Genomic DNA, 42793 nt, shown 5'->3' with positions numbered 1-42793 from the left:
AAGATTCAGCCAGTGATAGTTAAGCAGCTACGCAAGCCTCACAGCGCATCGTTCGGATGCCCTTATAAAGCCCTCCCGCCTCTGGTGTCGTTGATCTGACACCGTCCCGGCGCAAAGCTTTTGTGCCGAAATTTCTTTCGATTCTGATTGAATCATTTCGTTTTGGTAGGCGTTGCTATTTCGCGTTCCGCTCCGGCGTGGGCGCTGCATTTTTACGAAAGAAAAGCATGACATTTGAAGCACTAGGTCTCAACACGTCCATCCTCAAAGCCCTGACCGATGCCGGCTACACCAAGCCTACCCCGGTGCAGGAGCAGGCAGTGCCGGCCGCGATCGCCGGCAAGGACTTGTTGGTATCCTCGCAAACCGGTTCCGGCAAAACGGCAGCCTTCATGCTGCCGTCGCTGCACCGTCTGGCCGCGATCGAGCCGACCGCCGCCGGCAAGACCGCCAATCAGGAAATGCAAGCCGCCCGCGCACGCGGCGAGCGTCCACGCTTCCGCCCTGCCCAGCCGAAGATGCTGGTGCTGACCCCGACCCGCGAACTGGCATTGCAGGTCACCACCAATACCGACAAATACAGCGTCAACCTGCGCCGCATCAAGGCGGTGTCGATCCTGGGCGGCATGCCATATCCAAAGCAGATGCAGCTGCTGGCCAAGAATCCTGAAATCCTGGTGGCCACCCCGGGCCGTCTGATCGACCACATGGAATCGGGCAAGATCGACTTCTCGCAGCTGGAAATCCTGGTGCTGGACGAAGCCGACCGCATGCTGGACATGGGCTTCATCGACGACATCGAAAAAATCGTTGCCGCGACGCCGGAAGGCCGCCAGACCATGCTGTTCTCGGCCACGCTGGACGGCGTGGTGGGCAATATGGCGCGTCGCATCACCAAGGACCCGCAAGTGATCCAGATCGTCTCGGCCACCGCCAAGCACGAAAACATCACCCAGCGCGTGCACTTCGTGGATGACCTGTCGCACAAGAACCGCCTGCTGGACCACCTGCTGCGCGACGAAACCATGGCCCAGGCCGTGGTGTTCACCGCCACCAAGCGGGACGCCGACACCATCGCCGACCGCCTGAACATCGCCGGCTTCTCGGCTGCCGCGCTGCACGGCGACATGCACCAGGGCGCCCGCAACCGCACGCTGGAAAGCCTGCGCCGCGGCCACGTCAAAGTGCTGGTGGCAACCGACGTCGCGGCGCGCGGCATCGACATCCCGACCATCACCCACGTGTTCAACTACGACCTGCCGAAGTTCCCTGAGGACTACGTGCACCGCATCGGTCGTACCGGCCGCGCCGGCCGCAACGGCCTGGCGATCTCGCTGGTGAACCACGCCGAAGGCATGCACGTGAAACGCATCGAGCGCTTCACCAAGCAAATGATTCCGGTGAACGTGATCGAAGGTTTCGAGCCGAAGAAAACCAGCTTCCCGCCGCGCTCGTCGCGTCCGGGCGGCTGGAAGCCGGGCGACAACCGCGGCGGCGCCAAGCCAGGCCAGCGCTCGTTCAGCAAACCAGGCGGCGCCCCGCGCCGCGACGGCGTCACCGGCTCGAACGAAGGCTACAAGGGTCCAGGCTTCAAAGCCAACAACCCGTATAACAACGACCGCCCACGCCGCAGCTACGGCGACCGTTAATCCGGTCAAGTAGTCAAGCACGGCCGCCCGAGCAATCTGGCGGCTTTTTTTATGTTCGCACAAGCGGCGGCCTGGCGGCCAGGCCGAAACTCCCGCCGCGCCGGCAGACTGACAGCGGCCCAGCGCTGATTAATGCTGGCCGGAGCGCGTGGACAGCGCCACGATGGCGGCGCCGGCGGCGACGATCAGCGCATCTTCGATCAGGCCGCTGCGGGTCTGGCCCATGCTGGCCATGGCGCGCTTGCGGCCGGCCAGCGTGAGGTAGGCCAGTGGCACGGCGGTTGCCACGGCCACGGCGGCGCCAGACGATTCCTTGCCTTGCGGCGCCAACGCAGCGCCGGCGATGCCCGCACTCATCACGCGTGCCAGCAGGCCGAGGAAGACCGTGCGGTCAGGCGCGGTCTTCATCTTGTCGCCCACCAGTTCGCCCGCCCCCATGGCCATGGCACCGAGTTTGAACAGCGGCTTGTCCAGCAGAACCAGTTTGCCGCTGGTCTCGCGCTTGGCCATGCGCGCGGCCGCCAGCGTGGCCATGGGTGTCATCGAGCGCGCGCTTGCCACGGCGCCGATCAGAACGGAAGGAAGCAAGCTGCGAGCGGTCATCGTTATCTCCGGTGAGCGGTATGGATGACTGCACTTTACGGGCTATCGCGCCTTCCCTCTGTTAAGCAGCTAGCTTATTTCAGCACCGCTTCGACGTCGACGATGTCCACGCCCTGCAGCTGCCCCAGCCAGGCGTCGAACCACGGCTTGTGGGTGACGCCGACGATGGACAGCACGCGGGCGCCCGGGCGTTCGCGGAAGGTTTCACGGATGTTGGCCACCATGCGCAGGTTGCGGATTTCCCAGCCGGCCACCCACATCTGCGGATAAGCTTCAGCCGATTGGCCGCGCAGCGCGGCGCGCACATTGCCGTCGGCCCGCACCCGCAGCGCGGCCGGCTGGTTGATCAGGCGATACAGCGGCAGCAGGTCGGGCTGCAACGCCAGGGCATCGGCGCGCTGGTCCTGCGCTTGCAGCGCGGCGCCGCCGGCTTTCCATGCGGCCTCGACCGAGCTGCCGAAGGCCTTGCCGTCGGCCACCTCGATATTGTCGCCAGTGTGGTTATCGACCGCGTGCACACGTTGCAGGCCGAGCCGCGCAGCCAGGCGGGCGGCGATCTGATAATCCTCGTTGTGATTGCCGGCGAGTTTGTTGAGCTTGTTCACCAGTGCGGCATCCAGGCCATCGCCGGCGCGACGCTCGGCCTGCGGCAATTGCAGCCACTGCACATAGGCCGAAGCGCGCTCGTTCGCGGCCAGGAACAGCGCGGCCAGATGGCGGCGCTGCGCCGCCGCAGGCTGCGCCGGCCAGGCCTTGAGCGTCTTGTGCACTTCCGCGATGGCGGCAGTCAGATCCAGCCCGGTAGCGGCCTGGGCATCCTCGGTCGGCGCGCAATAATCGGCGCCATACCTGGCAGGCTGGCGCGCCGCGAGATCGCATTCCTCGCCCGGCAGCGACTCGATGGTGACGATATCCGGCTTGAACGTCTCCAGCCGCTTCAGCACGCCGTCCAGCGCCGCAGGATTGAAGGTCTTCGGCAACTCGCCCAGGTGCACCGTGCCCAGCACCAGCACCTGCGAGCGCGCCCCCGCCATATCCCGATCCAGCGCCGACAAATCGCCCTGCGCCAGCGCTGCCAGCGGCAATACCAACCCCAACACCAGTCCCCAATTACGCATCGCACCTCCTCCGATTGAAAGTACGGTCAGTGTAAGAAAGTCAACGCCCGACGGCAGCCGGTTTTAGACGGAATGCCAATTCCACGCCCCAGAATGCAAAAACTGCGGACTTGGCAGTTCGACATACAATATTGCGTAGTGCCGAACGTCCTCCAGTCCATGACTGCACCAATAACAACATCCGAGCAAGATCAGGACATCACCGCGACCGTGTTGCGGGAGCGGTCGCGGTTGTGGAACTTCATCCGCCGCCGCGTTGCCGATCAGACCGACGCCGACGATATCCTTCAGGACGTGTTCTACGAGTTCACCCAGGCTTACCGCCTGCCCGATCCCATCGAGCAGGCCAGCGCCTGGCTGTTCCGCGTCGCCCGCAACCGCATCATCGACCGCTTCCGCAAGAAGAAGGAAGTGGCGCTGGAGGATCTCGCGCCCTGTGACGAGGAGGACGACTGCCGCCTCGACCTGATGCTGCCCTCGCCCGATGCCGGCCCCGAGGCCGCTTACGCCCGCGCCATGCTGCTGGAGGAACTGCAGCAGGCGCTGGACGAACTCCCGGCCAACCAGCGCGAGGTCTTCATCGCCCACGAACTGGATGGCGTCAGCTTCAAGGAGATGGCCGCACAGACCGGCGTCTCCATCAACACTTTATTGGCCCGCAAGCGCTACGCCGTGCTGTATCTGCGCGAGCGCCTGCAGGCCCTGTATGACGAATGAAAGGAGGTATGTGGAAATGCGTCACCACGACATGAGCTACAAGAAATTTAAATTGATGAAGGGGATCTTCATCCTTGCCGCCGCCAGCGTGCTGGGCCTGATTGTCATGGCCCTGTGGAACTGGCTGATCCCGCAAATCTTCCCCGGCGCCAATGCCGTGAATTATTGGCAAGCCCTCGGATTGCTGCTACTCTGCCGCATCCTGTTTGGCGGTTTCCGCGGTCATCACCGCGACTGGCACGAGAAGCGCGAACACTGGCAGCGCTGGCAAGCCATGACGCCCGAAGAGCGTCAGGCCTTCTTCAAGCACCGGGCCAATTTCTGCCGCCCCGATCGGGCTGCACCGCCACCTGAAACGAAAGAATAACGCATGCAAAAAACACCAGCGCCGCCGTTCAGCGGCTATCAGAAACAAGTGGTGGCCATGCTGGCCTTCCTGCAGTTTGCCGTCATCCTCGACTTCATGATCATGTCGCCGCTGGGCGCCGTCATCATGCCGGACCTGAAGATCGCACCGGCGCAGTTCGGCCTGGTGGTCTCGGCCTACGCCTTCAGCGCCGGCCTGTCCGGCCTGCTGACCGCCGGCTTTGCCGACCGCTACGACCGCAAGCAACTGCTGCTGTTCTTCTACACCGGCTTCATTCTCGGCACCGTCTGGTGCGGCCTGGCGCAAAGCTTTGAAAGCCTGCTGGCCGCGCGCGTGTTCACCGGCCTGTTCGGCGGCGTGATCGGCTCGATCGTGCTGGCGATTTCCACCGACCTGTTCCCGCCCGTCATGCGCGGCCGCGTGATGGGCCTGATCCAGACCGCGTTTGCCGCCAGCCAGGTGCTGGGCATTCCGGCCGGCATCTACCTGTCCAACCAGTGGAACTGGCACGTGCCTTTCATGGCCATGGCTGCCTTCGGCCTGGTTGGCGGCTTGCTGGTGGCGTGGAAGCTGCAGCCGGTCAACGCCCACCTGGGCCACCCGCAGGAACACAGCCCGTTCATGCACCTGTTCCACACCGTGACCGAGAAGCGCTATCTGCTGGCCTTCTGCGTCACCGCCCTGCTGACCACCGGCGGCTTCATGCTGATGCCGTTCAGCAGCGCCTACATCGTCAACAACATGGGCATCGACCTGCATCATCTGCCCACCGTGTATCTGGTGACCGGCATCTGCACCATCTTCATCGGCCCGCTGATCGGCCGCGCGGCCGACGCGGTCGGCAAGTTCCGCGTATTCCTGTTCGGCACCGCGCTGTCGATTGCCATGGTGCTGATCTACACCCACCTCGGCCACATCCCGCTGTGGATGCTGGTGCTGGTCAATTCGGTGATGTTTGTCGGCATCTTCTCGCGCATGATTCCGTTCCAGGCCATTTCCTCAACCGTGCCCAGCATGACCCAGCGCGGCTCCTACAACGCCATCAGCGCCTCGATCCAGCAACTGGCCGGCGGCGTGGCGTCCGTGGTGTCCGGCCATATCGTCACCCAGGCCGCCGATGGCCGCCTGCAGCACTTCGACACGGTCGGCTATGTGGTGGTGGCCACCTCGCTGGTGGCCACCGCCCTGCTGTGGCGGCTGCAGCGCAGCCTCCCAAGCGCAGCGGCGCCGCGCCCGGCTTAAGATAGACTCAATTTTATTGCCGTACGGCACTATTTCGAATTATAATAATTTCAGTCAGTCGTAACCAACCACCAACTACCTGATTGAAAAGGGAGAAGTGCATGAATTCCAGAAATATGGATGCCGCCTGTCTGCGCGCCCTGCGCCGTCGCGGCCATTCCGACACCAGTATCGCCGCCATGACGCCCGAGGAAGCGTTTTGCGAATACTGCGCCTACCACGGGATCATGAACCTGTCGCCATCCACGCTGCAAATGCTGGACAAGCTGCGCGGCGAAGCCAACAAATAAAAAAAGCCACCGTTCAGGTGGCTTTTTCGTTGCAACAGCAAGCTGTCGATTAACGGTAGAACGGCTCGACCGTGCCTTTCAGCTTGATCAGCATCGGATTGCCTTTGCGGTCCAGCGCCTTGCCGGCCGGGACCTTGATCCAGCCTTCGCTGATGCAGTATTCATCCACATCGTTGCGCTCTTTGCCGTTGAAGTTGATGCCGATGTCGTGTTCAAACACGGCAGCGACGTGGAATTTGCTGCGCGGATCGATCGACAGACGGTCCGGCAGCGGTGGGAGTTGAGTAGTATCGTTCATGCCGCCATTATAGCCCACACCACACCTTGAGACGATAGTTCTTGCGCGATACTTGTTTACTCAAGTATTATTCAAGCATTACTCAACCAAGGAGCAATCATGGACGAATCCATCGCCGTCAGTCCCAGTCTCGAATTCACCCTGCGCCTGGCACGCGCGCAAGCCACGCTGGTGCGCCGGCTCGACCAGGTGCTGGGCGGCTACCACGGCATCAGTTTCAGCGATTTCATGCTGCTGCACTACCTGAACCGCGCCCCCGGCGGCCGCCTGCGCCGCGTCGACCTGGCCGAGCGCCAGGGCTTGACCGCCTCCGGCGTCACCCGCACCCTGCTGCCGCTGGAGAAAATCGGTCTGGTCGAACGCCAGCAGGACCCGCGCGACGCCCGCGTCGCTTACGCCGCCATCACCGCCACCGGCCGCGAAATGCTGACCAATGCCACCACCGTGGCCGACCAGATCAGCAAAGACCTGCTGCGCAGCTGCCCGCCGGCGCAATTCGATGACGTCAGCAAGGCGCTGGCGCTCATCGCCGGCATGAACGCCTCCAACTCATGAGCGCGCTCAAACAGGACCCCAACTTCCAATGGCTGATGCGCGGCGGCGTCATCTCCATGTTGGGCGACCAGTTAACCATGATCGCCCTGCCCTGGCTGGTGCTCAAGCTGACCGGCGACACGCTGGCGCTCGGCCTGGTGATCGCGCTGATGAGCGTTCCGCGCGCGGTGTTCATCCTGATCGGCGGCGCGCTGGTGGACCGCTACTCGCCCAAGCGCGTGCTCATGCTGAGCAAGTACGCCAATGCGGTGCTGCTTGCGCTGCTGACGCTGCTGGTGCTGAACCTCCACGCTACGCCCACCATCACGCTGAGCAAGACGCTATCGCTCACGCTGGTGCTGACGCCGCAACTGGCGCTGCACCTGATCTACGCGCTGGCCCTGGGCCTCGGCCTGGCGCAGGCGTTCGGCATCCCGTCCGGCACCTCGATCATGCCGCTGGCGATCGCGCCGGAACAGCTGCAGGCAGCCAACGGCATCCTGATGGGATTGCGCCAGTTGTCGATGCTGATCGGCCCACTGATGGCGGCGGGCCTGCTGGCGATTGCCGGCAACGGCGGCGACGCCGTCAGCGATACCCGCGGCCTGGCGCTGGCGTTTGGCCTGGATTGTCTGAGCTTCCTGCTGTCCGCATGGACGCTGGCCAAAGTGCGCCCGCTCGGCGCACCCTCGCCGGCAGCGGCAACACAGTCCGTGCTGCGCGCCGTCGGCGCCGGCCTGCGCATGGTGTGGGACGACATGCCGCTGCGCCTGTGCTTCATCTATTGGGGCACGGTGTCGCTGGTGATCGGCGGCGCGATGCAGGTGGCGATACCGGTGCTGGCCAACGATCTGCATGGCGCCACCACGCTTGGTTTGCTGATGGGCGCACATGGCGCCGGCACGCTGATCGGCATGGGCATCGCCGCGAAATTCGGCAGCCGGCTGCGCTTTGCGGAATTCGGCAGCATGCTGCTGCTGATCGACGCCATCGCCGGTCTGCTGGTGGCGCCGCTGGGCTTTGTGCACGCGCTGTGGCAAGCAGGTTCGCTGATGCTGCTACTGGGCCTGTTGGGCGGCTACATGCAGATCAACGTCTTCACCTGGATACAGCGCCGCATACCGCCGCAGATGATGGGCCGCGCCATGAGCATCTTCATGTTCATCTTCATGGGGCTGGCGCCGCTGTCGGCGGCGGCGACGGGATGGATATTGACCTTGGTCTCGCTGTCGCAATTGTTCCTTGGTGGTGGCATCATACTGGTGCTGTTTGCGACGCTGGCGTATTTGTTCACGCCGATCCGCAGCATCACTGCCAACGCATCATAAGGACATCGCATGGAAACCAAATGGCTGGAAGACTTCATCTCACTGGTGGAGACCAATAACTTCAGCCGCTCGGCGGCGCTGCGCCACGTGACGCAGCCCGCCTTCTCACGCCGCATTCAATCGCTGGAAAACTGGCTGGGCACGGACCTGATCGACCGCACTTCCTATCCCACGCGCCTGACGCCGGCCGGCATCGTGTTCTACGAACAGGCGCTGGAGATGCTATCGAAGATCAACGGCGCGCGCGAGATGCTGCGCTCCAAACGTGCTGCCGCGCAGACCAGCATCGACCTCGCCGTGCCGCACACCTTGTCGCTGACGTTCGTACCGAAATGGCTGACCAGACTGGAGCAAGATTTCGCGCCGATCCGCAGCCGACTGATGGCGCTCAATGTGCACGACGCCGTGCTGCAACTGGTGGAGGGCGGATGCGATCTGCTGCTGTGCTATCACCATCCACGCCAGCCGGTGCAGCTGGACCCCGGCCGTTACGACATGCTGGTGCTGGGCCATGAATCGCTGCGGGCCTATGCGCGCTGCGACAAGAACAAGGTGCCCGAGTTCACCCTGCCCGGCACCAAGCGCGCGCCGCTGCCCTTCCTCTCCTACACCAACAACGCCTATCTCGGCCGCATGGTGGAGCTGATCCTGAGCGACGCCAGGACCCCGCTGCATCTGGAGCCGCACTACGAAACCGACATGGCGGAAGGCTTGAAGATGATGGCGCTGGAAGGGCGCGGCATCGCCTTCCTGCCGGAATCCGCCGTCACGCGCGAGCTCAAACAAAAGCAGCTGGCGCGCGCCGACGGCGATACCTCGGACTGGGAAATCGAGATGGAAATCCGCCTGTACCGCGAGCGGCCATCATCGCATCGGCGCGGCAAACCCATCGTTGAACGGCTGTGGGAATTCCTTGAATCGCAGCAGAAGCACGCCGGCGGAAAACGCCGCGTTCCGGTATCCGAGAGATAACTATGCATTTTTTGCATAGACGAATGCGCATACAGCATTGGCCGCTCTGAAGGCTCCAGGCCTATGATTCGTGCCACTTGAGCGCTGCCACGAGCAGCGTTCATTCACGAATCCACGGGAGCCTTGAGCATGACCACTGTACCAGCACAACACGCACTGCCTTCCTACCTCAACGCCGAAGACCTCGGCCCATGGGGCGTCTACCTGCAGCAGATCGATCGCGTTACCCCGCACCTCGGCAGCCTGTCGCGCTGGGTCGAAACGCTCAAGCGTCCGAAGCGCATTCTGACCGTCGACGTGCCGATCGAGCGCGATGACGGCACCATCGCCCACTACGAAGGCTATCGCGTGCAGCACAACATGTCGCGCGGTCCAGGCAAGGGCGGCGTACGCTTCCACCAGGATGTGACCCTGTCCGAAGTGATGGCCCTGTCGGCATGGATGACGGTGAAAAACGCCGCGGTCAACGTGCCATACGGCGGCGCCAAGGGCGGCATCCGTGTTGATCCAAAAACCCTGTCGCGTGGTGAACTGCAGCGCCTGACGCGCCGCTACACCAGCGAAATCAGCCTGATTATCGGCCCGAACAAAGATATCCCGGCACCGGACGTCAACACCAACGAGCAAGTGATGGCATGGATGATGGACTCCTACGCCATGATCGAAGGTAACCTGTCGACCGGCGTGGTGACCGGCAAGCCGATCTCGCTGGGCGGCTCGCTGGGCCGCCGCGAAGCGACCGGCCGCGGCGTGTTCGTGGTGGGCCGTGAAGCCGCCGCCAAACGCGGCGTGGCGATTGCCGGTGCCCGCGTTGCGGTGCAAGGCTTCGGCAACGTCGGCGGCGTGGCTGCGACCATGTTTGCGGAAGCCGGTTCGAAAGTGGTGGCTGTGCAGGATCACACCGCGACCGTGGTGCATCAGGGCGGCCTGGATATCGCCCGTCTGCACAAGCACGTGGCGGAAACCGGCGGCGTAGCCGGCTTCCCTGGCGCCGAAGCGGAGCTGAATCGCGATGCATTCTGGGACGTTGAATCCGACATCCTGATCCCGGCGGCACTGGAACAGCAGATTACTGCAGCTAACGCGTCGCGTATTCGCACTAAAATCATCCTGGAAGGCGCCAACGGCCCGACCACGCCGGAAGCGGACGACATCCTGACCGACAAGGATGTGCTGATTGTTCCTGACGTGCTGGCCAACGCAGGTGGCGTAACCGTGTCATACTTCGAATGGGTGCAGGATTTCTCCAGCTTCTTCTGGACTGAAGATGAGATTAATGCCCGCTTAACCCGCATCATGCAAGATGCATTCAATGCTGTATGGACCGTTGCGCAGGAAAAGAAAGTCACGCTGCGCACCGCGACCTTCATCCTTGCCTGCACCCGTGTGCTGCAAGCCCGCGAAGTGCGTGGCCTGTATCCATGATGTACTGAATCCCCAGCAGTTTGCGCCTGCACCGGCTTTCCCGCCGTGCGGGCGTTTTTCGCATTTGTAAGGAACAGAATATGAGCACCATCGAACAAAAAGCACTGGCCTACCACCGCGCGGGCAGCGCGGGCAAAATCGCCATCGAAATCACCAAGAGCGTGAGCACGCAGGAAGACCTGGCGCTGGCTTACTCGCCAGGCGTGGCCGCGCCGTGCGTGGAGATCAAACGCGAGCCGGCCAAGGCTTACGAATACACTGCCAAGGGCAACCTGGTTGGCGTCATCACCAACGGCAGCGCGGTGCTCGGGCTGGGCAACATCGGCGCGCTGGCCGGCAAGCCGGTGATGGAAGGTAAAGTGGTGCTGTTTAAAAAATTCGCCGGCATCGACGCCTTCGACATCGAGATCGACGAGAGTGATCCGGACAAGCTGGTGGACATCATCGCCGCCCTGCATCCGACTTTCGGCGGCATCAACCTGGAAGACATCAAGGCACCGGAGTGCTTCTACATCGAGCGCAAGCTGCGCGAGCGCCTGTCGATTCCGGTCTTCCACGACGACCAGCACGGCACCGCCATCGTGGTGGGCGCGGGCATGCTGAACGCGATTGAAATGACCGGACGCGATATCGCCACCGTTAAAATTGTCTGCTCCGGCGCCGGCGCGGCGGCCATGGCCTGCCTGGAACTGCTGGTGGACCTGGGCGCGCAGCGCAAGAACATCTACGTGTGCGACAGCAAAGGCGTACTGACCACCGCGCGCAATCTGGACGGTGAAAAGGCCGCGTGGGCGCAGGATACCGCGGCCACCACGCTGTCGGAGGTGATGGAAGGCGCGGACGTATTCCTCGGCGTGTCCGGCCCGGGGGTGCTGTCGCAGATGGATATCCAGCGCATGAAGGCGCAGCCTATCGTGTTCACGCTGGCGAATCCGGAACCAGAACTGCGTCCGGAACTGGTACGCGAAGTGGCGCCGGACGCCATCATCGCCACCGGTCGTTCGGACTATCCGAACCAGATCAACAATGCCCTGTGCTTCCCGTATTTGTTCCGCGCCGCGCTGGACTCAGGCGCGACCACCATCAACCAGGAAATGAAACGCGCCTGCGTGGTCGCCCTGGCCGACATGGCGCGCAGCGACGCACGCTTCAGCAAAGACTACATCGTGCCCGGCCTGCTGGATCCACGCCTGCTGAGCGGCGTCACGCCGAAGATCGCCACCGCCGCCTGGCGCAGCGGCGTCGCCCGCAAGCAGCTGGTGGAACTCGAATACGCCGACGACCTGAAAGATCTGGCGGAATCGCTGCTGTAATCTGCATCGAGCGGCGCATGCGACGGCGATCCTCTCGCTATCGCATGCGCTGCTGTCCTGATGTTTGAGAGTGCCCAATCCCCGCTGGATCGTGCGCATGGTGATACTTCGCCGCCACGCCCATGCAGCAGCTGCCGCGGGGCGCGGCGGGCAATCTGAAGTCCACCACCTTATTGAGATGGTTGAAGCGCGATCACTGCCATGCCAACCAGCGCCAGCACGGCGCCAATGACATCGAAGCGGCTTAAAGACACGCCGTCGACAAACCTGAGCCACAGTAGCGCAACGCAAATATAGGCGCCACCGTATGCGGCGTAGGTACGGCCGGACGCAGCAGGATGCAGGGCCAGGAGCCAGGCGAACAAGGCAAGCGACACGGCAGCTGGCACAAATAACCATGCCGGCTTTCCCTGCCTGAGCACCAGCCAGGGCAGATAACAGCCCACAATTTCCGCCAGCGCGGTCACAAAAAACAACGCGGCAATTCTTAAAAAGTCAGTCATGGAAGTAAGGTAAAGATAGGTGCCTGACTAAGCCTGGCCAAAATAAGTCTGACGGCTTCCGCTACGCCGTTCTCGCGCTCCATGGCTGCGGCAACCGCGGCGGCTTTCGTGGTCAACGCCGGATGATCGAGTATATGACGTATGCGTGCCGCAAGCTGCTGCGCGGTGACGCTGCGGCGCCGCGTCAGCTTGCCGGCGATGCCGATGCGCCGCAGCTCATTCGCCCAGTGTTCCTGTTCGCTGATGTTGGCGATCACGATGGACGGCTTCCCCGCCAGCGTGGCCGATTGCGTCGTCCCAGCGCCGCCGTGATGCACGACCGCCGCGCAGCGCGGGAAAATCAGGTGGTGCGGTGAGGACGGCACGTACATGATGCGCTCATCCGACCGGACGCCGCACTCCTCCCAGCGCGACGCCTGTATCACCGCACGGCAGCCTGCCAACTGCGCAGCTTCAGTCAGCAAACGAAGCGCATCCCTCTGATCGGCCACGTCGGGCGGCATCCAGCTGCCAAACGTCATGTAGACCGGTGCTTCGCCGGCAGCCAGAAAAGCGGACAAGTCCTCACTGAGCCGCCCCTCCAGCTGGATATTCGGCATATCGAGGAAGCCGCAGACCTGGACGGTGTCCGGCCAATCCGGCTGGCGCTCGCAGATCTGCGGACTGACCGCCACCAGCGTCAGATACGGCGACAGCCACACATCGCCCACCACATCCCGCGATGGCGCCATGCCCAGCTGCGCGCGCAGGCGGTTGACGTAAGGACTAAGCGTACGATGCAGCAGCCGCCGCGTAAGCCACCACAAAAACCTGTTGAACATGCGCGGCCAGCCCAAAGGATGGCTGTACTCACTCGGTATCGCCGCATGCGACAACAGCACGCTCACATACGGCTTGCCGGCATGCTCCGCTGCGATCTGCGCTGGATGCATGAAGTAGTGCCCGATCAGCAGATCCGATTCCGCCGCCAGTTCCCGCGCCGCCGCGAACATCGCATCCTCCACCGGCCCAAAGCAGCGCTGCAGGATCAGCGACATCTGCCTCAAGGGATCACGGGCGCGAACGATGGCCCAGCCGATATCCGCGCCCTCCCCGGGTGTAATCACCGGCGACGCCACGATGCGAATCGTCACGCCCGCCGCCGACGTCACGCCGGCATAGACATCGCTGTCGACGCAGGTAATCAGCAGCGTGACCTCATGCCCGGCCAGTTGCAAGCCTTCCGCCAGCGCCAGAAACGGCCGGATATCACCGTGGCTTCCCCACGTCTGCAGCCCTATCTTCATGCCTGCTTGCGCTTCGCGATCCAATCGTTAATCACGCCCTCCAGTACCGACAGCGGCAAGGCGCCATGCGTCAGCACTTCGTTATGGAACTGCTTCAAATCGAATTTATCACCCAGCTCCTGCCTGGCATGCTCGCGCAAGGCCAGGATCTTCAGCATGCCCACCTTGTACGCCAGGGCCTGCCCCGGATTGACGAAGTAACGCTCGATCTCCGCCGTGACATCGCCTTCGGCCATGCCGGTGTTGTCCATCATGTAGCTGATGGCCTGCTCACGCGTCCAGTGCTTGTAATGGATGCCGGAATCGACCACCAGCCGCGTGGCGCGCATCATCTCATCGCGCAAGCGGCCCAGGTTATCCAGCGGGTCCTTCTCGAAACCCAGCTCATACGCCAACCGCTCCGCGTACAGCGCCCATCCTTCCTGGTACGCGGTGAACGGCACCACGCGGCGGAAGAACGGCACACCCTGCAGCTCCTGCGCCAGCGTGATCTGGAAGTGGTGGCCCGGTATGCCTTCGTGATAGGCCAACGTGCGCATGGCGAATTTCGGCGTATCGCCCGGATTGCGCATGTTCGCGTAGAAAACGCCCGGACGGGTACCGTCAAACGCGCCCGGCATGTAGTAGGCACCCGGCGCCGTGGCCTCCGACGACGGCGGCACCTGTTCCACCTTCACACCCAGCTTGGGACGCACATCAAAGGCGCCATCGAGCCCCTTGTTGACGTCATCCAGAATGGCTTGATACTGCGTCAGCATGGCTTTCTTGCCCTCGGGCGTATTTGGATACTGCTGCTCCGGTGTGCGCGCCAGCTGCTGCACGCGGGCGCCGATGGTGCCCTCATTCAGTCCCTGCGAATTGAGGATGGCGTCCATTTCCGCGCTCACGCGCGCCACTTCCGCCAGGCCCAGTTCATGCACCTGCTGCGGCGTCATGTTGGTGGTGGTGTGCATGCGCACCGCCCAGGCATAGAACGCGTCGCCGTTCGGCAGACTCCAGGCGCCATTGTTTTCCTTGGCTTTGGGTTCCAGCGCGGTGAAATAGCTGATCAAGCCGCGATACGCCGGATACACCTGATCCTTGACCGCCGCGGCGGCAGCGGCCAGCAGGCGGGTACGGGTGTCGGCATCCATCTCCGCTGCGGGAATCTTGTCCAGCTTGGCCTTGAAGCTGACGTACAGCGGATGCTGCTCCGGCACCATGGCGATCATGCCACTCATCTGCTTGAGCACCTTCTCCACCGTGAAACGCGGCGGGATGATGCCGCGCGATTCGCGCAGGCGCAGGCTCTCGGTCAACTGGGTAAATTTGGCCGGGAACAGTTTCAGACGGGCGATGTAATTTTCCGCCTCCTTCTTGCTGCCTACCTGGTGCACCTGCACCATGAAGTCCGGCAGCGCGCTTTGCACGCCCTGCATCTGATTGACCGGGAAGTTATGCTTGTCATATGGCTCGCCGTCCGCCTGGATCTGCAGGAAATAGGTCAGCGTATCGTAAGAGAGCTGGCCTTCGCGGTCCAGCTTCTCACGATCGTACTGCTTGATGGTGGCCAGACTGTTCTTCATCAGGTCCATCATCTTCTGCTCATGTGCCGGCGAGGCGTCATCCAGCCTGGCGCTGTAGAAGTCCGCCCAGCCGGGCAGAATGCGCATCGAAGACAGCATCTCGGGACTATCGATGGCGAAAGCGGCAAACACCTTGGTGTAGAACCAGTCCAGCTTCAACGGCTTGAAGTAAATGGTGTGGGCGATCAGGGCCGCCACCACCACCACTACCGAGACCAGCGCGATCGCCAGCCACTTGAATACACGTTTCATGCAGCACTCCCCCATCGTCATAATTATTTTTCAATTATGTGATGAGCAATGTACTGCTTGCAAGCGATTTAACGGCCGCGCGTGACGCTGATGGCCTGCAGCCGGTTGTCGTCGCCAACCAGCAGCAGGGCATGGTCGGCAAACAGCATCTGGCGGAATATCGGCGTGGGTCCAAGCAGCGCGCGGCCGGGCAAGGTGAAGCGCAACACGGTCTGCGCCTGTGCCGACAACGGCTCCGCACCGGCCGCGTAGTCGGTCAGCACCAGCACGTCGCCAATCGCATCACCAGGATTGAAGGCGCCGACCACGCTGCCGGCGATGGTGACGCCACCGCTGAACGCATGCGCGTCGATTTCCGATGCGCGCACATTGCCAGCCCATTTGCCGGACAAGGTTTCCTGCGTCAGGTCGGTGCGGCCGGCAGGCAGCAACGGCGCGCCACTGTTATCGACCGCCACGCCCATGATGCCGCCGCTGCTGGTGGTCGTCGCTTTGCCGTTCCATAGCACACCCATCTTGCCGGCAGCATTGAGCGCTATCGGATAAGGTTGTGCACCGCCAGTATTGATGGAGCGGATGGCAGGCGCCCCCGCGCCCTTGGCCCACATGGCCAGCATGCCGCCGCCTTCCATCCAACCCGCCAGCACCGTGCCGTTTGCCGCCGCCACGCGCGGGTGCAGCGCCGAGGTGGAAATCATGAACGGTGGCGTCAACTGCCTGCCATTGAAGTCAAACTTGCACAGCTTGAGCACATACTGAGTCTTGTCGGTGACCGGCAGCAGCGAAAAGGTGGTGGCCAGCCAGAAGCCATTGCCCTCCACCGCACCACCATTTTCGGCCGCCGCGTACTCGGTGGTGGAGGTCGCCGCCACAGGCGGATAGAGATCAGTGGCGCTGCCCAGCAGCCTGGCCTGCGCATCGAAGTGCAGCAGCGCCGTACCCTTGGCGGCTTGCACCATGATGAAGCCGTCGGGCGACAGCATCATCAGCCAGCCGCCGGTATAGCCGGCGGCAAGCGAGAAACCATAATCGGTACTGGACAACAACTTGCCCTGCTTATCCAGCACGCTCAGTCGCGTGCCCGCATACACAGGCTGGCCATTGACGGTAACGAAGGCATCGGAACGCGACCGCACCACAATGCGGTCGCCCACCACCAGTGCATCGGTCATGCCGGCCAGCGAGCCAACGGGGACAGGATCGGAGACAGTGATGGCGGCGGTGGCCGTAGAGCCAGTGGCAGTTCCAGAGGAGGAGCTGGAACCGCCACCGCAAGCGCTCAGCAGCACAAAGACAAAGAGAAGAAAAACACGCATGCAGCCAGTATAAGAAGAAAAACAACTTCCCCCTACACTGCCCGCATGGCCTGGCGAGCCAGCGTGATGACCTGTCAGCCCTTTACTGCTGGCGGATCACCGCGCCGCCCTTCATCACGAACGACACCTTGGTCAGTTCGGTGGCATCCTCGGCGGCATTGCCCCTGACGGCGATGATATCGGCGTACTTGCCCACACTGATCGAACCCACGCGGTCCTTCCAGCCCAGCAGGTCTGCGGCGTTGATGGTGGCTGCCTGGATGGCCTGCATCGAGGTCATGCCGTATTTGGTCATGTAGTAGAACTGCCTGGCGTTGTCGCCGTGCGGATAAACGCCGGAGTCGGAACCGAAGGCCATTTTGGCGCCACCCTGGAAGGCCTTGCGGAAGTTATCGCGCTGCAGCTGGCCGATCACTTTCTCTTTCTCGATCGATTCCGGCAGCATGCCGGCCTTGATGCCTTCTTGCAGAATGAAGTCATCGTTGTAGATGTCCATCACCAGATAGGTGCCCTTCTCCCTGGCCAGCTTGATGTTGACGTCATCGATAAGGCTTGCGTGCTCGATCGAATCCACGCCGGCGATAATGGCATCGTGAATGGCGCTGGTGCCGTGCGCGTGCGCGGCCACCTTGCGGCCCAGCTTATGGGCTTCGTTGACGATGGCCTGCATCTCTTCCAGCGTGTACTGCTGCGCGCCCGGCTCATCGCCTTTCGAGAGCACGCCGCCCGAAGCGCAGATCTTGATCACGTCGGCCCCATACTTGGCCATCTCGCGCACCTTGGCGCGCGCCTCCCACGGGCCGTCCGCCACGCCGCGGCCAGTGAAGTTCGCGTCCGGCGGCAGCAAATTCTCGTCGCAGTGGCCGCCCTTGATGCCGATGGCGTAGCCGGCGGTGCGCATGCGCGGACCGATGAAATCACCGTCGTTGATGGCATCGCGCAGGGCCACATCGCCAAAGCCGCCGGCACCGACGTTGCGCACAGTGGTGAAGCCGGCTTCCAGCGTCTTGCGGGCAGCGCGCACGCCATACAGGGCGGCGCGGGTGTCGGATACGCCCAGCGAGTTGTAACCGCTCATGAACGGGTCGGCGGTCAGGTGGGTATGCATGTCGATCAGGCCTGGCAGCACGGTCTGCGCCGACAGATCGATCACCTGCACGCCGGCCGGCACCTTGGTGGTGGCACTTGGGCCAACCGCGCTGATACGCTCGCCGGTGATGATGATGGTCTGGTCCTTCAGCACCGTGCCGGCGACGACGTCCACCAGTTTGCCGGCGCGGATCGCGGTCACCTGCTCGGCGGCACAGGCTTGCGCTGCCGCGCCCAGAACAGCTGCGGAAATCAGGAAGTGCTTCAGTTTCATGGAGGGCGCCTTTGGTCGGGATGAAAACAAAAAGCATAGCAGAGCCCCCGCCAAATGCGAAGCTACCCCGGCCAGGCGCAGGTGCGGAAACCTGCAAAGATATCGTCGCGTTCCGGCAGGTAGAAATTACGGAATTTGGCCGTGCCAAAACGTGACGGTGTGACGAACGAAGCTCCGCGCAGCACCTGATGCGTGTGGAACCACGGCTCCGAATATTCAAGATAGCGGTCCGCCTTGAAGTCCGGGTACGGCTCAAACGGCGATGCGGTCCACTCCCATAGCTGTCCCCAGCGGAAAGCGGGATGGCCGGACAACGCAGCGTATTCCCACTCGGCCTCGGTCGGCAGGCGGCGCCTGGCCCAGGCGCAATAAGCCTGGGCTTCATATAGATTAACGTGGCGTACCGGCTCCGCGCCGGCCACGGTGCACAGCTTCCCGAAGCGCATGGTGCGCCACTGCCCGCCATCACGCTGCCAGTAGCGCGGCGCCGAGCGCTCCTGCCGCATCAGCCAATCGGCGCCGGCATGGCTCCAGAACTGGCGATTGTCATACCCACCATCGGCGACGAAATCTGCATACTGGGCATTGGTCACCAGTGTGCTATCCATGCGAAACGGCGCCACATGGAAGGCGTGCGACTGACGCTCGTTATCGAACACGAAGCCGCCGCCGGCCTTGCTGCCCAACTGGATGGTCCCGCCGGGGAAGCTGATTTCGGCAGGCGCAAACACACCCTGCACTTCACTGGCCTGCGGCAGCGGCGTCGGCAGCCCCAGCGTCTGCAGGGTGTAGTGGAACGCTTCGCCATGCATGTCCTCATGCGCCAGCGCCAGGCGGTACGGGTACAAGGCTTCGTCGGTATTGGCTTCGCGCGAGAGTTTATCCAGCACGCGGTCCAGCACCTCGTGGCAGTAGGTCTTGACGCCGCCGGTGCTGGGCAGGTCCAGCGTCCAGCGGCTGCGGTGCGGCACGCGCGCGGAGTCGAACCAGTCGTCGCCCTTGGTCAGCAGGCAGTTGCCGTTGGCGTCCGCCGGATGGCTGGACGCGGCCTCGCGCAGAATGAACCACTCGGCAAACCATGCGGTGTGGCCCAGTTCCCACAGTGGCGGGTTGATGATGCGCAGTTGCGGCACGCGCGACGATACGTCCATGCCGGCCGCGGCAAAACTATCGAACAGCGACAGCGTATAATCCCTTGCATGCTGAAGGGCTTCAGCCATCTGCTGCGAGGTGGCGTTCCTGAATGAAGAAGTCATGCGAAGATTGTAACCACTTTCAGGCAAAACACCAGTGAGCAAAGCACATATCTGGATCGTCAGTCCGGCGTCGGCGCGCAACAACAATGGCAACTGGCAGAGCGCCAGCCGCTGGGCGCGATTCCTGCGCACGCGCTACCGCGTGACGATCGCGCAGCACTGGCCTGCTCCGGATGCCGCCGCCGATGCCGCCCCGCCCGACCTGCTGATCGCACTGCACGCGCGCCGCTCGGCCATCTCGCTGGATGCGTGGACCCGCGCCCATCCCGACCGTCCCTCGGTGCTGCTGCTGACCGGGACCGACCTGTATCGCGACATCCGGGCCGACGCCGGCGCGCAACGTTCGCTGCGGCAGGCCAGCGCGCTGGTGGTCCTGCAATCGCATGGCGTGCAGGCACTGCCGGCCCAGTGGCACAGCAAGACCCGCGTGATCTACCAGTCCGCCGCCACGCTGCGGCCCCGGCCCGGCCCGCATCGCTACGCGGACGTTTGCATGATCGGCCACCTGCGCGCGGAAAAAGACCCGCTCACCTTCATGCGCGCCGCTGCGCTGGTGCGGGCGCCGTCGGCGCGCCTGATCCATATCGGCGGCGCATTGGAGCCGGAACTGGAACAGGCGGCGCTGGCCACCGCCGCGCAACAGCCGCGCTACCGCTGGCTGGGCGCCATGGCGCATGCGGCCACGCGCCAGCGGCTCAAGCGCAGCCGCGCCATGGCGCTGAGCTCCCACATGGAGGGCGGCGCCAACGTCATCATTGAGGCGGTGTGCGCCGGCGTGCCGGTGCTGGCCAGCGATATCAGCGGCAACCGCGGCATGCTGGGCGACGACTATCAAGGCTACTTCCCGCCCGGCGATGCCGCCGCGCTGGCGCGGCTGATCGACCGCATCACCGAAGATCAAGGCTTCCACGCCGCCCTGCGCGCCCAGTGCGATGCCCGCGCGCCGTTGTTCGCGCCGGCCGCCGAGCAAGCGGCATTGCTGGAGTTAGTGGATAATCTGCTGCATAAGACTTAACCAAGGATGCAAATCATGAGCAATGACGCAATCAAACTGACCTCTTTCTCCCACGGCGGCGGCTGCGGCTGCAAAATCGCGCCGGGCGTGCTGTCCGAAATCCTGAAGAATTCCAACGGCTTCCCGGTGCCGAAGGAACTGCTGGTCGGGATCGAGACTGCCGACGATGCCGCCGTCTACAAGCTCAATGACGAGCAGGCGCTGATCGCCACCACCGACTTCTTCATGCCCATCGTCGATGATCCTTACGACTTTGGCCGCATCGCCGCCACCAACGCCATCTCCGACGTATATGCCATGGGCGGCACGCCGATCATGGCGCTGGCCCTGGTGGGCATGCCGATCAACAAACTGCCGATCGAAACCATCGGTCAGATTATCAAGGGTGGCGAATCGATATGCGCCGAAGCCGGCATTCCGATCGCTGGCGGCCACACCATCGACTCGGTCGAGCCGATTTACGGCCTGGTGGTCATGGGCCTGATTCATCCATCGAAAGTCAAGCGCAATGCCGACGCCAAAGCCGGCGATGTGCTCATCCTCGGCAAACCGCTGGGCGTGGGCGTGCTGTCGGCCGCGCTGAAAAAGGATGCGCTGGACGCCGCAGGCTACCAGGCCATGATCGCCAACACCACCAAGCTGAATAAACCAGGCAAGGCGCTGTCCGAACTGCCGGGCGTGCACGCGCTGACCGACATCACCGGTTTCGGCCTGCTGGGCCACCTGCTGGAACTGGCGCGCGGCGCCAAACTGGAGGCGCATCTGGACATGCGCAAGATCCCGCTGCTGCCAGGCGTCGAGCAACTGGCGCACGACGGCTACTTCACCGGCGCCTCCGGCCGCAACTGGGCCGCCTATGGCGCTGAAGTCTCGCTGGCGGAATCGATCACGCCCGCCCAGCACTCCCTGCTGACCGACCCGCAAACCTCCGGCGGCCTGCTGGTCTCCTGCGACGCCGCCAGCGTGGACGAAGTCCTGGCCCTGTTCCGCCGCGAAGGCTTTGGCGAAGCAGCCGTCATCGGCCACATGGCCGCCGGTCCGGCACGTGTCAATGTAGCGTAAACGACAACCCCGCCAATTTCGCTTGACGACTGCGGCGGGGATCGCTTACATTCTAGGAATGATCTCGCATCTGCACCTATCCGCTTTCCTGCTATCGCCTGCCAGCGCCCTATCGCTAGCAGCGCGTCTACTAGCACGCGTTTAATCCGCGTCCCTGTTGTACCCTCGTGCCGGCCATAAGCCGCACAGTCTTCAAAATCCAGGAAAGTTTGCACCGATGCTCTCTATGACTACGGCCACCCTTGCTCCATCCCGCACCGGCGATTCGTTCGCGCTGCCGGCTGGCGCACGTGTGCTGTCGCCGCTACTGCTAAAACTACCGATCGGTTGCCGCGCCTAGCGCCCCGTGGCAGCACGGCAGCCCTCCGCCACACCCAGTAGCGCCAGCGCACCCACGCCGGCATCTAAAAAAATTCAGAATCCAGGAGCACTACCATGATGTTGCAGAACCCAGCGAGCAAATACCGCGCCTTCCCAGCCGTCCAACTGACCGACCGTACCTGGCCGAACGCCGTCATCAGCAAACCGCCAATCTGGATGAGCACCGACCTGCGCGACGGTAACCAGGCGCTGATCGAGCCGATGAGCATCGAGAAAAAACTGCGCATGTTCGACCTGCTGATCAAGATCGGCCTGAAAGAGATCGAAGTGGGCTTCCCTTCCGCCTCGCAGACCGACTTCGATTTCGTGCGCAAGCTGGTGGAAGAAAAACGCATTCCGGACGACGTCACCATCATCGTGCTGACCCAGTCGCGCGATGAACTGATCCGCCGCACCGTGGAATCGTGCGTGGGCGCCAAGCGCGCCATTGTCCACCTGTATAACTCGGTGGCGCCGGTATTCCGCAAAGTGGTGTTCGGCATGTCGCGTGAAGAGATCACCAACATCGCCACCACCGGCGCCAAGCTGGTAAAAGAACTGACCAAACAGCACCCTGACACCGAGTGGGGCTACGAATACACGCCGGAATCCTTCTCCACCACGGAGTTGGACTTCTCCAAGCATATCTGCGACGCCGTGATCGCCATCTTCGAGCCAACGCCGAACAAGAAGATGATCATCAACCTGCCATCGACCGTGGAATGCAGCACGCCTAACGTCTACGCCGACCAGATCGAATGGATGTCGCGCAAACTGACCCGCCGCGATTCGCTGATCATCTCGGTCCACCCGCACAACGACCGCGGCACCGCCGTCGCTTCGGCAGAACTGGCCGTGATGGCCGGCGCCGACCGCGTGGAAGGCTGCTTGTTCGGCAATGGTGAACGCACCGGCAACGTCGACCTGGTCACGCTGGCGCTCAACCTGTACACCCAGGGCGTGCACCCGGGCCTGGACTTCTCCGACATCGACGAAGTGCGCAAAGTGGTTGAAGAATGCAACCAGCTGCCAGTGCATCCGCGCCACCCATACGTGGGCGACCTGGTATTCACCGCCTTCTCCGGCTCGCACCAGGACGCGATCAAAAAAGGCTTCGCCAAACAGGAAGCCGGCGCGATCTGGGAAATCCCCTACCTGCCGATCGACCCGCAAGACCTGGGCCGCAGCTACGACGCCGTCATCCGCGTCAACAGCCAGTCCGGCAAGGGCGGCATGTCCTACCTGCTGGAACAGGATTACGGCCTGGTGCTGCCACGCCGTCTGCAGATTGAGTTCAGCCGTGCGGTGCAGGCGGTGGCCGACCAGACCGGACTCGAAATCACGGCCGAAGGCATCTACAACATCTTCAGCAAAGAGTACTTCGAGCAGTCCTCGCCATACGCCTACCAGTCGCACAAAATGGTGGAAGACACCAGCAGCGACGAGCCGGTGCAGATCGATATCGCCCTGATCCACCGCGGCGCGCCACTGGCGCTGCAAGGTGGCGGCAATGGCCCGATCGACGCCTTCGTCGATGCGCTGGGCCTGGACATCAAGCTGATGGACTACCATGAGCACTCGATCGGTTCGGGCGCCAACGCCAAGGCGGCCTGCTACGTTGAACTGCGCCTGGCCAATGGCCCGACCCTGTTCGGCGCCGCCACCGACAGCAACATCCTGACCGCCTCCTTCAAAGCGGTGCTGAGCGCCGTCAACCGTCAGCTGGCGCGCGTCGAAGCCGCGCAAACCGAAGGCAAGGTAGCAGCCTGATAGCCAACTCCTGGGTCTAACTCCGGGGTCAGGTCCGTCATTTCTACACGAGCTCTGCCGTAGCGACCGCTACGGCAGAGCTCGTGTAGAAATGACGGACCTGACCCCGGATTACAACACTGGCCAGAAGTTGCATTTTGCGGCGCAGCATTAACCGTTATACTGGTTTGGAACTTTTCTTATCGGAACCAGTGCATGCAATTCTCCAACCTTAACATCGGCGTCCGGCTCGGCCTGGCCTTTGGCGCGGTACTGTTGTTAATGGCCATGTTGATTGCCATCGGCCTGCAACGGCTCGGCAGCATCGACCATCTCAATCGCACTATCATCGATGAAGACTGGGTGAAAGCCGAAGCGGCAGCCACGGTCAGCACCACCACGCGTGCCAATTCCGCACTCACGCTGGAACTGTTCACCAGCGAGACGCCGGCCCGCACGGAGCAAATCCGCGCCGAAATGGAGGTCAACAAGAATACCATCAGCACAGCGCTGGAAACGCTGGACAAGCTGCTCACCACCGGCGCCGGCAAGGCGCTGCTGGCACGCATCCGCGAGGAGCGCAAGGCGTATGTGGCCTCGTTTTCGCAGGTCGGCAAGATGCTGGCGGACGGCCAGCGCGAGCCCGCCCTCGCCTATCTGCGCAGCGACATGCTGCCCAAGCTCACGCGCCTGCAGGACAGCGTGCGCGATCTGAACGAGATGCAGAAAGCCGCTGTCTACCAGAACGGCGATTTGGTCAAGCAGGACATTTCGATGGCGCGCCACACCATGGCGTGGCTGGGCGTGGTGGCGCTGGCCCTGGGGCTGGCGTTTGCCTGGCGTGTCACGCACTCGATCACCGCGCCGATCGGCACCGCGCTGCAAGTCGCGCGCGCGGTGGCTGCCGGCGACCTGACGCATAACATCGACGCCAGCCATCGTGATGAAATGGGCCAGCTGCTGCAGGCATTGGGTCAGATGAATTCCAGCCTGGCCAACATCGTCGGCCGCGTGCGCAGCGGCACCGGCGCGATCAACACGGCGTCGGCGGAAATCGCCAGCGGCAATCTGGACCTGTCGTCGCGCACCGAGCAGCAAGCCAGCTCGCTGCAGGAGACCGCCGCCTCGATGGAGGAACTCACCAGCACCGTCAAGCAGAACGCCGCCAATGCGCACCAGGCCAACGCGCTGGCGCAATCGGCCACCGAGGTGGCGCAGCGCGGCGGCGCCGTGGTGGCCCAGGTGGTGGACACGATGAACGCCATCAACGATTCATCGCGCAAGATCGTCGAGATCATCACCGTCATCGACGGCATCGCTTTCCAGACCAATATCCTGGCCCTGAACGCCGCGGTGGAAGCCGCGCGCGCCGGTGAACAGGGACGCGGCTTTGCGGTGGTGGCGTCCGAGGTGCGCACGCTGGCGCAGCGCTCGTCCGCTGCCGCCAGGGAGATCAAGGCCCTGATTGATGATTCGGTCGACAAGGTGACAGCCGGCGCACAACTGGTGGATCTGGCCGGCAGCACCATGAACGAGGTACAGGAGAGCGTGCGCCGCGTGACCGAAATCGTCAGCGAAATCACGCAGGCGAATCACGAACAGACCAGCGGTATCGAGCAAATCAACATCGCCATCAGCCAGATGGATCAGGTCACGCAGCAGAACGCGGCGCTGGTGGAGCAAGCCGCCGCTGCTGCGGCGGCCATGCAGGATCAAGCGGGTGAGCTGAACGCGGTGGTCAGCCAGTTCCGCCTGCACGCTTAAACCTGGCGCGCCAGGCGTATGCCGGTGAATTGCCAGCGTGCGCCGGCAGGGAAGAAGTTGCGGTAGCTGGCGCGCGCGTGGCCTTCCGGTGTGGCGCAGGATGAGCCGCGCAACACGTACTGGTTCAGCATGAACTTGCCGTTGTATTCGCCCAGCGCGCCTTCCGCAGCAGCAAAGCCGGGATATGGCGCGTAGCTGCTGCTGGTCCACTGCCAGCAATGGCCAAACATCTGCCGCAAGCCCGCCGCGCCGCCGGCGCCGGCCGGATGCAGCGAGCCGGTTTCGATCGGCGCCTGTCCATGCGCCGCGGCATACTCCCATTCCGCCTCGGTCGGCAGGCGCGCGCCGGCCCAGTGCGCATAAGCATCGGCTTCAAACAGCGATACATGCGTCACCGGGCGCTGCAAGTCCAGCGGCTGCGGGCCGTGCAGCGTGAATTCCTGCCATGCGCCCTGCTCGTCCTGGAACCAGTAGATCGGCGCTTTCAGGTTTTGCGTGCGTACCCAGTCCCAGCCCTCGGCCAGCCACAGCGCGGCGTTGAAATAGCCGCCGGCGTTGATAAAGGCCAGGTACTCGCCATTGGTCACCAACCGCGAAGCCAGCGCAAATGGCGCCACGTATTGTTTGTGGCGCGGCAGTTCGTTATCAAAGCTGAAGCCATCACCACGATGGCCGATCTCCGCCAGGCCGCCGTCAAACGATTGCCATGCAAGCGGCGCCGCCACCGCCGCCGCCGGCAGCGGAATCGCCATGTAGGCCGGCCGCAGCAGGCTTTGCGCCAGCAGGTGCTTGACGTCGGTCAGCATCAATTCCTGATGCTGCTGTTCGTGCTGGACGCCCAGCGTGATCAGCATCGCCAGCTCGGCGCGCCGCGCCGCATCCAGCTCGCCGGCCAGCAGGCGCGCAATGCGCCCATCGACGTTGGCGCGATAGGCGCGCACTTCCGCCATCGAAGGCCGCGTCAACAGGCCGCGCTGCGGGCGCGGATGCTTTTCGCCGATGCCGTTGTAGTAGGAGTTGAACAGGATGCGGAACGCCGGATGGAATGGCGCAAACCCACGCTCCATACGTTCCAGGATAAATGTCTCGAAGAACCAGGTGGTATGCGCCAGATGCCATTTGATCGGACTGGCGTCCGGCATCGATTGTGCGCCACAGTCTTCGTCGGACAAGGGTTCGGCCAGCGCCAGCGTATGTTTGCGGACCGTCGCGTAGCGCGCTTGTAGTGTCTCCATCATCCTCAGATAACCCGCGCGTGAATTACGGCGAACCAGTTGTCTGCATCGGTCCACACGTGGTTGGTGGCAAAGCCTGCCCGTTCCAGCAGGCTGACGAAGGACTGGCGCGTGTACTTGTAGCTGTCCTCCGTGTGTATGCGCTCGCCGCGTTCAAAACGGCGCTCGCCGCCCGGCCAGCGCACCGTGAGCGCGCGGCGCGCTTCCAGATGCATCTCGATGCGGCCATGCTCCGCCTCAAAGAAGGCGACGTGCTTCCACTGCTCGACATCGAAGTCCGAGCCAATCAGATAGTTCAGGTGGCGCAGCATATTCAGGTTGAAGGCGGCAGTGACGCCCAGCGCATCGTCGTAGGCAGCGTCCAGCACCGTGTGGTCCTTGATCAGGTCCACGCCGATCAGCAGGCCGCCATCGGCACCGGCGTTTGCGCGCAGGCCGCGCAGGAAATCGACTGCCTGCGCCGGCGAGAAATTGCCGATCGACGAGCCGGGATAGAAGAACACGCGGCGCCCGGCGCGCACGCTGTCCGGCAATGCAAAGCCGTTGGAAAAGTCCAGCCCCAGCGCCGTCATCTCGATCTGCGGGAAACGCTGCTGCAGCTGCGCCACCGCGCCCACCAGGAAGTCGCGCGAAATATCAACCGGCACGTACTGCGCCGGCCGCAGCAAGGGGAACAGCGAGGCGGCCTTGGCGCAATTGCCGGCGCCGAGGTCGATCAGCACAGAGCCGTCTCCGATCGCGCGCGCCATGGCGGCGCCGTGCGCGGCAAAAATGCTGGCCTCGGTGCGGGTTGGGTAGTACTCGGGCAGCTCGCAAATCGCCTCGAACAGCTTGGAACCCAAACCATCGTAAAGGAACTTGGGAGACGTGTGGGCCGCGGGAGACAGCAGGCCGGCGCTGATTTCGGCGATAACCGCCTTACTGCCGTGGGACATTTGCATATGATGCCATGCCTTTACTTTGGACCAGAGTGACTGGAGATGATTTTTGCTATGATAGCCGAATATCCATTTTCGCAGCGCAGGACCAAAAGTTCCGTGCGTCTTTTCACACTCAAGGGCAAATACACAATGAAAATCTCCCTCAAATCCGTTCTCGCCGCCGGCATGATGCTGGCCGCTTCCTGGTCCCACGCCCAGTCGGCCGACCACGTGTTCCGCGTGTCCGCCATTCCGGACGAGGCGCCAACCGAGTTGCAGCGCAAGTTCAAGCCGCTGGGCGAGTACCTGGAGAAGAAGATCGGCATGAAGGTCGAGTTCACGCCGGTGACCGACTATGCCGCTTCGGTGGAAGCCCTGATCAACAAAAAAGTCGACATGGTGTGGTTCGGCGGCTTCACCTTCGTGCAGGCCAATGACCGCAGCAAAGGCCAGATCACGCCGCTGGTGCAGCGTACCGAGGATGAAAAATTCCGCTCGGTGTTCGTCACCACCAACAAGAGCATCAACAGCCTGAATGACCTGAAGGGCAAGACCCTGAGCTTCGGTTCCGAGTCTTCGACCTCGGGCCACCTGATGCCGCGCTTCTATCTGCTGCAGGCGAAGATCAATCCGGACACCGACCTGAAACGCATCGCCTTCTCCGGCGCGCACGACGCCACCGTGGCCGCTGTCGCGGGCGGCAAGGTCGATGCCGGCGCGCTGAATATCTCGGTGTGGGAAAAACTGGTGGAAGCCAAGAAGGTCGATCCGGCCGTGGTGCGCGTGTTCTACACTACGCCAGGCTACTATGACTACAACTGGTCGGTACGCACCGACATGAACGCGGACCTGAAGAAAAAGCTGACCGACGCCTTCCTCGCGCTGGACATCAACAAGCCTGAAGATAAGGCCATCATGGACCTGCAGCGCACCGTCAAGTTCATCCCGACCAAGGCCGACAACTACAAGAACATCGAAGCGGCAGCCAAGAACGCCGGTCTCCTGAAGTAAATGCCGACTTACCAACTGCAAAACCTCACCGTGCGCCACATCGGCGCGCGGTCGTCGTCCGCGCTGCAAGCGATTAACCTGACCGTGGAACAGGGCGAGCAACTGGCCCTGATCGGCCCTTCCGGCGCCGGCAAGACCACCTTGCTGGCGACGCTGTCCCTGTCGCACCGGCCGGCCGAAGGCAGCTTCAGCGCCTTCGGTACCGATCCGTGGGCGCTGGGCGAAGCGGCGCGCCACCGCTTGCGCGCGCAGTTGTTCCTGGCGCCGCAAACCCCGCCCCTGCCGCCGCGCCAGCGCGTGGTGACGGCGGTACTGGCCGCGCGCCTGCCGCAATGGAGCGTGTGGCGCGCGCTGGCCTCGTTGTTCAAGCCTGCCGATCCGGAAGCCGCATGGCAGGCGCTGTCGCGCTTCAACCTTGGCGACAAGCTGTATTCCCGCGTCGACCGCCTGTCCGGCGGTGAGCGTCAGCGCTGCGGACTGGCGCGCCTGCTGCTGTCGCCGGCCAAGGCGCTGCTGGTGGACGAGCCTTTGTCCGCGCTGGATCCGGCGCTGTCCGAACTGACCCTGACCACATTGCGCGAAGAAGCCCAGGCGCGCAGCGCCACGCTGATCTGCAGCCTGCACCAGGTGGATCTGGCGCTGAGCCATTTCCCGCGCATCGTCGCCCTGCGCGAGGGGCGCATCGTCTTCGACCTGCCGCGCGAACAGGTCACGCCGCAAATGATCGCCGCCCTGTATCAGGGCGAACAACCGGCCGCCAGCAAGCCGCAGCATGACGACGCCATGGCGGTCAAGCTGGGCGTGGGCGCCTGCCTGTAATGGCCGCGCTGTCTTCTCCCTCCGGCGCTGCCGGCGCACCGGACTCCTACCGCGACCCCGCTTTGCGCGGCCGCGTCATCGCCATCGTCCTCGCGCTGCTGGTGCTCTGGCCGACACTGGTGGTCAGCGAATTCAAACCGTGGATCCTGCTGGACGAACAAAGCCTGAGCGCCACCGGCCGCTTTCTGGCCGACTTCCTGGTGCCCGCGCACAGCGCGGAATTCCTGCAGATGCTGTTGCGCGAAACCTGGAACACCGTGGCCATCGCCACCGCCGGCCTCACGCTGGCCCTGCTGGGCGCCATCCCGGCCACGCTGATCATCAACGAACAACTATCGATTTCCGCGCTCGGCACCGGCCGCATGCGCCCTGTGGCGCGCGCGGTGCGGCAAGTGGTGCGCTGGCTGCTGGTGGTGCTGCGCTCGGTGCCGGAACTGGTATGGGCGCTGCTGTTCGTGCGCATCATCGGCCTCGGCCCCACCGCCGGCGTGCTGGCCATCGCCCTCACCTATTGCGGCATGCTGGGCAAGGTCTACGCCGAAATCCTTGAATCGTCCGACGCCCATGCCAGCGACACGCTGCTGGCCAACGGCAGCGGGCGGCTGGCGGCGCTGCTGTACGGCGTGCTGCCGGAAGCCGCATCGGAACTGATGTCCTACACCGTCTACCGCTGGGAGTGCGCGATCCGCGGCTCGGTGGTGATGGGCTTTGTCGGCGCCGGCGGCCTCGGTCAGCGCATGGATGAATCGATGAAAATGCTGGCTGGCGCGGAAGTCGCCTCCATGCTGCTGGTGTTCGTGGCGCTGGTCGCGCTGGCCGACCAGTTCTCCAAAGTGCTGCGGAGGCGACTCGGATGAATCCCGACATGCCAAAGCCGCCACGCCGCGACTGGACCGTCATCGTGCTGATGGCCATGCTGGCGGCACTGATCATCGCCAGCTTCACCACCCTGCCACTGAAGTGGCGCGAATTCTTCACAGTGGAAGCCATCAACAGCAGCATCGAACTGCTGGCCGGCTTTGCGCCACCGGAGACCGGCCTGCCTTTCCTCACCAGGACCGTCTGGGCCGCGATCGAAACACTGGCCATGTCCGGCCTCGGCACCCTGCTGGCCGTGATCTTCGGCCTGGCCTTCTCGCTGCCGGCATCGGGCCGTTTCGGCGCCGCGCCGCGCGCCGCGATGCGCGCGCTGCTCAACGTGCTGCGCTCGATCCCGGAACTGGTGTGGGCATCCATCATGCTGATTGCCGCCGGCCTGGGGCCGCTGGGCGGCACGCTGGCGCTGGCCGCGCACACCGCCGGTGTGCTGGGCCGCCTGTTCGCCGACTCGCTGGAAAATGCCGCGCCGCTGCCGGAACAAAGCCTGCGCACCAACGGCGCCAGCGCCACCGCGGCCTTCTTCTACGCCACGCTGCCGCAAACCCTGCCGCAGATGATGTCCTACACCCTGTACCGCTGGGAGAACAACATCCGCGCCGCCGCCATCCTGGGCGTGGTGGGGGCAGGCGGTCTGGGCCAGATGCTCAAATACCACCTGTCCCTGTTCCAGATGCCGCTGGCCGCCACCGTCATCATCGCCATGCTGTTGCTGGTGGCGCTGGTCGATGGCGTCAGCTTTGCCATGCGCCGCGCGCTCACACGATAATGCTCGAACTCCGCAACCTCTCCAAATCCTATGGCGGCCGGCCAGTGCTGGATCAACTCTCGTGGACTTTCAAGGCCGGCGAGTTTGTCGCCATCATGGGCGATTCGGGCGTGGGCAAATCGACGCTGCTGAATCTCATCGCCGGCCTGGATACGCCGGACGCCGCAGCCGGCGACTCGCCCATCATCGTCGACGGCATTCCCATGTCCGGCCTGGATGACGACGCGGCCACCAGGCTGCGGCGTGCGCGCATGGGCTTTATCTTCCAGGCTTTCCACGTGCTGCCGCATCTGACGCTGTTGCAGAATGTGGCTTTGCCGCTACTGCTGAATGGTTTGTCCACGACACGCGCGGCGGACATGCTGGCAGCCGTTGGCCTGGAAGGCCGCGCGCACGACTTTCCCCATCAGATTTCCGGCGGACAAATGCAGCGCGTGGCGATCGCCCGCGCGCTGGTGCACCGGCCAACGCTGGTGCTGGCGGATGAACCTACTGGTAACTTAGATCCTGATACCGCCGAAGCCGTCCTTAACCTGTTGCAGCGCGAAATTAAAACCACCGGCGCCTGTGCCATCATGGTGACACATTCGCAACTTGCTGCCAAAAAGGCGGACAAAGTCCTACATTTATCTCGCAACGGGTTACAAGAAACAACAATCGTCAACCCGTTTGAGCAATAACTAACATAATTTATTTGTCAAACCCTGCACTTTTTTTTTAACCGTAGTATTATTGAAATTAACTTGCATGGTTATCAAGAATGTTGAGTCGCGTACCACATTCAGACCAGAAAGAACTGTGGGCGCTAGCCTTGCCGGGAAACGTACTTTGATTAACGTTTAGAGCAAAGGAGGAGCAAACCATGAACGTACGGCAAAAGAAGCTGGAATTGATCGAGGCCATGAATCGTGCGCGGGCACTGGAGCCATCCAGTTTTGTCCCAAACAAGCTTCTTGATACTTTGATCGAAAAGATGAACTTGAAGAACGATGCAGAGTTGTGCCGGGTGCTGGAAGTTCAGCCCCCGATCATCAGCAAGATCCGACACCGCAAGCTGGCAGTAGGTGCCACGATCCTGCTGCGTATGCATGAAAAATCAGATATCAGCATTCGCGAGCTGAAAGATCTGTCAACCGCGTCTATGCATTGACTGACCTAGTCTGTCGTGCCATGCCAGGCGCCGGCATGCGGTATCCGGCGCCCCTTAAGCGCCTTAGCGAACAGCCCAAACCCCGCTGAACGCTAATCCTGTTGGCTGCATCACTAGCATTTCTCGTATTTCCAATTCCTCGATTTTCCCTCGGCGATCCACGCGATGGCTTGCTCGCGCCTGCGCGTGCGCGTGGCTTCGGTCCTGGCTTCGGTCAGCCACTCGGCGTAGTCGCGCTGCTTGCTCGGGCTGAAAGCGTCGAAGTGCTGACGCGCGGCCGGCACCGCGTCCAGGGCGGCATTCAGGTCATCCGGAATCTCCAGCGCACGCGGCGTGGCCGGCTTGGCGCGCGCCGGTGCGGCCATGCCATCGTCATTCAGTTTCATGGCCTGCTTGATGTACCCGGCCAGCACCTTCTTGGACGGCAAATCCTTGATCGACGTGATGCGGCCGAAGTGGCCCATGGCCTCGCGCCTGACCTCGTCATCGGCCATCAGCAGCTCCGCCTTCCAGAAGCCGAAAGCGCAATGGCTTTTGAAGGAAGCCATGCTGCACATCATGCCCTTGTACATGAAGTGCGGGAAGCTCCACTTCATGGTCTCCTCCACGTCCGGACAAGCCGCATGCACCACCGCGCGCAGATGTTCAAGGATGGGCTGCGCAAATTCAGCGGACTTGGCGATGTAAGCGTCAACGCGCGGATCGGTAGTGGGCATGGCGGGTCTCGTCAGAAGTATTCCGGATGCTGCTCCGCCATGCCGGCTTCGAACTTGTTGACCGCTTCAAAGTTCTGGAAGCCCGGCGCCAGGCGGCGTCCCGTGTCCCAGCAACGCCAGGCACGCGGGCTATCGTACTGCATCAGCAGCAAGTCGCCCAGATCCTTGTAGGCTCCCGCCAACACCGGGTTCGCCTGCAGCACCTCCATGAACAGGCGCTCGCCCTCTTTCGCCTGCTTCATGCGCACGCGGTGATTGGCTTCGAAGATCTTCAGCACGTACGCCTTGCGCGGGGCCTGCACGCGCAGCGCCACCAGGGTTTTCAACGCGTCTTCATATTCACTGCTCTTGCCGGGATTGATGGCAGCGAACAGCAGGCCCACAGACGGTGAAACCTTCACCGCCTGCTTCTGCTCCTCCGTCAAGACCATGGGCGTCCCGGTGATCAGCGAGCATTCCAGCTTGCCCAGCATGGTGTCCAGCAGTTGCGCCTCGCTGAAATCGCTGGCGCTGTCGCATGGGTATTGCGCACGCAGGGCGGCCAACTGCTCCGGCGTCATGGCGGCAAGGCGGTCCAGCACCGCATCAAGGCCGCTGGCGCTCATCTCGCGCTTGTAGGGTGTCAGATCGTAGGCTTGCGGCTGTATCGTGTGCACGGCGCTGATCTCAAGCCGCAACGTGCGGTCGCCGCTGACGAAAAAGCTCAGGTGTCCGGGAATCACGCCGCTCTTGGCCAGCTTGTCCAGCAGTTGTGGATGGCCGCCCTGCGCATAGCGCATGAAGCGAGCGAACAGCGCGGCATCGGCCGCGGCGACCTTGGTGCCAGCCTGGCTCCATGTCGCCAGCCTGGTGCCGCCGGTGGAAAACGCCAGCGTCCCGCCGTCCGCCTTCTCGTCGATGACGGCCGGCGCACCGGCAAGCAGCGACAGCTCATTCTCCTGCACCGCCATGTTCAATGCCGGGGTATCCACCTTGGCCGTCGCCAGCGCGCCTTGCAGGTGAACCCGGTTCTGCAGCTCCATGACGCGGAAGCCGAGCGTGTCGTACAGCGAATATTCCACGTACTCGCCGGCGGCGGTGTTGATGGCAAAGCGGCGTCGGGTTTTGAAGTCGTAGATCACGCGGCCGGCAGGCGTGGCCACTGCCATGTAACTGTCGGCCAGCGTGACGTCCATTTGCGTGGTGCGCTCCTGGATCGTGGCAGTGACATGCAAACTAACAGCCGCCTGCACCTGCGGCACGGCCGCAAGCGCCAGCAGCGCAGGAAAGATGACGGTCGCAAGACGCATAGGATGCCCCAGAGAGAAAGGGCCATCATAGTTGGAAATGCACTGGCTGTTTGTAACATTTCGTTGCACGATACACATAGCTCATATACCAAAACGGCGAATCTGGCATATGCTCCAGACTATGCATACCCTCCCTATCGCCCGCTGCGCGGCGGCCTTGCTCCTGCTGGCCGGCTGCGCCACCACACCCACTCCGCCGGCGCCGCCGGCCGATCCGGCGGCGTTGAGCAGCGCGCTCAATCGCGTCAGCTGGGGCGTCAACCTGAGCACCTACCGGCAGGCCGAGAAGATCGGTTACGAGGCCTGGCTGGAGCAGCAGCTGCATCCCCGCCCCGCCGTGCTGCCGGCCGCCGCGCAGGCGCAGATCGACGCCATGACCATCTCGCACAAGCCGGTGCTGCAGCTGGTGCAGGAGCTGGAGGCGCAGCGGCGCGACTACGACAAGGCCATGGTCGACGACGACGCCAAGAAAGCCGCGCAGCGCGCCTATCAGCAGGAGCTGAATCGGCTGGCGAAAGAAGCCGCCACCCGCTCGCTGCTGCGCGACCTGTATTCGCCCAACCAGCTGCAGGAGCAGATGACGTGGTTCTGGATGAACCACTTCAACGTCCACCAGGGCAAGAGCAACCTGCGTGCGCTGGTGGGCGATTACGAGGAACAGGCAATCCGTCCGCATGCGCTGGGCAGGTTCCGCGACCTGTTGTCCGCCACGCTACGCCACCCGGCCATGATCCGCTATCTGGACAACGAACAAAACGCCGCCAACCGCGTCAACGAAAACTATGCGCGCGAAATCATGGAGCTGCACACGCTGGGCGTGGACGGCGGCTACTCGCAGGGCGACGTGCAGCAGCTGGCGCGCATCCTCACCGGCGTCGGCGTCAACCTGACCGACAAGATGCCCAATGTGCGGCGCGACAAACAGGATCAGTACCTGCGCAACGGCATGTTTGAATTCAACCCCAACCGCCACGACTACGGCGACAAAGTCTTCCTCGGCCAGACCGTGAAAGGCCGCGGCCTGGCCGAAGTGGATGAAGCGCTGGACCGCCTGTGCCGCCATCCCGCCACCGCGCGCTACATCAGCCGCAAGCTGGCGATTTACTTCGTGGCGGACGAACCGCCACCGCAGCTGGTGGAGCGCATGGCCGCGCGCTTCCAGTCCAGCGATGGCGATATCGCCGCCGTGCTGCGCGTGATGCTGACCTCTCCCGAGTTCAAGCAATCGCTGGGTCAAAAGTTCAAGGACCCGGTCCACTACGTGGTGTCCGCCGTGCGCCTGACCTACGACGACAAGATCATCCTGAACGCGGGACCGATGCTGAACTGGCTCAATCGCATGGCCGAGCCACTGTACGGCCGCCAGACGCCGGACGGCTATCCGCTCACGCAATCCGGCTGGGCCAGTCCCGGCCAGATGACCACCCGCTTTGAAATCGCCAAGGCCATCGGCAGCGGCGCGGCGGGGCTGTTCAAGACCGACGGCGCGCAGCCGCAGGAACGTCCGGCCTTCCCGCAGTTGCAAAATGGACTGTACTACCAATCGCTGCAAGCCTCGCTGGCGCCAGCCACGCGCCAGGCGCTGGAGCAAGCCACCTCGCCGCAGGAATGGAATACCCTGTTCCTGTCATCGCCGGAACTGATGCACCGCTAGGAGAAGCACCATGAAACGCCGCACCCTGCTCAAATCCCTGGCCGCCCTGCCGGCAGCCTCGCTGGCCGGCCAGCTGTGGGCCGCGCCGGCCAGCAAGACGCGTCTGCTGTTTGTCTTCATGCGCGGCGGCTATGACGCCACCAGCCTGCTGGTGCCGGTCTCCAGCCAGTTCTACTACGACGTGCGGCCCAACATCGCCATCGCCAAATCCGCCACGCTGCCGCTGGACGCCGACTGGGGACTGCACCCTGCCCTGCGCGACACCATCTATCCGTTGTTCACTGGCGGGCAGGCAGCCTTCGTACCGTTTGCCGGCACCGAGGACCTGTCGCGCAGCCACTTCGAAACGCAGGACAGCATCGAACTCGGTCAGGCGCTGGACCGCAAGCGCGACTACCGCTCCGGCTTCCTCAACCGCCTGGCGGCCACCCTCAACGCCGACCGCGCCAACGCCATCGCTTTCACCGATCAACTACCGCTGATCATGCAGGGCAATCTGCAAGTACCTAACACCGCGCTGCGCAACGTCGCCAAGCCGGCCGTCGATGCGCGCCAGGCCAGGATGATCGCCGCCATGTACCAAGGCACGGCGCTGGCGCAACCTGTGCGCGAGGGCTTCACCGTGCGTGAAGACGTGATGAAGGACATGATCGGTGAGATGGACGCCGCCAACCGCAATGCCATCACCGCCAAGGGCTTTGAGCTGGAAGCGCGCCGCATCGCCAAGGTGATGCAGGAGCGCTACAACATCGGCTTTGTCGACGTCGGCGGCTGGGACACCCACGTCGGCCAGGGCAACGCCACCGGCTACCTCGCCAACCGTCTGGAAGAACTGGGCAAGGGCCTGGCCGGCTTTGCGCAGGAGATGGGGCTGGAATGGAAGGACACGGTGGTGGTGGTGGTCAGCGAATTTGGCCGCACCTTCCGCGAAAACGGCAACCGCGGCACCGACCATGGCCACGGCACGGTGTACTGGGTGCTGGGCGGCGGCATCAACGGTGGCAAAGTGCGCGGCGAACAGGTGCGGCTGGAACAGGCCACGCTGTTCCAGAACCGCGACTATCCGGTACTCAACGAATACCGCGCGCTGTTCGGCGGCCTGCTGGCGCGCATGTATGGCCTGAACGCCGGCCAGGTGGACAAAATCTTCGGCACCCAAGGCCGCGATCTCGGACTGGTATAAGGATAGGGCCTCAGGCTGCGCCATGCTCGTGCAGCCAGATCGTGGCGGCCTCGGCGGTCAGCGCCGGCGTGTACAAATAGCCCTGGAAAGCGCCGCAGCCCGAATCGCCCAGAAAGACCGCCTGCTCCGCACTTTCCACGCCTTCCGCGATCACGTTCAGGCGCAGGTCTTGCGCCAGCTTGATCACCGTCCGCACCACGGCATTGGCGTCGTCGCTGCCGGGCACATCGCGCAGGAAGCTCTTGTCCAGCTTGATGGTGGTCACTGGCAGCGTGCGCAAATAACTGAGCGAGGAATAGCCGGTGCCGAAATCATCCAGCGCCACCATGAAGCCGCGCTCGCGCAAGCGGTCGATCACGTGGTTGCCGCTGCGTTCCAGCTCGATCGCGTCGCGCTCGGTCAACTCGATTTCCAGCGCCGACGCCGGCAAGTCAAACTCGGTCAGCGTCGTATCCAGTTGCGCCACATAACCAGCATTCGACAACTCCTTGGCGCAGGTATTGATGCAAATCCGCAGCACGGAAATGCCGCCATCGCGCCAGCGCCGCAGCTGGGCGCACGCCCGCCGCATCACCCCCTTGCCCAGTTCCACCAGGGCGCCCAGTTCGCCCGCCAGCGCGATCACATACTCCACCGGCTGCTGGCCAAGAAAACCAGGCAGGCGCAGCAGCGCCTCCATGGCCAGCACGCGGCCATCGGCCGACAGGATGGGTTGATAGTCCAGCCAGTAACTGCCCTGGCGCAGCACGCGCCGCAACTCGGAGTGATCGGCATTCTTGCGGTGGGCCGCCAGATCCAGTTCCTCGGTGTAGTAGTGATAGCGGTTGCGGCCGGCGTTCTTGGCGTGGTACAGCGCCAGATCGGCCTTCTTCAACAGATGGTCGGAGGTGGTGGCGTCCAGCGGGCACACGGCAATGCCAATGCTGGCACTGATGCTGACCTCCTGCCCGCTGATCAGGAAGGGCTGCGCCAGCTCCAGCAACAGCTTTTCCGCCAGCACGCCGCCGCTGGACGGTGACGGCGCATGCAATTGCATCAGCGCGAACTCGTCGCCGCCAAGACGGGCCACGTAATCGCTCTCGCGGCTGACGGCCCGGATGCGCCACGCTGCCTGTTGCAGCAGCAAGTCGCCGGCCTGGTGGCCCAGCACATCGTTGACCTCCTTGAACTGGTCGAGGTCTATCATCAGCAACAGCAGCACCTGACCGGAGCGTTCCGCCTGCGCAATCATCTCTGAACGGCGGCTATCGAAGGCGGCGCGGTTGGCCAGGCCGGTCAGCACATCCACCGCCGCCAGGCGCCGGATTTCATCCTGCGCCAGCTTGCGTTCGGTGATGTCGCGCAGGATTTTCAGATAGCCGATGATGCCGCCCTGCTGGTCGCGGATCGGCGTCAGCACGCCGTCGGCCCAGAACAGCGAGTGGTTCTTGTGCTGATGCCAGCGATAGTCGGCGGCGCGTTCCCACTGCGCGGCCAGCGTCATTTCCAGCGTATGCACGCCGTCCGCCTCGTCGCTGGGGGTAAACAGGCAGCCCGTGCCATGGCCGATCACCTCCGTGGGGGCAAAGCCGAAAATCAGCTCGGCGCCGAGATTCCAGCTGGTGATCCTGCCTTGTTCGTCCATCGTGAAAATGGCGAAATCGCGCACATTCAGATAAATCTGCTGCAGCACAATATCAGGGGCAAGACTGGGGGCAATTACGTGAGTCAGTGGCGGGATCATGGCGCTGGCCGTTGGTCTAAACTGGTTAGACCCGGCCCCCGCGTCCGAGTTCACCCGATCGTCAGCAAACGCTGCTGCATGCGCTGCAGGGCGCGCATGAACAGCTCGGGCTCGCCGGCCGCGCGCGCCAGCACCAGCGCGCCCTGAATGCCGCCCACCACGTCCTCGGCCAGCGCCAGCGCGGTGTCGGCATCGCGGCCGCCGCGCCGCAGCGCCGCCGCCAGCGCCTGCACCCACTCGGCAAAATACGATTGCACCGTGAGCGCAAAACGGTCGCGCTCATGCCCCAGCGCAAACACGCCCACCAGGCACACCTTGCGGCCGGACAGGAAATAGCGGCCGACGGCGGTGAACATGTCTGCCACGCCCTGCCGCACATCGCCGGCGGCGCGCAGCGGCTGGAAGACCTGCTGGCGGAACCAGCCGTCGATGTCGGACAGCACGGCCTCCGCCATCTCCTCCTTCCCGCCGGGGAAGAAGTTATACATGCTGCCCTTGCCCATGCCCGTCCCTGCGGCGATACGCGCCAGGCTGGCGCCTTCAAAACCGTAGGTACGGAACACTTCGGCCAGCAGCGGCACGACGTCGCGCCGCTCTCCCATTACTCGTGGCATGTCTCAACAACCTCAGAAACCAAAATCGCTTAATCCCGGATGGTCAGCCGGGCGCGGTGCGTTGATATCCCAGTGGAACTTGCGGTCGGCGGCGGCGATCGGGTGTTCGTTGATGCTGGCCAGGCGGCACTGCATCAGTCCGTCTGGCGCGAACTCCCAGTTCTCGTTGCCGTAAGCGCGATACCACTGGCCGGAATCGTCATGGTATTCGTAGGCGAAGCGGACTGCAATGCGGTTGCCGTCATGCGCCCACAATTCCTTGATCAGGCGATACTCCAGCTCGCGCGTCCATTTGCGCTGGAGCAGACCGATGATCCCGGCGCGGCCGGTGACGAATTCACCACGGTTGCGCCAGGCGCAGTCCTCGGTGTAGGCCAGCGCGACCTTTTCGGGATTGCGGGTATTCCAGCCGTCTTCGGCGGCGCGGACTTTCTGGGCGGCGGTTTCAAGGGTGAACGGCGGCAGTGGCGGACGGCTCATGATGATTTCCTTTTTTAAGTTGTACCAAACGGTACAATCACTTTAAACCGATGGCGGCGCAGATGCAAGGAAAATTTTTATTCGCGGATCAGCCTGACGGTGCCAGTGACGCCGCCGTCGTCCAGCGTCAGCGCCACCAGGCCGGCTTCCTCCAGCAGCGTCAGTTGGCGGCGCAGCACGCTCATCGGCAAACCGGCTTGTTTGCTCAGTTTGGCCAGGGAACAGGGCTTGTCGGGCCACTCGGCCTCGATGCCGGCCAAAGCCTCCAGCAGCGCTGCCAACGCAGCCATTACCTCATCGTCCATGCGGATCAGCCCTTAAGTTAAAAATGCAATATACTCGCAGAAAAATATTACCGGACCGCAACATGACAAAAAAATCAGAAGGCCATATCGAACCGTACACCCACCCGGCGGCGGGCTGGGGCGCGCTGAAACAGGTGGCCATCAACCTCGTGCGTGAGCGCGTTGCCGGCGGCAATTATAAGACCCTGCTCAAGCAAAACCAGCCGGACGGCTTCGACTGTCCCGGCTGCGCCTGGCCGGACCGCGAGCACGCCTCCACCTTTGAATTCTGCGAGAACGGCGTCAAGGCCGTGGCGGCCGAAGCCACCAGCAAGCGCGTCAAGCCGGCATTTTTCGCCGCCCACACCGTCACCCAACTGCTGCAACAATCGGACTATGAACTGGAGCAGCACGGTCGCCTGACCGATCCCATGGTCTACGACGCCGCCAGCGACAAATACCAGGCCATCGGCTGGGACGACGCCTTCGCCCTGATGGCGCGTCATCTGAAAGCCCTGCCCGATCCGGACCAGGCCACCTTCTACACCTCCGGCCGCACCGGCAACGAGGCCGCCTTCCTGTTCCAGCTGTTCGTGCGCATGTACGGCACCAACAACTTCCCGGACTGCTCCAACATGTGCCACGAGCCGACCAGCCGCGGCCTGCCGGGCACGGTCGGCATCGGCAAGGGTACCGTCACGCTGGAAGATTTCGAACATGCCGACACCCTGCTGATCTTTGGCCAGAACCCGGCCACCAACCATCCGCGCATGATGGGCGAATTGCGCGATTGCGCGCGCCGCGGCGCCACCATCGTCTCGATCAACCCGCTGCGCGAGCGCGGGCTGGAACGTTTTACTTCGCCGGCGCATGCGCTGGAAATGCTGACCGGATCGACCACCCACATTGCCTCGCTGTTCATCCAGCCCAGGCTGGCCGGCGACTTCGCCCTGATCAAAGCCATCGCCAAGCGCCTGGTGGAGCGCGACGACGAGGCCCTGGCGGCCGGCCAGGCCAGCCTGCTGGACCGCGAATTCATCGAACGCCACACCAGCGGCTACGCCGCCTTTGAACAAGACCTGCGCGCCGAAAGCTGGGACGTGCTGCTGCGCGAATCCGGCGTGCCGCGCGCACAGATCGAACAGCTGACCGACATCTACATCAAAGGCAAAAACGTCATCAGCACCTGGGGCATGGGCCTGACGCAGCACAAAGGCGCGCTCAAGACCATCCAGATGCTGTCCAACCTGATGATGATGCGCGGGCAGATCGGCCGCAAAGGGGCGGGCCTGTGCCCGGTACGCGGCCACTCCAACGTGCAGGGCGACCGCACCATGGGCATCGAAGAAAAGCCGACCAAAGCCTTCCTCGACCGCCTGCAGAAAGTGTTCAACTTCGAGCCGCCGCGCGAACATGGGCTGGACACGGTGGACAGCATCCAGGCCATGCTGGACGGCCGCGTCAAAGTCTTCATCGCCATGGGCGGCAACTTCGCCATGGCCACGCCGGACACCGCCCTCACCTTCGAAGCGCTGCGCAAATGCGAGCTGACAGTGCACGTCGCCACCAAGCTCAATCGCAGCCATCTGGTGATGGGCAAGGAGGCGCTGATCCTGCCAACGCTCGGCCGCACCGAAATCGACCTGCAAAACGGCGTGCCGCAAGGCGTGACAGTGGAAGACTCCATGAGCATGGTGCACCTGTCCTTCGGCATGAACAAACCGGCGTCGGACAACCTGCTGTCCGAGACCGCGATTGTGGCGCGGCTGGCGCACGCCACCCTGGGCAGCGACAAAATCGACTGGCTGGCCTGCGCGGCGGATTACGCCAGCATCCGCGAAATGATCGAAAAAGTCTTCGATGACTTCCACGACTTTAACGCGCGCGTGGCGCATCCGGGCGGCTTCCACCTGCGGGTGGCCTCGCGCGAGCGCGAATGGCGCACCGCCAGCGGACGCGCGCAATTCGTACCGCACGCGGTAGACCTGGACACACCGATCCATCGCGCCCGCGCGCTGCACGGCGAACGCCTGATGGTGCTGATGACAGCCCGTTCGCACGACCAGTACAACACCACCATCTACGGCCTGGACGACCGTTATCGCGGCGTGTACGGCTTGCGGCGCGTGGTGTTCATCAACAAGGAAGACCTGGCGATGCTGGGCTTGAGGAATGGCGAGTACGTCGACATGGTGAGCGTGTGGGACGACAACGTCACGCGCCGTGCCGAGCGTTTCCTGCTGGTGGAATACGACATCCCACGCGGCTGCCTGGGCGCCTACTTCCCCGAGACGAACGGACTGGTGCCGCTGCACAGTACTGCCGACGGCGCCGGCACGCCGACGTCCAAATCTATTCCGGTGCTGCTGGAGCGTTCGGCGCAGGCGGATACGTAATCCGCAAGCCCTCGACGTGCGCGAACTCCTCGCTCTGCATGTAATCGGCATAGCCGCGAAACGACAGATTGCGTCAGCCCGTGTTGGGCGAGTCCTTATGCGCGCGTCGCAGCCCCCAAACCGCGCAGATAGCGATATTCAATCCCGGCATCGGCCAGCGAAACGGATAACTGATCCTGGCCGAACTGCGGACTATGGCGCAATTCGGGGTCAGATACCGTCTTGAATAGCAAGGCCTTTTGACAGGTAATTGGGATCAAAAGGCTTGCCGGTATGGATCACGCCATAAATGAGGTGTGCGAGTTTATGCATGACGGCGCTGATCAC

At 63.3% G+C, this 42793-nt stretch carries 39 protein-coding genes and 1 pseudogene; 23 read left to right on the top strand and 17 right to left on the bottom strand.

Annotation, left to right across the window (positions count from 1 at the left end):
* Positions 1–227: 227 nt before the first annotated feature.
* Positions 228–1649 carry a DEAD/DEAH box helicase gene (locus ABDW57_RS26765; RefSeq protein ID WP_343733183.1) on the top strand — a complete coding sequence of 474 codons (1422 nt, stop codon included), beginning with the start codon at positions 228–230 and terminating at the stop codon, positions 1647–1649.
* Between the two features lie 129 nt (positions 1650–1778).
* Here the strand turns inward: ABDW57_RS26765 and ABDW57_RS26760 are convergent, their stop codons facing one another.
* Both ABDW57_RS26760 and ABDW57_RS26755 read right to left on the bottom strand, forming a co-directional pair.
* A complete protein-coding gene (locus tag ABDW57_RS26760) occupies positions 1779–2252 on the bottom strand; it encodes a hypothetical protein (RefSeq protein WP_343733182.1) in 474 nt (157 codons plus the stop codon).
* 74 nt (positions 2253–2326) lie between these two features.
* Positions 2327–3370, bottom strand: a complete 1044-nt coding sequence (locus tag ABDW57_RS26755) for a DUF5694 domain-containing protein (RefSeq protein ID WP_343733181.1) — start codon at positions 3368–3370, stop codon at positions 2327–2329.
* Between the two features lie 159 nt (positions 3371–3529).
* On the opposite strand from ABDW57_RS26755, the gene ABDW57_RS26750 reads away from it, so the two are divergent.
* The 4 genes from ABDW57_RS26750 (at position 3530) to ABDW57_RS26735 (ending at position 5986) form a co-directional block, all read left to right on the top strand.
* Entirely contained in the window at positions 3530–4087 is a 558-nt protein-coding gene (locus ABDW57_RS26750) for a sigma-70 family RNA polymerase sigma factor (protein ID WP_343733180.1), read from the top strand.
* A 31-nt stretch (positions 4088–4118) separates the two neighbouring features.
* Positions 4119–4454, top strand: coding sequence for a hypothetical protein (locus ABDW57_RS26745; protein ID WP_343733185.1), 336 nt, complete (start codon positions 4119–4121; stop codon positions 4452–4454).
* 3 nt (positions 4455–4457) lie between these two features.
* Entirely contained in the window at positions 4458–5696 is a 1239-nt protein-coding gene (locus tag ABDW57_RS26740; RefSeq protein WP_343733179.1) for an MFS transporter, read from the top strand.
* Between the two features lie 101 nt (positions 5697–5797).
* A complete protein-coding gene (locus ABDW57_RS26735) occupies positions 5798–5986 on the top strand; it encodes a hypothetical protein (RefSeq protein WP_343733178.1) in 189 nt (62 codons plus the stop codon).
* Between the two features lie 49 nt (positions 5987–6035).
* Here ABDW57_RS26735 and ABDW57_RS26730 read toward each other — a convergent pair whose 3' ends face one another.
* Positions 6036–6284 carry a DUF3297 family protein gene (locus tag ABDW57_RS26730; protein ID WP_161014594.1) on the bottom strand — a complete coding sequence of 83 codons (249 nt, stop codon included), beginning with the start codon at positions 6282–6284 and terminating at the stop codon, positions 6036–6038.
* Between the two features lie 99 nt (positions 6285–6383).
* Here ABDW57_RS26730 and ABDW57_RS26725 point away from each other — a divergent pair, with 99 nt between their 5' ends.
* The 5 genes and pseudogenes from ABDW57_RS26725 to ABDW57_RS26705 form a co-directional block, all read left to right on the top strand.
* Complete coding sequence (locus ABDW57_RS26725) at positions 6384–6839, top strand: MarR family transcriptional regulator (RefSeq protein WP_343733177.1); 456 nt, start codon at positions 6384–6386, stop codon at positions 6837–6839.
* Positions 6836–8146, top strand: coding sequence for an MFS transporter (locus ABDW57_RS26720; RefSeq protein ID WP_343733176.1), 1311 nt, complete (start codon positions 6836–6838; stop codon positions 8144–8146). The genes ABDW57_RS26725 and ABDW57_RS26720 overlap by 4 nt, the downstream gene beginning before the upstream one ends.
* 9 nt (positions 8147–8155) lie before the next feature.
* Positions 8156–9118 (top strand): LysR substrate-binding domain-containing protein, encoded by a 963-nt coding sequence (locus ABDW57_RS26715; protein WP_343733175.1) that lies wholly within the window; start codon positions 8156–8158, stop codon positions 9116–9118.
* 129 nt (positions 9119–9247) lie between these two features.
* Entirely contained in the window at positions 9248–10543 is a 1296-nt protein-coding gene (locus ABDW57_RS26710; protein ID WP_343733174.1) for a Glu/Leu/Phe/Val dehydrogenase, read from the top strand.
* Positions 10544–10623: 80 nt separating this feature from the next.
* Positions 10624–11808: pseudogene (locus tag ABDW57_RS26705) on the top strand (malic enzyme-like NAD(P)-binding protein); the annotation flags it as partial.
* Positions 11809–12026: 218 nt separating this feature from the next.
* Here the strand turns inward: ABDW57_RS26705 and ABDW57_RS26700 are convergent.
* The 6 genes from ABDW57_RS26700 to senA form a co-directional block, all read right to left on the bottom strand.
* Complete coding sequence (locus ABDW57_RS26700) at positions 12027–12359, bottom strand: YnfA family protein (RefSeq protein ID WP_343733173.1); 333 nt, start codon at positions 12357–12359, stop codon at positions 12027–12029.
* Positions 12356–13645, bottom strand: coding sequence for a glycosyltransferase (locus tag ABDW57_RS26695; RefSeq protein WP_343733172.1), 1290 nt, complete (start codon positions 13643–13645; stop codon positions 12356–12358). Before ABDW57_RS26695 ends, ABDW57_RS26700 begins: the two co-directional genes overlap by 4 nt.
* The gene (locus ABDW57_RS26690) at positions 13642–15462 is read right to left on the bottom strand and encodes a DUF885 domain-containing protein (protein ID WP_343733171.1); all 1821 of its coding nucleotides are present in this window, start codon (positions 15460–15462) and stop codon (positions 13642–13644) included. Before ABDW57_RS26690 ends, ABDW57_RS26695 begins: the two co-directional genes overlap by 4 nt.
* A gap of 68 nt (positions 15463–15530) precedes the next feature.
* Positions 15531–16634, bottom strand: coding sequence for a hypothetical protein (locus ABDW57_RS26685; protein WP_343733170.1), 1104 nt, complete (start codon positions 16632–16634; stop codon positions 15531–15533).
* A 226-nt stretch (positions 16635–16860) separates the two neighbouring features.
* Entirely contained in the window at positions 16861–18141 is a 1281-nt protein-coding gene (locus ABDW57_RS26680) for an amidohydrolase family protein (RefSeq protein WP_343733169.1), read from the bottom strand.
* A gap of 62 nt (positions 18142–18203) precedes the next feature.
* Positions 18204–19397: a selenoneine synthase SenA gene (gene senA, locus ABDW57_RS26675; protein WP_343733168.1), complete on the bottom strand. Its 1194-nt coding sequence runs from the start codon at positions 19395–19397 to the stop codon at positions 18204–18206.
* A 34-nt stretch (positions 19398–19431) separates the two neighbouring features.
* Here senA and senB point away from each other — a divergent pair, with 34 nt between their 5' ends.
* The 4 genes from senB (at position 19432) to ABDW57_RS26655 (ending at position 25347) form a co-directional block, all read left to right on the top strand.
* Positions 19432–20412, top strand: coding sequence for a selenoneine biosynthesis selenosugar synthase SenB (gene senB / locus ABDW57_RS26670; protein ID WP_343733167.1), 981 nt, complete (start codon positions 19432–19434; stop codon positions 20410–20412).
* A gap of 15 nt (positions 20413–20427) precedes the next feature.
* On the top strand, positions 20428–21474 hold the full coding sequence (gene selD / locus ABDW57_RS26665) for a selenide, water dikinase SelD (RefSeq protein ID WP_343733166.1): 1047 nt from the start codon (positions 20428–20430) through the stop codon (positions 21472–21474).
* 435 nt (positions 21475–21909) lie between these two features.
* Complete coding sequence (gene leuA / locus ABDW57_RS26660) at positions 21910–23604, top strand: 2-isopropylmalate synthase (RefSeq protein ID WP_343733165.1); 1695 nt, start codon at positions 21910–21912, stop codon at positions 23602–23604.
* A gap of 195 nt (positions 23605–23799) precedes the next feature.
* Positions 23800–25347 carry a methyl-accepting chemotaxis protein gene (locus ABDW57_RS26655; RefSeq protein WP_343733164.1) on the top strand — a complete coding sequence of 516 codons (1548 nt, stop codon included), beginning with the start codon at positions 23800–23802 and terminating at the stop codon, positions 25345–25347.
* Here the strand turns inward: ABDW57_RS26655 and egtB are convergent.
* Together egtB and egtD are read right to left on the bottom strand one after the other, a co-directional pair.
* On the bottom strand, positions 25344–26582 hold the full coding sequence (gene egtB, locus ABDW57_RS26650; protein WP_343733184.1) for an ergothioneine biosynthesis protein EgtB: 1239 nt from the start codon (positions 26580–26582) through the stop codon (positions 25344–25346). The genes ABDW57_RS26655 and egtB overlap by 4 nt on opposite strands.
* A gap of 5 nt (positions 26583–26587) precedes the next feature.
* Positions 26588–27523: an L-histidine N(alpha)-methyltransferase gene (egtD, locus tag ABDW57_RS26645; RefSeq protein WP_343733163.1), complete on the bottom strand. Its 936-nt coding sequence runs from the start codon at positions 27521–27523 to the stop codon at positions 26588–26590.
* 129 nt (positions 27524–27652) lie between these two features.
* Here egtD and ABDW57_RS26640 point away from each other — a divergent pair, with 129 nt between their 5' ends.
* The 6 genes from ABDW57_RS26640 to ABDW57_RS26615 all read left to right on the top strand — a co-directional run bounded on the left by ABDW57_RS26640 (position 27653) and on the right by ABDW57_RS26615 (position 32127).
* Complete coding sequence (locus ABDW57_RS26640) at positions 27653–28513, top strand: putative selenate ABC transporter substrate-binding protein (RefSeq protein ID WP_343733162.1); 861 nt, start codon at positions 27653–27655, stop codon at positions 28511–28513.
* Positions 28514–29332 carry an ATP-binding cassette domain-containing protein gene (locus ABDW57_RS26635; protein WP_343733161.1) on the top strand — a complete coding sequence of 273 codons (819 nt, stop codon included), beginning with the start codon at positions 28514–28516 and terminating at the stop codon, positions 29330–29332.
* The gene (locus tag ABDW57_RS26630) at positions 29332–30189 is read left to right on the top strand and encodes an ABC transporter permease (RefSeq protein WP_343733160.1); all 858 of its coding nucleotides are present in this window, start codon (positions 29332–29334) and stop codon (positions 30187–30189) included. The genes ABDW57_RS26635 and ABDW57_RS26630 overlap by 1 nt, the downstream gene beginning before the upstream one ends.
* A gap of 8 nt (positions 30190–30197) precedes the next feature.
* Complete coding sequence (gene phnE, locus ABDW57_RS26625; RefSeq protein ID WP_343733159.1) at positions 30198–30977, top strand: phosphonate ABC transporter, permease protein PhnE; 780 nt, start codon at positions 30198–30200, stop codon at positions 30975–30977.
* A complete protein-coding gene (locus ABDW57_RS26620; RefSeq protein WP_343733158.1) occupies positions 30977–31657 on the top strand; it encodes an ABC transporter ATP-binding protein in 681 nt (226 codons plus the stop codon). The genes phnE and ABDW57_RS26620 overlap by 1 nt, the downstream gene beginning before the upstream one ends.
* Positions 31658–31839: 182 nt before the next feature.
* Positions 31840–32127, top strand: a complete 288-nt coding sequence (locus ABDW57_RS26615; protein WP_008447145.1) for a hypothetical protein — start codon at positions 31840–31842, stop codon at positions 32125–32127.
* 113 nt (positions 32128–32240) lie between these two features.
* Here ABDW57_RS26615 and ABDW57_RS26610 read toward each other — a convergent pair whose 3' ends face one another.
* Together ABDW57_RS26610 and ABDW57_RS26605 are read right to left on the bottom strand one after the other, a co-directional pair.
* Positions 32241–32843 (bottom strand): YdeI/OmpD-associated family protein, encoded by a 603-nt coding sequence (locus ABDW57_RS26610; RefSeq protein WP_343733157.1) that lies wholly within the window; start codon positions 32841–32843, stop codon positions 32241–32243.
* Positions 32844–32854: 11 nt separating this feature from the next.
* Positions 32855–34132: a hypothetical protein gene (locus ABDW57_RS26605; protein ID WP_343733156.1), complete on the bottom strand. Its 1278-nt coding sequence runs from the start codon at positions 34130–34132 to the stop codon at positions 32855–32857.
* A 121-nt stretch (positions 34133–34253) separates the two neighbouring features.
* Between ABDW57_RS26605 and ABDW57_RS26600 the strand changes: the two genes are divergently transcribed.
* Together ABDW57_RS26600 and ABDW57_RS26595 are read left to right on the top strand one after the other, a co-directional pair.
* The gene (locus tag ABDW57_RS26600; RefSeq protein ID WP_343733155.1) at positions 34254–35786 is read left to right on the top strand and encodes a DUF1800 domain-containing protein; all 1533 of its coding nucleotides are present in this window, start codon (positions 34254–34256) and stop codon (positions 35784–35786) included.
* A 10-nt stretch (positions 35787–35796) separates the two neighbouring features.
* On the top strand, positions 35797–36969 hold the full coding sequence (locus ABDW57_RS26595) for a DUF1501 domain-containing protein (protein WP_343733154.1): 1173 nt from the start codon (positions 35797–35799) through the stop codon (positions 36967–36969).
* A 10-nt stretch (positions 36970–36979) separates the two neighbouring features.
* Here the strand turns inward: ABDW57_RS26595 and ABDW57_RS26590 are convergent, their stop codons facing one another.
* The 4 genes from ABDW57_RS26590 to ABDW57_RS26575 all read right to left on the bottom strand — a co-directional run bounded on the left by ABDW57_RS26590 (position 36980) and on the right by ABDW57_RS26575 (position 40091).
* Positions 36980–38692, bottom strand: a complete 1713-nt coding sequence (locus tag ABDW57_RS26590) for an EAL domain-containing protein (protein ID WP_343733153.1) — start codon at positions 38690–38692, stop codon at positions 36980–36982.
* Positions 38693–38742: 50 nt separating this feature from the next.
* On the bottom strand, positions 38743–39306 hold the full coding sequence (locus ABDW57_RS26585) for a TetR/AcrR family transcriptional regulator (protein ID WP_343733152.1): 564 nt from the start codon (positions 39304–39306) through the stop codon (positions 38743–38745).
* 12 nt (positions 39307–39318) lie between these two features.
* Positions 39319–39786, bottom strand: coding sequence for a nuclear transport factor 2 family protein (locus ABDW57_RS26580; protein ID WP_343733151.1), 468 nt, complete (start codon positions 39784–39786; stop codon positions 39319–39321).
* A gap of 77 nt (positions 39787–39863) precedes the next feature.
* Entirely contained in the window at positions 39864–40091 is a 228-nt protein-coding gene (locus tag ABDW57_RS26575; protein ID WP_343733150.1) for a helix-turn-helix domain-containing protein, read from the bottom strand.
* Between the two features lie 62 nt (positions 40092–40153).
* Here ABDW57_RS26575 and ABDW57_RS26570 point away from each other — a divergent pair, with 62 nt between their 5' ends.
* A complete protein-coding gene (locus ABDW57_RS26570; RefSeq protein ID WP_343733149.1) occupies positions 40154–42466 on the top strand; it encodes an FdhF/YdeP family oxidoreductase in 2313 nt (770 codons plus the stop codon).
* Positions 42467–42793 lie beyond the last annotated feature (327 nt).

This window comes from Duganella sp. (genome assembly GCF_039595735.1).
Taxonomy (GTDB): domain Bacteria; phylum Pseudomonadota; class Gammaproteobacteria; order Burkholderiales; family Burkholderiaceae_D; genus Rugamonas.
Note: the sequence above shows the minus strand (reverse complement) of the source record. Positions and strands in the feature narration are given on the sequence as shown.

What these genes read in the sequence shown, in the direction of transcription:
- ABDW57_RS26745 (WP_343733185.1), top strand. Translation starts at nt 4,119, where the DNA reads ATGAGCTACAAGAAATTTAAATTGATGAAGGGGATCTTCATCCTTGCC.
- ABDW57_RS26635 (WP_343733161.1), top strand. Translation starts at nt 28,514, where the DNA reads ATGCCGACTTACCAACTGCAAAACCTCACCGTGCGCCACATCGGCGCG.
- ABDW57_RS26690 (WP_343733171.1), bottom strand. Translation starts at nt 15,462, where the DNA reads ATGAAACGTGTATTCAAGTGGCTGGCGATCGCGCTGGTCTCGGTAGTG.
- ABDW57_RS26610 (WP_343733157.1), bottom strand. Translation starts at nt 32,843, where the DNA reads ATGCCCACTACCGATCCGCGCGTTGACGCTTACATCGCCAAGTCCGCT.
- ABDW57_RS26655 (WP_343733164.1), top strand. Translation starts at nt 23,800, where the DNA reads ATGCAATTCTCCAACCTTAACATCGGCGTCCGGCTCGGCCTGGCCTTT.
- ABDW57_RS26685 (WP_343733170.1), bottom strand. Translation starts at nt 16,634, where the DNA reads ATGACCGATGCACTGGTGGTGGGCGACCGCATTGTGGTGCGGTCGCGT.
- ABDW57_RS26600 (WP_343733155.1), top strand. Translation starts at nt 34,254, where the DNA reads ATGCATACCCTCCCTATCGCCCGCTGCGCGGCGGCCTTGCTCCTGCTG.
- ABDW57_RS26590 (WP_343733153.1), bottom strand. Translation starts at nt 38,692, where the DNA reads ATGATCCCGCCACTGACTCACGTAATTGCCCCCAGTCTTGCCCCTGAT.
- ABDW57_RS26755 (WP_343733181.1), bottom strand. Translation starts at nt 3,370, where the DNA reads ATGCGTAATTGGGGACTGGTGTTGGGGTTGGTATTGCCGCTGGCAGCG.
- ABDW57_RS26620 (WP_343733158.1), top strand. Translation starts at nt 30,977, where the DNA reads ATGCTCGAACTCCGCAACCTCTCCAAATCCTATGGCGGCCGGCCAGTG.
- ABDW57_RS26570 (WP_343733149.1), top strand. Translation starts at nt 40,154, where the DNA reads ATGACAAAAAAATCAGAAGGCCATATCGAACCGTACACCCACCCGGCG.
- ABDW57_RS26720 (WP_343733176.1), top strand. Translation starts at nt 6,836, where the DNA reads ATGAGCGCGCTCAAACAGGACCCCAACTTCCAATGGCTGATGCGCGGC.
- ABDW57_RS26735 (WP_343733178.1), top strand. Translation starts at nt 5,798, where the DNA reads ATGAATTCCAGAAATATGGATGCCGCCTGTCTGCGCGCCCTGCGCCGT.
- ABDW57_RS26765 (WP_343733183.1), top strand. Translation starts at nt 228, where the DNA reads ATGACATTTGAAGCACTAGGTCTCAACACGTCCATCCTCAAAGCCCTG.
- ABDW57_RS26740 (WP_343733179.1), top strand. Translation starts at nt 4,458, where the DNA reads ATGCAAAAAACACCAGCGCCGCCGTTCAGCGGCTATCAGAAACAAGTG.
- ABDW57_RS26595 (WP_343733154.1), top strand. Translation starts at nt 35,797, where the DNA reads ATGAAACGCCGCACCCTGCTCAAATCCCTGGCCGCCCTGCCGGCAGCC.
- egtB (WP_343733184.1), bottom strand. Translation starts at nt 26,582, where the DNA reads ATGGAGACACTACAAGCGCGCTACGCGACGGTCCGCAAACATACGCTG.
- ABDW57_RS26725 (WP_343733177.1), top strand. Translation starts at nt 6,384, where the DNA reads ATGGACGAATCCATCGCCGTCAGTCCCAGTCTCGAATTCACCCTGCGC.
- leuA (WP_343733165.1), top strand. Translation starts at nt 21,910, where the DNA reads ATGATGTTGCAGAACCCAGCGAGCAAATACCGCGCCTTCCCAGCCGTC.
- ABDW57_RS26575 (WP_343733150.1), bottom strand. Translation starts at nt 40,091, where the DNA reads ATGGACGATGAGGTAATGGCTGCGTTGGCAGCGCTGCTGGAGGCTTTG.
- ABDW57_RS26640 (WP_343733162.1), top strand. Translation starts at nt 27,653, where the DNA reads ATGAAAATCTCCCTCAAATCCGTTCTCGCCGCCGGCATGATGCTGGCC.
- selD (WP_343733166.1), top strand. Translation starts at nt 20,428, where the DNA reads ATGAGCAATGACGCAATCAAACTGACCTCTTTCTCCCACGGCGGCGGC.
- ABDW57_RS26605 (WP_343733156.1), bottom strand. Translation starts at nt 34,132, where the DNA reads ATGCGTCTTGCGACCGTCATCTTTCCTGCGCTGCTGGCGCTTGCGGCC.
- egtD (WP_343733163.1), bottom strand. Translation starts at nt 27,523, where the DNA reads ATGCAAATGTCCCACGGCAGTAAGGCGGTTATCGCCGAAATCAGCGCC.
- ABDW57_RS26615 (WP_008447145.1), top strand. Translation starts at nt 31,840, where the DNA reads ATGAACGTACGGCAAAAGAAGCTGGAATTGATCGAGGCCATGAATCGT.
- ABDW57_RS26680 (WP_343733169.1), bottom strand. Translation starts at nt 18,141, where the DNA reads ATGAAACTGAAGCACTTCCTGATTTCCGCAGCTGTTCTGGGCGCGGCA.
- ABDW57_RS26695 (WP_343733172.1), bottom strand. Translation starts at nt 13,645, where the DNA reads ATGAAGATAGGGCTGCAGACGTGGGGAAGCCACGGTGATATCCGGCCG.
- ABDW57_RS26585 (WP_343733152.1), bottom strand. Translation starts at nt 39,306, where the DNA reads ATGCCACGAGTAATGGGAGAGCGGCGCGACGTCGTGCCGCTGCTGGCC.
- ABDW57_RS26580 (WP_343733151.1), bottom strand. Translation starts at nt 39,786, where the DNA reads ATGAGCCGTCCGCCACTGCCGCCGTTCACCCTTGAAACCGCCGCCCAG.
- ABDW57_RS26715 (WP_343733175.1), top strand. Translation starts at nt 8,156, where the DNA reads ATGGAAACCAAATGGCTGGAAGACTTCATCTCACTGGTGGAGACCAAT.
- ABDW57_RS26630 (WP_343733160.1), top strand. Translation starts at nt 29,332, where the DNA reads ATGGCCGCGCTGTCTTCTCCCTCCGGCGCTGCCGGCGCACCGGACTCC.
- ABDW57_RS26700 (WP_343733173.1), bottom strand. Translation starts at nt 12,359, where the DNA reads ATGACTGACTTTTTAAGAATTGCCGCGTTGTTTTTTGTGACCGCGCTG.
- ABDW57_RS26710 (WP_343733174.1), top strand. Translation starts at nt 9,248, where the DNA reads ATGACCACTGTACCAGCACAACACGCACTGCCTTCCTACCTCAACGCC.
- ABDW57_RS26730 (WP_161014594.1), bottom strand. Translation starts at nt 6,284, where the DNA reads ATGAACGATACTACTCAACTCCCACCGCTGCCGGACCGTCTGTCGATC.
- ABDW57_RS26760 (WP_343733182.1), bottom strand. Translation starts at nt 2,252, where the DNA reads ATGACCGCTCGCAGCTTGCTTCCTTCCGTTCTGATCGGCGCCGTGGCA.
- ABDW57_RS26750 (WP_343733180.1), top strand. Translation starts at nt 3,530, where the DNA reads ATGACTGCACCAATAACAACATCCGAGCAAGATCAGGACATCACCGCG.
- senA (WP_343733168.1), bottom strand. Translation starts at nt 19,397, where the DNA reads ATGACTTCTTCATTCAGGAACGCCACCTCGCAGCAGATGGCTGAAGCC.
- phnE (WP_343733159.1), top strand. Translation starts at nt 30,198, where the DNA reads ATGCCAAAGCCGCCACGCCGCGACTGGACCGTCATCGTGCTGATGGCC.